We start from the raw sequence: 57,671 nt of genomic DNA, 5'->3' as shown, positions 1-57,671 counted from the left end.
GGGGGCGTCGATCAGCCCCTTCTCCCCGGCGTCCGGCACGGCGGCCAGGATCACCAGGTCGCGCAGCCGCTCCAGGAGGTCGGCGACGAACCGGCGCGGGTCGTTGCCGCCCTCGATCACCCGGTCCACGACCTCGAAGGCGGCCGCCCCGTCGCCCGCCGCGAAGGCGTCCACGACCGAGTCGAGCAGCGAGCCGTCCGTGTACCCGAGCAGTGCGGTCGCCATGGCGTACGTCACACCGTCCTCGGCGGCACCGGCCAGCAGCTGGTCCATCACCGACATCGAGTCACGCACGGACCCGGCTCCGGCCCGTACGACGAGCGGAAGCACACCGTCCTCGACGGGGATGCCCTCCCTGCCGCAGACCTCTGCGAGGTAGTCCCGCAGCGTTCCCGGCGGCACGAGGCGGAAGGGGTAGTGGTGCGTGCGCGACCGGATGGTGCCGATGACCTTCTCGGGTTCGGTCGTGGCGAAGATGAACTTGAGATGCTCCGGCGGCTCCTCGACCACCTTCAGCAGGGCGTTGAACCCCGCCGAGGTGACCATGTGCGCCTCGTCGATGATGTAGATCTTGTAGCGGCTCGCCGCTGGCCCGAAGAACGCCTTCTCCCGCAGGTCACGGGCGTCGTCCACGCCACCGTGCGAGGCGGCGTCGATCTCGATGACGTCGATCGAGCCCGGTCCGTTGCGCGCGAGGTCCTGGCAGGACTGGCACTCCCCGCACGGCGTGGGCGTCGGCCCCTGCTCGCAGTTCAGGCAGCGGGCCAGGATGCGCGCGCTGGTCGTCTTGCCACACCCGCGCGGACCGCTGAACAGGTACGCGTGATTGACCCGGTTGTTCCGCAGCGCCTGCTGCAGCGGGTCGGTGACATGCTCCTGCCCGATGACCTCGGCGAACGACTCGGGGCGGTAGCGGCGGTAGAGCGCAAGGGACGACACACCTACGAGGTTATCCGGGCCGGCTGACAACCGGCCCCGTAACCGCCGCCCGGGACCATCGCCCGGAAACGCAAGGGCCCCCCACGCACCCGCCAGAGCCGACCTACCCTTGCTGCCTTCCGGCCCTGGGGGAGTTCAGTCAGATAGCGCCACGTGAGGGGCTGACGCCCACCTTAGCGGATCCCCACCCCCACCGGTCCACCTCCCCCTCCTCCCGCACCCGTCCGGAGGGCCCGGCCCGCCCCCGGGGAGATCTCGAAACGGTCTCGAAGCGATCTTGAGGGCAACAGGTTCGCGAGCACTCCTCAACGTCTTGTATTGTTTGCGGCGGAGGATTCGCCTAGTGGCCTAGGGCGCACGCTTGGAAAGCGTGTTGGGGGCAACCCCTCACGAGTTCGAATCTCGTATCCTCCGCCATTGCTCTCACCGGGCAATACGTTGAAGGGCCCCACCGCTTGCGATGGGGCCCTTCGACGTTGAGGGTTGCAGTTTGGGTTGCAGTTGCTTCGCTCTGGACGGAAGCGGATCTGAGGACAGGGTCATCGCTGACTCGTCGGGTGGGCAGTTCGGGGGCAGCACCCGCAGGGCCAGCCCCTGCCTCGCGGCCGACGGCATCAGTTCGGCTAGGTGCTCCGTGCCCGAAATTGCCCCTAGTAAGGTCGTCACCGTGGCCACTCCTCTGCTCTCCGACCTCAACCAGCACGATCTGCCCGCCCTCCCTGCGGAGGCCGTGGAGCATGGGGAAGTCTTCACGCGACGCTGGGTAGTCGATCTGATTCTCGACCTCATCGGGTACACAGCCAACAAGAACCTCTGCGACGTGAAGCTCGTGGAGCCGGCCTGTGGCTCGGGCGCCTTCCTAGTCGCCGTCGCGTCACGTATCAGCGCCTCATGCCGTGTGCACGATCGCCCCCTCAGCGACGCGCTCGCGGCCGTGCGCGCTCTGGACCTACTCGATCACAACGTGCAGCAGAGTCGTGCACTCATCGAGAAGCAGTTTGCAGAAGAAGGCTGGCCGGCCGAGGACGCCCGCAAGGTGGCAGCCGCCTGGGTCGGACAAGGTGACTATCTGCTTCAGCCCGATGAGGATCACCGAACTGACTACGTGGTCGGCAATCCTCCCTACATCCGTCTCGAAGATGTCCCCGATGACCGGATGGCGGCATATCGCAACGTCTGTTCCACGATGGGCGGCAGGGCAGACATCTACATCGGCTTCTATGAGGTCGCGCTTCGAAGCCTCAACCCAGGCGGCCAGCTCGGCTTCATCTGCGCCGACCGCTGGATGCGCAACCAGTACGGCCGTCGTCTCAGGGAGTTGGTGACTAGCCGCTTCAGCATGGACCTGGCCCTGGTCATGCACGACGTAGATGCCTTCGAGGATCAGGTTTCGGCCTATCCCGCGATCACGATCATCTCGAACCGCCACCAAGGCAGGGCAGTCGCGGCAGACACCACTCGGGCATTCGGCAGCGCCCAAGCTGGCGAGTTTGCTGCCTGGTACGCGAAGGACGCTGCAGAGTCGATCACCACCTCGGCGTTCGAAGCCGCTCGCATGCCGCACTGGTTTCCCGACGAGGACTCCTGGCCAGCTGCCTCGCCAGCCAGGCTGGCCCTCCTCGAAGAGCTCACCGAACGCTTCCGGCTCCTGGAAGATTCTGAGACCGGGACTCGGGTCGGCATCGGCATCGCCACCGGCGCCGACAAGGTCTTCCTCACCGACGACAACGATCTGGTGGAGAGTGACCGGCTACTGCCCATGGCCATGGTCCGCGACACCACCAGCGGCACCCTTCATTGGAAGGGCAGCTATCTAGTCAACCCGTGGACAGCCGACGGCACCTTGGTCGATCTCACCGCCTACCCGAAGCTCGCCACGTACTTCGAGAAGCATGGGACTGCACTCCGCAAGCGGTACGTCGCGGCCAAGCAACCCCACCGCTGGTACAAGACGATCGACAAGGTCGATCACCGCCTGACACGGCGCCCCAAGCTGCTATTTCCGGATATGAAGCTGACGATCCATCCGGTCCTGGATGAGGGGGGGCTGTACCCTCACCACAACCTGTACTTCATCGTCTCGGACGTCTGGGACATGCGCGTACTTGGTGGTCTGCTGCTGTCCAAGGTCGCCGAAGCGTTCGTGGATGCATACGCGGTCAAGATGCGTGGGGGAACCCTCCGTTTCCAGGCGCAATACCTCCGCAAGATTCGCGTGCCCGACCCGGCGGCGATCAGCAAGAGCGACCAAGCGTCGCTCGCGGATGCCTTCGAAAAACGCGACGTCAAGGCCGCGACAGAGGCTGCCCTACGCGTCTACGGACTGGCCGAGCTTCCCGACTAGGAGGAACGAACCTTGCCGGTCACCCGCCAAGACTTCGAGGACGCCATAGCTGCCTACTGGGGTGCCAAGCAGCTTCAGAGCGAGCAATCAGCGATCAAGGCCGCGGTGGGAGCTGGTACAGCCGGGTCGGTCCGTGGCGGCAAGCACTTCGATGTCATCGCAGTCCTCCTGGCGAAGTTCTTCCTGGAAGCTGGGTACCCGGCCGAGAGTATCCGCGTCAACAAGTCCCAGGGGCTGGAACTTCCTGGCTACTACCGGCCGCAGAAGCAGTGGGACCTCGTGGTCGTACACAAAGGTGTGCTCGTCGCAGCCTTCGAGATGAAGGCACTAGGCGGGCCCTCCTACGGCAACAACTACAACAACCGAGTCGAGGAAGCGCTTGGGAGTGCCGTGGACCTCCGCCGCGCAGCTCTCGCCGAGCTATATCCGAAGGAGAAGCCGTGGCTCGGCTATTTCTTCATCATGCAGGACGGGGAAGGATCCCGAAGGCCGGTCAAGACTGCGAAGGGTGCCCTGTCCCCAGACCAGATCTGGCACGGCACCTCTTACCAGGACCGGTTCGGCATCTTCTGCGAGCGCCTCGTGGCCGAGCAGCTCTACGACGCCGCGTGCTACGTCACATCCTCAGCTGAAGATCCCAAGCCCATCGAGCTGGTGGACAGCCTCGACTGGCGGCACTTCTCCGCAGCCATCAATGCGCGCCTCACCTACCTGAAGGACCTTGGGATTCCCGGCTAGATGGGTTTCCGACTGCTTCCCTCTATGCGATCCCTACGATCTGTTGGGGTACGCCGCGCGAGGGGAGAGACCGGGGTTCCTCTCGGTCTCGCCCCTCGCGGTTGACCGGCACGCTGGCTACTTCTGGCCGCCCAAAGGCGGCCCCTCGGCGAGAGGCCAGAGCAGGCCGCCGATCTTGTCGGCGGTATCAGTGAGCACCCGGTTGGTGAGGTGCTGGTAGCGGCGGCGCATCCGGGCGGACTTGCCGGGCTCCCAGCCCATGATCGCGTCAACGACCGTGTCCGGGACGCCAAGGATCAGCAGAACGGTCGCAGCCGTGTGGCGGGCGTCGTGGAGGCGGCCCGCGCGCAGACCGGCCGCTTTGAGGAGGTCTTTCCATTCGTGGTGGTCGGTGTTCGGGTTGAGGGGCTCGCCAGTCGTGGAGGCGAAGACGTACCCCTTCTCCGTCCAGAGGTCGCCGGCCAGTCGGCGGTCTCGCTCCTGCGCACGTCGGTGCTGAAGCAGAAGCTGCACCAAGGGTTCGGGAATGCCGATGGGCCGACGTCCGGCGCGAGACTTGGTGTCCTTCGTCTCACGGCGGATGTTGATCTTCTGAGGGCAGTAACCGGGCTTGCGCCCGCAGCGGTTGCCGCAGCCGTGCTCGTACCGGGGCCGTAGCCGGTTGCGGTGGACCGTCATGACCCGCAATTCGAAGTCAATGTCCGTCCACTTGAGACCGAGGACCTCACCCTGACGCAGCCCCAGGGCAAGAGATACAACCCAGCGCGCCGGGTGCCGAGTCTTGTTGGCCAGGTCCAGAAGCTTGTGCACTTCCTCGACCGTGTAGGGCTCGACCTCTTCCTCTTCCAGTCGCGGCGCCTTGGCGACGGAGGCGGGGGTGACGGTGAGGTGGCCTCGGCGCACCGCCTCGTTCAGAGCCGTGCGCACGGTCCGGTGGACCTGGTGCGCGGTGCCGGCGGCGCTGCCAGCCTTCTGCATCTTGGCGTAGAAGCGCTCCAGGTGCTCGGGCTCCAGCTTGGGCAGGCGGTGCGCGCCGAGACCGGGGATGAGGTGGTGGTAGACGGCGACGCGGTAGCCGTCGATGGTGTTCTCGCCCACGTGTGGTGCGGCGATGTTCTCGACCCAATGGGTCAGCCAGGTCGTGACGGTCCAGGTCTGCCCGGCCTTGCCGACGGTGCCGGAGTCGCGTTTGCGTTCCAGTTCGCGGACCGCCTTGGTGGCGTCGGCGCGGGTCTTGCGCTTGACGTGGCGCCGGTCGGGCTTGCCGTCGTCCTTGACGCCGACGGTCACGTAGCCGTGCCACTTGCCGTCCTTGCCGAGGAAGATCGAGGAGGCACCGTTGGGCTGGCGCGTTTTTGCCATGTCCGCCCCCTTCAGGCCGCGTGGGCGGCGGCCGGGGCGGCTGCCTGGGAGCGGTCAGCCAGATAAGTGGCCAGGGCCTCGACCGGCACTCGGCGCAGGCGGCCTATGAGGACGGAGCCGATCTCGCCGGAGGCGATGAGTGCGTACATGGTGGTACGGCCGACGCCGAGGCGGCGGGCGGCCTCCTCAACGGTAAGTGCGACGAGGGGCGCGTCAGAGATGGGTGCCGTGTGTTCCAGCACGAGTGTGCGAAGCCGCTGCTCGGGGACCCCGAGCGCGTCGGCGATAAGGGTGAGCGGAGGCGGAGCGGTGGGCATGAGGGATCGCCTTTCGGCGGTCACGGGGCAACGTGACCGCTGGACTGTCCGGGATGGGCGGTGGGCTTAGATCGGTGTCCGCGTTGGTGGCCCTCGGTGTTCGTAGCACCGAGGGCCTGCGGTGGATGGGCTTCGAAAGCCGTGTTCAGACGCCGGGAAAGATCTCCGCCGAACGGTTACTCGTCGGCGGAACCGCTGCGGAGCGGATCCTCGGGTGAGTTCGGAGCCGGGTAGAAGGAGAGGCTCCCCGGGTCGGGCTCGATGCCGAGGCGCTCGGCGATCTCGTCGTATCGGGCCTCGGCCGCCTCAAGTCTGGCCTTCGCGGCGTCAGCGAGGTCTTGGGCGACTTGGTGCTCCTGTTCGGCCTTCTGAATGTCGAAGGCCGCCTCCTGCAACTCCCAGTGAGGATCGTCGCGGCTCGCGACGGCTTCGAGTAGGAAGTTGCCAGCAGGGACGCCGAGAGCCTTGGCGAAGCCGAGGGCCTCGTTGAAGCTGATGCTCCGGGCACCATTCTCGATCTTGGCGATCTGGGTCTGGTGCATCTTGAAGCCCAGGCGACGCATGCGCTCTGCCATGTCCTCCTGGGACAGGCGGGCCGTCATCCGCAGGACCTTCAGGTTGTGCGCCACCAGGGCTTCGCCCTCTGGCGGAGCCCAGCGTTGCGGCTTGGCGTCGTCCACTTCTTTCACCTCCCTCCTCTTCTCGACAAACGGAGGTCGCCACGCCTCCACCCTTAAACTCTACCAGCATGGATACCCCAACCCGCAAGGGAATACACGCAAATGTGACACACGCCACCATGCATCTGAACAGCAATCATGCCATAAGAGATTAACTTTTCAATGCCCTGAACGCTTGACTTGAGGCGGACGCTCGTGCACACTTATGCCATAAGGGCATCCGCAAACGAACCGCCAGGAGGTTAACCGCGTAGGTGCCCCGAGGAACGCGAAAACCCCCGGCGCTACGAACACCGGGGGCTGCAGGAAACCTCGCCACCGCCCATCCCAGGACAGTCGACCGCGGCGGACCGGGTTGCCCCCCGGAGCCGCCGAGTGAGGATCTCCGTGAACGAGAGTACCGCCCCCGCCGCCCCTGCGGCACCCCGTCCGAGCGGCACCCCATCACCGCACCGTGGCCAGCCGGACGCCGCCGCCGCGCCACTGGACGAGCTGCGCACCGCCTTGGCCCGATTCGTGGTCCTCCCGAGCGAGCAGGCACTGGACGCAACCGTGCTGTGGATCGCGGCCACCCACCTCCAGGAGGTGTGGCAGCACGCCCCGCGTCTCGCTGTGGTCGGCCCGGCGAAGCGGTGCGGCAAGTCCCGCCTGCTCGATCTGCTCACCGAGACGGTCCACAAGCCCGTGATCACCGTGAATTCCACGGCAGCGGCCATCTTCCGCTCGATCTCGGACGAGCCGCCGACCCTCCTCGTGGACGAAGCCGACACCATCTTCGGCAGCCCCAAGGTCGCCGAGAAGAACGAGGAGATGCGCGGCCTGCTCAATGCCGGGCACCAGCGCGGCCGACCGGTACTGCGGGTCGTCGGCAAGGAGCACACGCCCCACTCCTTCGCGACCTTCGCCATGGCAGCGCTCGCCGGCATCGGCGACCTGCCCGACACGATCATGGACCGGTCCGTCGTGATCCGGATGAGGCGCCGCGCGGAGGGCGAGCAGGTGAGCCCGTACCGCACACGCCGCGACAGCCCCGCCCTGCGCTCCCTGCGGGCTCACCTGGCGCGCTGGACCGCCTCAGTAGCCGAACAGGCCCTCCACCTGGAGCCAAAAATGCCGGTCGAGGACCGGGCCGCCGAAACATGGGAGCCTTTGGTGATCGTCGCGGACCTCGCGGGCGGAACCTGGCCAGAGCGCGCCCGCATCGCGTGCGAACAGATGGTCACCGCCGAGGCCCAGGCCGAGGAGGACAACCCCTCCAACGCCCGGATCCTCGCCGACATCCGCCGCGCCTTCGCCGCCGCAGGTGACCCCGAGAGCGTGTCCACCGACGCCCTGCTCTACCGCCTCAACTCCGAACCCGAAGCTCCGTGGGCCGAAGCCGGACGCGGTGGCCTGAGCCCGCGCGCCCTGGCCGGGCTGCTGCGGGAGTACGGCATCCGCTCCGGCAACGTCCGCATGCCCGACGGCAACCAACTCAAGGGCTATACGCGGACGAAGTTCACCGATGCCTGGAGGCGCTACTGCCCCACCGTCCACCCGGAGACCGGCTCGGACGGCAGCAGAGACACACCGACCAAGTGACCTTCACGGGTGCCGTCGGCCGCTCGTCGACGGCACCCGCACCGGGCCGACCGCCGTGAAGCGCCGACCTGCCATCGCGCATTCTGCGGGCGGCCCCGCCCATATCCGTCTCGTGGCGTCCTTGCCGTCCCAGCCAGGTAAACGCAGGTCAGAGGCGGTCTCGCCAAGACGGCACAGCGTCCCAAGACGGATGGTCATCCGTCTTGGGACTCGAAGCGACAACACGGCACTACCGGTGCGCCCGCCCACCGACGTGTCCGCCTGCCGATCGTGACCAATCGGAGGGACACGTCGCGCACGGCGCTGAGACGTCATGCCACCGGCTGCCGTACTGCCTCTGACCTGCTGCTTCAACGGCAAGACGGCCAAGACGGATCACCACGCACCACCTTTCACACCATGCCCCGAGGGGAACCCCACGCCCATGCCCGACTCCGCCCTACCCACCGCACCGGCCAGCCGTCACCGCGCCACGTGGTGGGACCGGCTCGCCATCATCCTGCTCGGCATCGCCGGATGCGCTCTCTCCTACGACGCGCTGCGACAGATGGCCACGGCCGTGCACATCCGCGACCAACTGGCCTACCTCTTCCCTGTAGTGATCGACGGCTTCATCGCTTACGGCGTCCGCGCCCTGCTGGTCCTGCGCGAAGCTCCGATGCCCGCACGGCTGTATGCGTGGACACTGTTCAGCACGGCGACCGCCGCCAGCATCTGGGCGAACGGTCTGCACGCCCTCGCCCTGAACAGGCCCGGCGCAGTCACCCTCCGCCTGGGCGACGGCACCGTCACGGTGCTGTCTGCCATCGCACCGCTCGCCCTTGCCGGAGCGACCCACCTGCACATCCTGATCACCCGCTACGGCGGTACCTCCACCGCCCGAACGTCGATGGACGCAAACGTCCTTGAGTATCAGGGCGGTACGCAACCGGCACCAGAGCGACCGGCCGGGGTTCCGTACACCGCCCGCGCGGACCTTCTCACGGCAGCTCGGCCCAGGCAGCAGCAGTCCACTCGCATGGCCACGGGGACCGCCCCCTTGTCCGCGGCCGACGAAAGCTCGTCCGAAACCGGATACGACGAGGATGCCGATCGCGACGAAGCCGACGTCGAACTCGGACGGGGACGAGAAGCCACAGGCCAGAGCTCCCTGGGGGATTCCGGTCGCCCTCCGGCGACGAGCCTTGGCGGACGTCCCGCGATGGCTTCCATCGCCGAGCTGGCACGCGTCATCGGCGCCGCTCATCCAGGGAGTTCCGGACTGACCCGCGACAGCGCCCGTAAGGCAATCACCGAAGCCGGACTCGGCGCCGGCACCGGTCGGCTCGCCGAAGCGATGGCGCTGGTACGGGACAGTGCCGACGCCCGTCCGCACCCGGACAGCTGACCGGCATCGCAGGGCGCTGCCCGGGACCGAACCGATTCCGGACAGCGCCTGCTTCCCGGTCCGCTACACGAGGTGTCCGGCCGGGCTAAGCCGTCGACTCCCCGGACACTCGCCCCAGCCACCGCAGACCACACTCAGAGAGGACCCTCCAGACTCCCGTGCGCCGCAATCCGTTCTCCCGCAAGATGACGTCCTCCCAGTCCTCGCCGCCCCGTAGTCTCCGCTCAGCGCACCCGCCCACGTCCGACCAAGGCTTTGACGGAGACACCCTCCAACGGACAGCGGAGCGAGCTGGGGCGAAGTCCACATCGCCTGGGGGCGATGCGGACTTCGCGCTCGGATCCGCCCCAGCGGGGGCGGATCCGGCCCCGGCCCGAGGGGCCGGGACCGAGGATGGCAAGGAGGCCGAGCGCGGCCTCCACCAGGACAAGCAGCCGCTCGCCGAGCTGAGCGAGCCAACCGCCGCCCCTGTCGTACGTCAAGCGCCGACCGTGAACGCCGACGTGTTCATGCAGCACGGTGTCGCCGCCAACGATGTCCCTGCCCCTGTTCATGCCGACATCGCGCCCGGCGCCGAGCGCCGCCGGCACCTGAGTGAGGTGCTCTACCGGCCCCGCTCCGGGACCAAGCGCTCTCTGCAACTGACCTGCTCGGCCGAACCGGCGGAGCGTGCGTTCATTGACCTCGCCGCCCGTAAGGCGAAGCGTTCCCGTTCGGCGTACCTCATGGACTGCGCCCTCACCTTCGCCCATGCCTACCTGTCCGACCGCCGTCCTGAAGGCGTCGCTCCGCTCCCGTCTCCGCAGGCCACCCAGGACCTGATGGTTCTGTTCGGCAAGCTGGTCAGGGAATTCGGACGCGTGGGGAACAACCTCAATCAGCTCGTCCGCACCGTCTACCAGGGCGAGCTGCCCAATCGAGCCGAAGACACCCTCAGCGAGTTGCACCAGGTCGCCCAACGCGCTCGCCTGCTGCTGGACCAAGCCCTCGCTGGGGGTGGTCGCCGTGGTGCCTGACGTCTCCACGGGTGACCGCAGCCGTGGCCTCCTGTCCTACCTCTTCGGCCCCGGCCGCCGTAACGAGCACACCGACCCGCATATCGTCGCCGCGTTTGCGATGCCCGGCATCAACGACCCCGGCCGTGTTCCCATCGACCAGCACCCCGGAGCCCTCAGCGAGCTGGCTGACTACCTCGACCAACCCGTAAAGCTGCGCGAACAGCGGCTGGGGAAGAAGGTGCCGCAGCACGTGTGGCACTGCCCCGTCCGTACCGCACCTGGCGACCGTTACCTCACCGACGAAGAGTGGGCGGAGGTCGCCCGCCGCATCGTCCACTCCACGGGGATCGCCGAACACGGCGACGACGCCGCGTGCAGGTGGATCGCCGTGCGGCACGCCGAGGACCACATTCACATCATGGCGACCAGCGTCCGCGAAGACGGCCGTCGCCCCCGCAACAAGGGAGACGGCCGACGGGCCCAGGCCGAATGCCGCAGGATCGAGACCGAACTCGGTCTGCGTCGCTTGGGGCCAGGAGACGCGACCGCGCCGAAGACGCCGTCCGGGCCGGAAGTCGCCAAGGCCGAACGACAGGGCCGCAAGAACACAGCCCGGGTCTGGCTTCGCGAGCACGCCTACGCCGCCGCGGCGGCAGCCCGCGACGAGGACGAGTTCTTCGCCGTACTGACGTCTCTCGGGATCAAGGTCCGCCCCCGTCTCGGTCCCGTCACCGGAGAGGTCACCGGCTACAGCCTCGCCACCGCTGACGACACCGATGCCAAGGGCGAGCCCATCTTCTACAGCGGCTCGGCACTCGCTCCGGACCTGTCCCTAAACCGGCTCCGTGAGCGCTTCGGCTTGGCCGATGGCAAGGCTGCAGGGCAGGCCACGGCGTTGCGCACAAGCCGTACGGACGCAGGCGCCTCCTGGCGGCAAGCCGATGGGGAGCTGCGCGCCGCCTACATGCTCGTCACCGGGGCCACCGAGGGAACGGCAGTCGATAAGGCCGACGCCAAAGTGCAGGCTCAGGCTGCGGCATTCGCCGAGCTGTTGCACAACACCGCAGTCTCTGCGCCGCGCCAGCTCCGGGCAGAAATTCAAGCGGCAGCCATCGCCTTCAACCGCGCCAACCGCTCCGCCATCCGAGCCGACCATCGAGCCGCCGACGCCCTGCGTCAGGCCGGAAGGACGCTGCTGAGCTCGCCCACCGGCAGGGACGGCGACTTCGTCGCCGCAGTGCTCACCTCTGCCGTATTCCTGCTCATCGCCCTCAGCGAGTGGCACGCCCAGCGCGGTCACGCGCAGCAGGCGGCAGCGGCCCAGCAGTCCCTCGTCCACCTGCGAGCTGCCCAACAGCACGCCGCCCGGCCGGCCCTCGCCAAGCTCGCCGCACGTGCCCCAAGTCCCCAGGCACAGGATCGGCTCGCCGCAGCCGTCCGAGCCACAATCCCAGACCACGCGCATCGCATCCTCGCCGACCCGACTTGGCCCGCGCTGTCCACTGCCCTCGCCCAAGCCGAGTCCACCGGCAACCCGCCGCGCCGGGCCTTGGCCGTCCTGTCAGAGCAACGGGAGCTCGACACCGCGGACCGACCGGCCGAAGTCCTGGTCTGGCGCCTGCGGACCGCCACGGCCGGGCAAGTCAGCCAGCGGGCTCGAAGCGCGGCAACCCGTAGTGCTCGCAGCACCCACCTGACGACGAAGGAGGACGCGCCCACCGTTCCAGTCATACAGCCGCAACCAGCGGTCGCAAGTCGTCAGCGCCCAAGCCGCTGATATCGCCCTTCCTCAGCCTGGGAACTTGCTGCCGCGCTTCAGTAAGGAGGCGCGGCAGCGGCATTTTCAACCCGATTCCACTGAGCTATTTCATCATTCCCTCTCCAGGGCGGGGACACTGGTGAAAATAGCGGGCATGCGGGTGGGCTGCAGCGATCTCTGCGGAATAAACGAGGCTTCTACGCGACTGAGTTGAATCGACGATTACTTCTCTCAACAACACAGGAGCCTCGTGCGTTGCGGGACGTCGGCCAGTCCCGCGATCAGTGGCCACTATGGAAGATCTCATTCATTAGAGGCACTGCAGGGGGCTCCAGAAGCACGGATACTTCCATTCCATCTATTCGCCAGACTCCTGTGCCGGGCCATGGAAGGCATACGGGCCCCGTGGAACATCCTTGAGGCTCATTGCCCGATCAAGAAATTCTTCTAGCCTTGCTTGCAGTTCACCGGCATCCGTGAAGGTGTCTGCGGTAATTTCACGAAAGGCATTCTCCATCACCGGCGAAAGCCGGGCAACGCTTCTGATTGACTCCATCATCACCATGGCAGTCATAGTTTCGAGGATGTGACCCCGGGCCGTGTAAATTGAATCCGGCGACTCCCCATTCGGCTGGACGCCCACAAGGATTTCCCAGGCACCTTGCCTGCGAATACGCGCATGAAAGTGCGCAAACTCGCCCAACGCCCTATTGAGGGGAGCGAGTCGGCGCCACCCTGCCGCATTGACCCAATCCTTGGGTGTGGATGACAGAGATTCTTCGAGTTTAGCTGCCTTTTCCGGCTTAGTGGCCCACACTCGAAGCCTAGCGCATTGCTCCAGAACCACCCGCAAGACAGCCATCGATCGATCATCATCCTCAAGCCACAGCCAATGGGCGGTACGAAGTGCCGACGCACACATCGCCGCAGCATTACCTTCGGGAGAATCCCCGAGCCACAAGGACAAGATACCAGCCATCTCGGTGGCGATTACATTCGTCGAGTCGCGACCACCCAAACCATCAATATTGAAGCCGTCACCCAGCTTCTCCTTTTCTTCTTCCAGCGCCTTCAACGCCCAGCGCCCGGCACGCGCACGACGCTCATAGAAGTGCAGGTGAACCATTTCGCCGTCGCGGAAGAGCCGTCCAGCCGGGCGCCTTCCCCTCATCACTTCCTCGTAGGCGTACGAAGCGCTCCGCATCTGCTCAAGAATGTTCGGGGAGAGTCCAGTTTGCGGAAGCAGCGGAAACAGGCTTGACGGGATAGGAGCGTCCCCTCCGGCGTAAATACGTTCCGGAAGCGCGAAAAGAGCCGGAGCAAGCCCAGGTTTCCCTTGTTCCATTGCCAGGGTAGCTAGGCACACCCGAATCTGCCGCAGATACAGCATGAGGACATCGGATAGCCATTGCGAAGCTTCAACAAGTTCCGTCGGCTCATCGGCGAGAAGATCGCATGCATCCCACCGCAAGACCTTGATAAAGTCACCTCTCCCATGCAAGAGCTCTGAGAGCAGCTCCATTAGGGTGCCCGGATATACACGATAGTCCTTACCGATGATCACCGAGGGCCCCTGAAACCCTAGCGACCTTCGCTCATCCTCCCAGAAATCGAGCTCGGAAATCTCGGATCCAACATTCGTGTCAGACTCTTGCTTTATCGCAGACGGATATTTTTCGTGGCCACGCGACCAGGCCCGGGCAGCGAATTCTGCAGCACTCTCGCCAGAGATGTGTTTAACGCCGTAGTTGTACGCTACGTTCTCGGTCCACCTCTCCATTTGTGAGCGCAAGACAGCAGAGGCTCCCACGAACTGCCCACTAAAAATGAGCCGTGCGGCAATAAATGCACTATCAGCACCCCAGGCCAGATGATCCACCCATGATGCTCCGTAATCAGCTGGATGCCGATCTCGAGTCGCCCCAAATTTTCGCAGCACCATGTCGATTAGACCAAAAGATAGCAGCGCTGACATCACAGGTTGGACGGCGCTGGATGAGATCTCGGGAAGATTCATCATGCGCTTGTTATGGCGGGCGATCAAGGACTCGGTTACATGCCTGGTCTCCTGTTGCGCAATTCGCTCGTACTCGGAGAGTGAGGAACCCCGGCGACCTCCACGTCGTTCGGCCCTATTTGCGCGGCGTCTCTCCCTGCGCGCTTTTTCCTGCTCCGACACCGGCGGCTGACGCAACTCGGCCCTGCGCTTGCTTGCCTTGCCCACGTAGACTCCAAAAGGCTTGATGCCTGCTAGTGGCAGAGTGACGTAGATGCGCACGCGTCGCTAGCTACTTTTCCCGTATTTACACGGCGAACAACAGTAGGGGACCGGTGCAGTCAGTGTGGCCACTGCTCGGGGGCCCGTGATGGTGACCGCCGTTGCATAAAGAGGTTGCAGGCACTGCCCGCGGCCGACATGATCACGAGCCGGGCCTGCACGCAAGGTCGGAAGTGGGTGACTCGGATCAGGGCGGCTCACGGGTGCAACCTCTTCACCATGACCGCGTAAACCGGGGAGTCGGCGAAGGGCTGCTGCTCGCCCGCCTTCTCGTAGCCCCACGTCTCGTACAGACCCTGAACCTTCGGGTGCGTCACATCGACCAGGAGCACCGCAAGGTCTTCACCACGTTCCTTCAGCAGGGCTTCGTGGAGCCGCTCCGAGATCCCCCGCCCCCGCCACTGCGGGCGCACCATGACTTCGGAGACGGCGTAGGTCGCGGTGTAGCCGTTGTTCGGAGCGAACGCCGTGGAACGCCACCACTCACGGCCCGGCTGGAGCGGGGCGCCGTACGCGAAGCCGGTCGGCTCGTCGCCGTCGAAGGCGACGACGCAGGTGAAGCCGTCCATCCCTGACCAGTGATCGACGAACCACGGGAACCGCTGGTTGAACTCGTTGTCCATCGCGTCGGCGTAAGCGTCGGCGTGCACGTCGATCAGCATTTGCTTGAAGCCCTCGGGGAGGCTTCCCTGTCCGTAGTGCCGCAGGTCGATCACCCTGGTCACGTTCGGCTCCATTCATCTCGCATGCGGTCTGCCCAGTCGCGGGCGTACGTCGTCGACGGCGCCAGCCGGAACAGGTCTCGGTGGAAGTCTCCGATCAGGGTGCGCATGCGCCCCGGCAGTGGAGCGCCCTCCATGATCGTGAAGACGGTGCCCGCGGTCGCCGTAGCCTGCTCGGGCTCGCCCTGGCGGAGTTGCGCCAGGGCGAGCTGGCAGGTGGCCAGCGCGCGGTTGCGCTGGAACTCCGCCGGGATCTTGGCCAGGGATCGGTGAGCCATCGCCTCTGCTTCGGCGGGCTCCCCGTTGTGGTTGAGGATGATCGCCGCGAGGTGGTTGAGTTCGGCCGGTCCGTAGAACGCGGTCCATCGAGGACGTTCGTCCTCGGCCGCCTTTCGGTAGTTCTCCTGGGCTGCGCCCAGGGACCGGCGAGCGGCCCGCAGGTCTCCCAGCGACGAGTGTGCGAGCGCGAGGCGGACGCGGCCCATGGAGCCGAAGAACGGGTCTCTGCGGGCAGCTAGGGAGCCGTTGGCCGCCTGAGCTGCGGCGAGTTGTTCCGGCCAGTTCTTTCGCTGGTAGGCGAGCATGGCCATGTTGACCCACACGCGCATGGCCGTGGGCGGGTCCTGGGAGAGGCCGGCGAACGTGGACGACTCGTGCAGGTACGTCCGGGCCTTGTCCAGGTCACGTAGGTCGATGCACGACCAGGCGGCGACGGTGGTGAACTCGGCCGCGAGCGCGTACAGAGCACGGCGTACACGTTCGCTGGCGTTCCGGTGCTGAAGCTCCAGCACCTTTGCGCGAGCTTCGAGGGCTGCGGTCGCCAGGGAGGCGTGCCCGCCTTGGCGGTCGTCGGCCTCCACGAGCTGGTTCATGCCGGCCGAGGCTCGGGCCACGTCCGTCATGCCGACCGACCGACGTTGCTTGACCACGGGAACGGCTGCGGCTGCCGTCCCGGTGGTGGAAGCGATGAAGTCGCGACGCCGCACGGGGCCCTCCGGGGGATGTTGCATGGAGCTGGGTGCGCTGAACCCTAAGTCCGCCACGGGGCAGCCGAACACACGCTCAAGTGCGGCGCAAGTGCGTCCGATTGGGCGTCGGCTTGATCCGTTGAGCAGGTTGCGCACCGTCCGGGAGGAGATGTCGCCAGGCCGACCGGTGATCTCCTGTAGCGCGGCGTTCAGACGTGCCGCCAACTCCTCCTGCGTCAGACCGAGTTGATCAAGCCGGTCTTGAAGAACGAGATTTCCTCCCATGCACCGAACGTAGTACCACCGTCACGCTGACACCTAGAGGTCAGGTAATGGAAACGTAAAGTCTTCCGGTTGGTGGACGTGCACGCATCCGGGACTCTTCCTGTTGCGCTGGGCTCGTCGCTCGTTGACTGGTCATCGGTCGCCAAGCCGGGTTCGGTGCGGCGGCACGGAGGAAGGCTCAGTCCTGCCTTGCTTGCCCGGACCGGGAACCCCAGCCGGAGGGAAAGACCTCGTGACCATGACCGTCGCTCAACCGAATGCGATCGGCTCCCCGGGTTACGCCGCAGAGGTGCCTTGCGTACGTGAGTCCGTGAGCCTCGCCCGCGCTTTCGTCTCCCAGGTGCTGGCGGTCTGGGGCATGGACGACGACGTGACCGGCTGGGGAAAGATCATCGTCACTGAACTGCTGGCCAACGCCATCGAGCACACCGAGACCCCGGTGTCGCGAATCCAGATCGAGCGTCCGAGCAACGGTGCCGTCCGCATCGGAGTCTCCGACCGCTCGCACGACGCTCCCCATCTGAAGACGGCCGACCTGAACGCTGAGAGCGGCCGGGGTCTGAGTCTGGTCGCGGCGATGAGTTCCCGGTGGGGCTACGACACGCACCCGTGGGGCAAGGTCACCTGGGCTGTGGTCGAGACTCCGGCGGGGAGGGAGCGGTGAGCACGGCAGTGGCTCCGAAACCTCCAGCCCAGGTGTGGACGCCACCACTCGACGCGGACGGTTTACGGCTCGTGCTGGAACGGTTCCGGGTGTGGGAACCCCTCGATATCGAGGAGGTCTTCGACGACCTCGACTCTGCGATCGGCAGTCAGCCGCCACCTGTTGCAACGGCTGTCGCCCTGCTCGGCCGCCTCCGCAGACACCTGAAGCAGCTCAGCGACATCACGGTGGCTGACGACAGCTTCCCGCCCAGTGCCGAGATGACCCGACTTGTCGAGCGAGGAGTTCCTCTGCTGGAGGAGCCCGCTCCGGCCGACTATCGACAGGCTGTCGGACTCGCCCGCCGTCTCGCCTTCGTGACCTCTGACCTGATCGAAGTGTTAATCGATGCCCGCTACATCAAGGGGATCGAGTGACGCACGCCCCTTGCCACCCGCGAGCCGCCCAGCGGGCTGGTCGACACGGACCGGCACGCCGGGCAGCCCTCCGCGGGCGTGGTCCTCCCAGCGCGGCGTCCAGCGCGGCCCCGTCGGTCAGCCGACGAGCACCGAGCGCGTTCGCCCCCGGTTTCCCCGGCCCATCCGGCACGCGAGGCCGGCCTTCATCCCCCCATACGTACGACTGAAGGAAGTCCATGACGAACACGACCGTCGAGCCCGCCGAAGCGACCCGTCTCCGGAACAAGGTGGTGGACGAATTGCGCGCAGGCGGCGACATCTCCTCCCCGGAGATCGAAGCCGTGATCCGCAAGGTGCCCCGGCACGCGTTCATTCCCGACACCCCGCTGGATAAGGCGTACGACACGTACGCGGCGGTGATCACCAAGACGGACGAGCACGGTGTGCAGCTCAGCTCCGTCTCCGCCCCGCAGATCCAGGCGATGATGCTGGAGCAGGCCCAAGTGAAGCCCGGGATGCGCGTGTTGGAGATCGGTTCGGGCGGGCTGAACGCCGCCTACCTCGCCGAGCTCGTGGGTGAGGACGGCGAGGTCGTCACCGTGGACATCGACCCCGTCGTCACCGAGCGGGCGCACCGGCTCCTGGACGAGCACGGCTACGACCGGGTGCGTGTCGTCACCGCCGACGCCGCCGAGCCCATTCCGGAGCTCGGCGAAGTCGACATCGTCATGGTGACAGCCGGGGCCTGGGACATCGCTCCGGTGTGGACCGCGCAGCTCAAGCAGGGCGGTCGGCTTGTGGTGCCGCTGCGGATGCGTGGCCTGACCCGGTCGGTCGCCTTTACCCAGATCACGGGCGACCACGGCCCGTACCTGGAGAGCGTGTCGGCGCTCATCTGCGGCTTCGTCCCGATGCAGGGCTCGACAGCCCACCGGGAAGAACTTCTTCTCGTCAACGGCACACCGGAGATCGGGCTGAAGTTCGATGACGGGCTACCGGCTGACCCACACCGACTGGACAACGCGGTCACGTTCCCGCGCCACGAGCTGTGGACAGGCGTCGTCATCGGCCTCTCGGAACTCATCGACACCCTCCAGATGGCTATGGCCATCAGCCTGCCCGGCTTCTGCACGATGGCCGTCGACGAGGACCTGGACACGGGCCTGGTCGCCCCCGTGAACAAGCGGTTCGCCCTCGCCGCCGTCGAGGACGACACCTTCGCCTACCTAGTCACCCGCCGCACCGAGGACAACAAGCACATCGAATACGGCGTGCACACCCTCGGCCCGAACGCGAAGCAGTTCGCCGACCAGGTCGCCGACGTGCTCCGCGACTGGGAGGCCAGCCAGCGCGGCGGCCCCAGCCCGGTCATCCGGGTCTATCCGGCCAACACCTCTGATGACCAGATCCCGGCCGACCGGGTCATCGACAAGGTGCACAGCCGGGTCTCGCTCTCCTGGCCCTCGGCGTAACGCCGGAAGCCAGGTTGTTCCACACCATCCGGACAACAAGAGGAAAGGCACGAACATGACGAGCGCCACTCTGACCCCTCCCGCCCCGCGGGCTGGCCTGGACGACGACTTCGCGCCCCTGGACGTGAAGGTCGTCATCACCGAGCACGCCTACGGCAAGCTCATGTGCTCCACGGGCGACGGCTGCGGCACCACCTGCGCGACCGGCGCCTCCGCCTGCGGCTCCTTCACGGAGGACCCGGCCTGATCCAGGCCGTTCCCTGCCGGTGGGCCGAGCGAATCGCTCCGCTCGGCCCACCGGCTCCTCACCCGCCCCGTCAGACGGAGGGCCCCATGGTTTCCCGAGCAGTCGCCGACTACCGATGGCAGGGCGCTGCCATGCTGTGCGCCACCACCAGCCCCGGGCCGGCAGACATCCCCCGTACTCTCGACCTGGACAACGTGGCCGTCACTCGAGGGTGGCTGAACCGCGTCTGGGAATGCGATGGCTTCCGCAACGCGCTGGAGCTGGCCACCCCCGTCCTGTCCGACGCCATCGAAGCAGTCGTCCAAGGCCGGCAGTCCGAGCCCCGTCACGTCCGCCGCACCGCGGTATCGACGGTCTCCTACCTCCTGCGGTGGCAACACCGGCCGACCCCGCTGGGCCTGTTCGCCGGCACCGCTCCGGTGACGGTCGGGCCCAGGGCAAGCGCGCGGTGGCGCGACAAGCACCGCGTGCTGATCCGGCCGGACACCGAATGGGTCACCGACATGGTCCTCCGACTCCAGCGCATCCCCGCGTTACTGGCGCGGCTCCCGCTCGTCGCCAACAACGCCGCCCACACACGGGGCGATCGGCTCGTAGCACCGGGCTCGCCCGCCGACGGGCACGCCGTCCTCCTGGCCCCTGTCGAGATATCCGTCCGCAATGCCCGGCCAGTGGCCGCCGCCATGGACGCCGCCCGCTCGCCCATCCCCTACGGCGCCCTGCACGGCCACCTGCGCGACAACTTCCCGCAGGCCACACCAGAACAGATCGACGCGCTTCTCACCAGCCTGGTCGAGCAGCAGTTCCTCATCACCAGCCTGTGGGCACCCATGACCACCGTGGACCCCCTCCAGCACCTGTGCCACGAACTGGAACAGCACGACGCAGACAACATCCCTGACGTGCGGGACCTGGTCCACGAGCTGTACGCACTACGCGACGAGGTATCCGCCCACCAGCCGACACTCTCCGACATCAGCGTGAGCGCCCTCGCCACGCGGATGCGCGCCCTCACCGCCGTCACCCCGACACCGTTGCTCATTGACACCGCCCTCGACTGCGAGACCCAGCTCCCGCAAACCGTGATCGCGGAAGCGCAGGCAGCCGTGTCAGCCCTCTACCGGACCACCCCGCAGCCCTACGGCTATCAGCACTGGCGCGACTACCACCGCCGGTTCCGGGCCCGGTACGGCGTCGGCGCCCTGGTGCCGGTGATGGACCTGATTGCCGACAGCGGCCTCGGGCTGCCCGCCGGATACATCGGCTCCGAACGCGGAGCCTCCCTGAAGGTGCGCACCGACCGCGACGAACTGCTGCTCTCGCTAATGCAGCAAGTCCTCATCGACGGCCGCGACGAACTGCGGCTGACGGACGACATGGTCCATGCCCTGGAGAAGGCCGCCGGAACGGACGAGCGGCTGTTCGTGCCCCGAGTGGAGGCCGCCTTCGAGATCCACGCCCCCAGCACCCGGGCGCTGTCCAGCGGCACGTTCGACCTCCTGCTCACGGCGGTGCCCCGCCCCGGCAGCAGCATGGCGGGCCGGTTCGCCCACGTCCTGCCACCCGAGCACCAAGACGCCCTCGCCACCAGCTATCGCGGGGCACCGGACCGCCTCGCGGCGCAGCTCGTGTTCCCACCGCGTCGGCACCGCAACGAGAACGTCACCCGCACATCGCGACTGCTGCCGCACATCATCGAGCTCTCCGGCCACCAGGAGCGCGACGAGACGACGATCCAGCTCGCCGACATCGCCGTCACCGCCGACCCGCGCAGTTTCCATCTCGTGCAGCTCTCCACCGGCCGGCGCATCGACGTGCGGGTCCTGCACGCCTTGGAAGGCGGAACCCAGACCCCGCCGCTGGCCCGGTTCCTGGCAGAGGTGGCCAACGGACGGTACGCCGCCTACAAGCCGTTCGACTTCGGCGCCGGTTCTCGGCTCCCGTACCTCCCTCGGGTCCGCTACCGCCGCACCATCCTCACGCAGGCCCGATGGCTGCTGATGGCGGCAGACCTGCCCTGCCGCAAAGCCCCGGGACAGGAGTGGGAGGACGCCTTCGCCTCCTGGCGGGACCGGCTGCGGGTCCCGATGCAGGTCGCCGTCATCGAGTACGACCAGCGCCTCCCGCTCGACCTCTCCCACCCGGTCCACCTCCGGGTCCTGCGCGCCCACCTCGACAATGCCCGGCGCGTGGAGCTGCGCGAGGTACCGGACGCAGACGCCCACGGCTGGATCGGACGGGCACACGAGATCTGGCTCTCGCTGGGCCGTTCCGAGCCGGACACCCCGTACGTGCCCCGGCCGCGCTCCACTACGTCGCCGGGCGCCCAGCGGCACCTGCCGGGCGGCGGCAACGTTCTTCACGCACAGCTCCACGCCCACCCGCGCCGCTACGACGAGATCCTGAGTCACCAACTGCCCCGCCTGCTCGCCGCGTTCGGGGAAGACCCGCCGACTTGGTGGTTCACCCGGCACCGGGAGATGGCCCGGCCGGACGCCGACCAGCACCTCGGCCTCACCCTGCTCCTGTCGCCGAACGCGTACGGAGTCGGCGCACGGCACGTCCACGCCTGGACCGAAAGCCTGCACACGATGGGACTCGCGTCCGGACTCGCCCTGGCCCCGTACCAGCCGCAAACCGGACGCTTCGGCCACGGGCCGGCCATGGACGCCGCGCACCAGGTGTTCGCCGCAGACTCCGCCGCCGCCCTTGCGCAGATCCAGCTCGCCGAGCGCACCGATGCCTTCGCCCCACAGGCCCTCGCCGCCGCCAGCGCCCTGCACCTCGTCACTCCCCTGGCACCGAACGCTGCGGCGGCCGAAGAGTGGCTGGTGGGCAACCTCCCTCAGGGCACAGGACGGTTGGACCGGACCCTGCGCGGCCAGGTGCTCGAACTCACCGGGCCGAACGGTGCCTCTGCGCTCGCGTCCCTCCCCGGGGGCAGGCAGGTCGCCGAAGCGTGGCGAGCCCGCGCCGCCGCAGTGGACTTCTACCGGACCGCATTGGTCAGTGAACGTCATCCGCTCGACGTCGCCCGCTCGCTGCTGCACCAGCACCACGTCCGAGCTCTTGGCGTCGATCCGCGCACCGAGGAGACGACGATTCGACTCGTGCGAACAGCCGCCCTCCAGCACCGGATGGCGGACCGATGACCACGCTGGCAACCACCGCCGCAACAATCTTGGAGCAGTACACAGCTGATCTGGCTGAGCCTCCTCCCCCGCCCCCAGAGGAGCCCTGGGCGGTGCAGTCGCTCGCCGACGGCGTTGCCGGAATCAGCCTGCTACACATCGAGATCGCCAGCAGGTACGGCGGCTCCTGGCGTTCCGCCCACCGGTGGATCACGAGTGCGGCCTCCGGCCCCATCAGCGCGGTCGACCAGGCGGGCCTGTTCCTCGGCGCCCCGGCCGTCGGCTTCGTCCTCACCGCCGTTCCCCCGCCGTACCGGCATCTGTATGCCTCGGCGCGCACGACCCTGCACCAGCACATCATCGGCCTCGCCCACCGCCGCGTGGACGCCGCGCTCGCCCGCATCGGCAGGGGAGACGTGCCGAGCTTCGCGGAGTACGACCTCTTCTACGGCCTCACCGGGATCGGCGCCTACCTCCTGCGCACCGAGCCCGAGGGCCCAGCCCTGGAGAGGATCCTGCAGTACCTCGTCGCCCTTACCCGGCCGCTCGCCGCTGACGGGCGCGGACTGCCCGGCTGGTGGGTCCGCCATGACCCGGCGCGCGGCGAGTCGCCCCACTTCCCGGGCGGGCACGGCAACTTCGGCGCGGCCCACGGCATCACAGGCCCGCTCCTTCTCCTAGCCCAGGCCATGCGCCGAGGCGTCACCGTCGATGGCCACCAGGACGCCATGTTCACCATCTGCGCCCACCTCGACGCCTGGTGTCAGCACGGCGATTCCGGCCCGTGGTGGCCAGAGCACATCTCCCGGCGCGACCTCGACCGCGGTCAGCCTCATCACGACGCCCCCGCCCGTCCGAGCTGGTGCTACGGCACAACAGGCATCGCACGGGCAGGGCAGCTCGCGGGGATCGCCCTGCGCTCACCCACGCTCCAGAAGTTCTATGAGGACGCTCTGTACCGGACATTGTCCGATCTCGCGCAACTCGCCATGGTCACCGACAGCGGTCTCTGCCATGGATGGGCGGGCATCTACCAGACCGCTCACCGCGCAGCCGCAGACGCTCTCGACCCACGGCTTCACGCCCTCCCGGAACGCTTTGGTGACGCCCTCGCCGCATCCGGTCGGCCCAGCTCCCTCTCGGATCCCGGCCTGATCAACGGCGCCGCCGGCACCGCACTCGCCCTCACCACGCTCGCCTCGCAGCAGGCGCCGAGCACTGGATGGGACACATGTCTCTTGATCAACTGATCCAGACAACCGAGCCGAGTCCGACGCAGCACGCCGTCCTCGCCGTCCTGAACGGCCTGCCGCTCGCCGACGCGGCGCAGCAGTACCGGATAGACCCTGTGGTCCTCTCCGACGCGGTCGCGGTCTACGACCAGGCCGGCCGAGAAGCCCTGGCCCGCCACGCAGCCATCACCGACTGGTGGCAGACGTACCTCCGCTTCACCGACTGGCCGAACGCCGACACCACCTTCACCACGCACGTCCTGCCCATCCTGCGCGAGGCGGAAGCCGCCCGCGCGATCGACGGCTGGTGGTACACCAGAAAGCACCCCTGCTGGCGGCTGCGCCTCCGGGTCCAGCCTGCGGGCGGCGCCAAGCTGACGATCGGGGACGGCTTCGACCGCCTCGTCTCCGACGGACACCTTCAGCGCTGGTGGCCCGGCATCTACGAACCGGAGACTCCAGCGTTCGGCGGGAAGGCCAGCATGACGGCCGCGCACGCCCTGTTCGTCACCGATAGCCGAGAGATCCAGCTGTTGCGCCAGCGCGACGATCTCACCGTCGGGCCCAGGGAACTGTCCGTCCTCCTGTGCACGATCATGATGCGCGCCGCCCGACTGGAGTGGTACGAGCAGGGCGATGTCTGGGACCGCGTCATCACGACGGAACACCGCTCTGCCATCAGCGACGTTCCGCCAGACCGCCTCGACTCCCGAGTCCAGGAGATCCGACCCCTGCTTCTCGCCGACAGCGACACCCTGCTGCGCCCCGGCGGCCCACTGGAGCCCGTCGCCGAGTGGGCCGCCGCGCTCCGCCGCACCGGCCAGGCCCTCGCCGATGGCGTCCAGGACGGGTCAATGGATCGCGGGCTACGACAGGTTCTCAGCTACCACGTGATCTTCCATTGGAACCGGCTCGGACTATCCATGCGCGGGCAAAGCATCCTGGCTTGGGCAGCCAGGGCGACAATCCTGCAGGGCGGCGACGACGAGTAGAGCCACCAGCCAACGCACAAGGTTCCCGGAGTCGACCAGTGAAACGTCAGCCGTGCTCTTCCTCAGCAGCAGCCGAGACCGCCCGGCGGGCGCTTCTCAAGTGCAGGGCCCGGGCTATCAGGGAGGTGACCAGCGCCCTGGGTCCTGTCTGTCCAGTCGTCCGCCCCGGATCAGGTCGTCCATGTCAGCGCACGTCGTCGTGCCAGTCGCAGTTCTGGCGCAGGTAGCGGTAGGTCACCCATTCCTGTGCCAGGCGCTGTCCGTCCAGCAGTAGTTGGCGCCCGCTCTCCTGGCATGGCGCCGGGAGCCACTGGGCCAGCTCGCCGGCGGTTGTGGCGCTGATGGACGCTTCCTTGGCCGTGGCCGGGCGGGGGCGCCCCAGCAACTGGAGCGCCCGATAGAGGTGCTCGGCCGGCTGGACCGGGGGAAGCCCGAGCTCCGCTGCGGTGTCACAGGCCCGCAAGGGGATTCGCAGGCCGCTGGTGTCCAGATCGCCGAAGTACCGGATCTGCGTGATGCGGTGCTTGGCCTTGATCGCGCGGATCGATGCCCGGAAGGTACCGCCCAGACCCCAGGCCACATACCCCAGGCGGTGATCACCGGGGAGGCTTTCCACGAGGGACCACCAGGTGGTGGCGTTCTCCACCACGAACAGCACATCACCGGTCCCGACGCGGCAGTAGCGTCCGTCCTCGTCCTCCAGCGGGAACGTCTCGGTGATCAACGGTGGGGGTGGCCTGAAGGCGTGCAGCAGTTGGTCGAGCCGGCCCTGGTCCGAGAACAGCGGCCCGGACTTGAGGTCGTCGAGCGTCTTCTCCGGCATGAGGAAGTCCTCTGCGCTGCCGAACGTCCCGAAGATCTCCAGGGCGCGCTCCCGCAACGGGATCCGGAACAGGTCCGGTCCGCTCTTGAGCCACCGGTCGATCACCGCGTAGGCAGGCCGTTGCTTCACGGTCGCTGTGGCCCACTCCTCGGCAAGCCAGGTCAGGGCGGGATGCCATCTGGGCATGGGCGGCACAGCCGGTGGCTGCGCCTGCGGCAGGAGCCGGACCTTGACAGGCAGGGAGACCTTGTCCGGCGTTCGTCGCTGGACCTGCCGGATCAGGCCGGCGCTGTCCAGCGCGTTCAACAGGCTGGCCAGGACTGCGGGTTCGAACGCCCCGGCCACGTTGCGGTGCGGCACCCGGCGGAAAACCTCCCACACGGCGCCGAGGGGGATGAAGGCATCCTTGTAGGGGCTGCGGCCGTGCGCCGCGGCCCACTCCCGAAGTCCTGCGATCAGTTCACTCTCGCGGCGTGGCAGTGCCATCGTTCCCCTCGGGGCCCTCGTGCGGCGGTTCCTCACGGCGGAAGATTCTGGCACTGTCGATCTGCCCGGTGCCGTCCTCAGGCGCGAGCGCATCCAGGTGCCGACGGATCATGTCGTCGACGACCAGGTACTTGCGGGCTGCCCGCAGGTCGGCGTCGTTGCGCAGCCGGACGATCAGCGGGAACTTCCCCAGCGCCTTCTCGTCGTACAGGCCGGTGGTGTACACGAGCTGCACACCCAGCGCCTGCGCGACCTCGCGCTGCAGGTCCAGCAGGTAGTCGGCGTTTGCCCGGCCGATCGGATTGTCCAAGAACAGCACCCCTGCGTGGCGCGAGCGCTCGCGGCCCTGCTGGTTGGCCCGAAGCGCCGCCATCGTGCAGTACAGCAGGATCGCCGCCGTCAGCTGCTGCCCCCCGGAGAAGACGTCCTTGACCTTTGACACCCGCACCCGTTCCGCGCGAAGGACCGTGTCCGGCTTGAGTACCTGGACTTTAAACCCGCCGGGTACAGCGGTGTGCACGGCGCGCAGCAGCAGCGACAGGCCATCGCGTGCCACCTTGCGGCCGTCAGTGGTGCGGCCTGCCGCGGCCTCTTCGGCGAGCTCGCCCAGGCGTGGCAGGAGCAGTTCGTCGGGCTGCGGTTGGAAGGAGAAGTGGATGAACTCCTGCCCCGCCCAGTCGCCGAGGGTTCGTGGCAGCCGGGACAGCCGCTGGGCCAACCGCAGCAAGGACAGGGCCTTGTCGCTCTCGCCCTTGAGATGGTCGACGATGGTCTGCCGGTGCAGGTCCACCTCGTGGATCTCGTCGGCCAGGTTCCTTTTCCGCGGCTGGAGCGCGGCAAGCCAGTCCGCCGCGTGCTCGGCTGTCTTCTCGGGCGACAGGTTGGTGATCTGCTGGCGCACCGGGATACTCAGTCCCGCGTATCGTTCGGCGGCGGCGTGCTGCTTGATCTTCTCCGTCGCGCTGCGCAGGACCTTCTCGGTGCGGCTCAGTTCCTTCTTCCCTTGCTCGGCCGCACCGCGCAGGCGTCCATAGTCACTCCAGCCGGTCTTACCGTCGCCGACGTAGGGGGCGGCGTCCGGTTCCGCTGCCGTATCCGCCAGCGCCTGTGCGAGATTTGCGAAGGCCCCCGCCGCGTCCTTGGCCTGCGCCGCCTCCTGTGCCACGGCGCTCTGCTGTTCGCCGATCCCGGTCTGTGCTGCCTGCGCCGCGGCGTGCTCCGTCTCCGCAGCCGCCACCGACTGAAGGCAGCCCTCGATCGTATCCGGCAGGTCAGCGGCCAGCATGGTGGCGGTGCCGTCAGCGGTCAGCTCATGGAGCTCCCTATGCCGCTCGCTCAGGGCGTTTTCATGCTTGCCCTGCTCCAGTACGGCCTGTGTGACCGCGGCTTCAGCTGCCTCCAGCGTTCGGTCCGCCCGCTCCTGCGCCTCGGCGCGGCTGCGCTCGTCCAGCGATTCGGGCGTTTGCAGCAGACGGCGCGCTGTGGCCCGGTCCGTCTCGTCCAGCGCCGAGTATTCTGCCGCCGCCTCCGCGGCCCTCGCCTCGGCCTGGGCGAGCCGTTCGCGCAACGTGCCCGGGACATCCGCGTTGTTGAAGTTGGCCTCGGCTTTCTCGTAGGCGTCCCGCAGCACCGGCACCGGGTCGCTCGGCGGTTCGGCGTCCAGTCGCATGTCGTTGGCTCCGGGCAGCGCAGCCCACTCCCGGCCGGCCGCGGCAGCGGCTCGGCGCTGCTCATCGCCGGCAGCGCGGTGGCCCTCGGCGAGACGGCGATGCTCATCCGCGGTGGCTTCGGCCTCGTCAGCCTGCTTCTGCCATGCGCCCTGCTCTGTTTCGGCGGCCGCGGCCTGCTGGAGCCACGACGGCATCTGCGTCAGCCGCTCACTGAGCTCGGTCAGCCGCCGGCTCACCTTCTGCCAGTGGTCGAGATCCCCCTGAGCATCGTGCAGTTCGTCGCGGATACCGTCCCGGCGCGCCACCAGCGCGTTCATGAACAACTGTTGTTGGGCGGTGTCCTTCTCCGCCTCCTCCAAGACCGTTCCGGCGGTCGTCAACGCCTCCTGCAGGCCGGCCAGGGCGCCCTCGGGGTAGTCCTGGCGCCACTGGCTGATCCGTTGCCGCAGTTGGCCGTCGTGCCGATGAGCAAAGTGCAACTGCTTCAGGCGTTCCTCCGAGCGGGCCCAGCGCTCCTCGATGACCTTCTGTTCGGTCTGGGCGGCCTTCTCCTGGTAGAGCGCGACGTTGAACGGCAGCGTGAACCAGGGCTCTCGGGTCGGGGCGTCCGCCGATTCCAGCAGTCCAGCGACCGCGCCCACGGTGACGTAGTAGGCCGTCGGCGCCCCCCGCCCGAGGATCTCCCGGGCGCGCTCCAGGTCGTCTGGCGAGTTCAGCAGCACGCCGCTGACCAGATGTGGGGCGCGCGCGAGCATCTCCTCGCGCTGCTGGAGGGGAAACTCCGTGAGGTACTCCCAGCCCGGCCAGGCGTCGATGCGGGGCTCGGACTGCTCCAAGAGCCGGCAGGCATCCCGCACGACCTCGGGTGGGGGCAGCATGCGGCCGTCGGCCAAGGCCAGCCGGGCGAACTCGTCACGGGCCAGCTCGATCTGCACGGCGACCCGCTCACGTTCCGCTTCTGCGATCGTCGTCTCCAGGCGGTCCAGCAGAGCGTGCGCGTCCAGGTCCAGGCGCACCTCGGTGCCCAGCAGATCAGTGAGCCTTGGTGTGGCCTCGATCGCCCGGGCGCGGGAGCGGGCCGTGTCCAGGGCCCGCTGCGCCTGCGTGCGGCGGCCGCATGCGGCCTCCTCCTCGCGGATCGCCGCGGACAAGGTCTCCTGGACAGCGATCTGACGTTGGTCGAGGCCCTCCCGCTCCAACTCCAGCGCCTTGATCTGCTCTGACGCCAGGTCGACGGCGCGTCGTGCATCCGCCGCGGCGGCGGGAACAAGATCAGTGGCGGGTGCCAGCCCTGCTGCGACAGCCTCCTCGGCGTCGGTCCGTGCCGCAGCGACCTGTTCCAGCAGGCCGCTGGCTTTCGCCTCGGCCTGGCCTGCCTTCTTCAGCGCGGCCTCCCGCTCGCCTCGTGCTTGTTTCTCGGCCGCCGCCTCCACGCCTGCTTGTTCGAGTTCCTTCTCCTGTGCACTCGCCGCCGCTTGCCGGAGCGCCAGCAACCCCTGGGCGAAGGCCCCAGCGGCCCGTTCACGGGCTGCGAGCGCAGGCGCGACCGCCAGCTCACCCTTCTTGACCAGCAACGCCAGCGACCGGAGCGCGTCCGACCGGGTCAGATGCCGCTCCACGGCAGCGGTTGCTCTCCAGCCGTCCGCCACGGTCTTGGCCTCCCGCCGGCGGCGGGAGGCCTCCTCTGCGTCAGCCTTGGCCCGCTCGACCTGTAGCTGTGCGAGTCTCTCCCGCCGGCCCGCGACCGTTGCCGCCCAGCGACGCGTCAGCCTTGATGCACGCTTGAACTCACCTGCCAGGCCCTCCAACTGCCTCTCAAGCAGCGACACGCGGTCCTGGTCATCGCGGACGCGGGCCTTGACCTGCCCGTGGAAGGCCGCCAGCTCCGTACCGGCCCGCTGAACCTGCTTCTGGGCCTCGTGCACCGCGTCTGCCGCGTCGATCAGCGGCTCGAGCAGCACCATGGCTTGTTCCACGAACGCCAGCTCAAGCGCCAAGTCCTTGCGCCCCGCGAGCTTGTGGGCGTACTTGGAGACCAGGGCAGCCAGATCGTTCAGGCCCTGGTGGTCGAACACGGCCTCGAGGAGGAAGTCGACGAAGCCTCCGTCGGATTCGAGGGTGAACGCGTGGACAGCCTCTCCCTCGTCCCTGTTCATCGCCCGCTGGTATCGAAACAGCTCGGGGTCCAGCCCGAGCTGGCCCAGCAGCTCGGTCCAGTCGCCCTGGGACTTGGGCCAGTTCACCGCCAGCCGCTGGTCCTGCGCATACAGCTCGTTCACACGGTCGCGGTACGTCGGCAAGGCCACGTACTGGCCCTCCTCGACGACGGGAAGCGTGTCCAGGCCGAGGGTCTCGGTGGGAAGGAACGCGTACCACCGCTCGATGAGGTTCTCGGCAACCGTCGAGACGACCTGGTCCTTCCAGCACAGCGCTTTGGCGGTGACCAGCAGCTTTCCCGTGATGGCGTGCATCCACTCCAACGCGATGTGGGACACGTCCTTGGCCAGGACGTAGTCCTCCAGCAGCCGCGGATCCGGTGCGTCCTTCACGCGCTGCCGGCCCGGCAGGAGGACCGAGAAGGCCAGTTTCAGCAGGACCGACTTGCCGCCCCCGTTCTCCAGGAACACCACGCTCGCCGGCGACGGACGCAGCCCCTGGGCCCCGGCCCCGAACAGGTCTCCCTGAACGGCGGCGACCGGCTGCCCGGCGCCGGAGAAGTCCAAGATCACGTCCTGGAAGCGGGCGCCGGCCGGCCCGGCCGAGCACACGCGAATGCGGGACAGTTCGTACATGGTGGTCTGTTTCCCGCTCAGTAGAGGGTGTCGTCGTCGCCGGTCACCCGAAGGGACGCGGTGGTGTCTGTGGGCGGCACGACGCCCAGGAGCAGCAGTTCCCGGTAAGTGTCGACCGCCGCGAGCTCACGGACCTGCAGCTGATAGCGGCCCGTCGTGCGGTAGACCTTCACCATCAGCTCCGCGTTCTCGCCCTCGTTGAGCAATCCCTGATCGACCAGGTACCGCAGGGCCTTGCCGACGATCGCCTCCGAGGTCGTCGGCACCACCTGCCCGCTGCTCGTCTCGCCGGCCTCCGACCGGCGCGCATAGACCCGCCACGCGTGCTCCAGCTCCGGTGTCTCAACCGGCGCGTCGCCGCTCTCCGGCCCGGCGGCCAACCGTTCGGCCAGCTCCTGGCACGTGTGGCGCACCTGCTTGTCGACCGTGGCGGCCGTCACTGCCCCCACATAGCTGTCATCGGCCAGGTCCTGGGGACGCGGGAAGCACAGCGCGGCGATCGCCAGGTGCGCGATCCCGTGCAGGACCCGCTCCGCTTCACGCTGGTGGCCCTGCCGCGCCTGCCGCGCGTAGCCCTCCAGCCGGGTCTCGAACACCGACCCGGGTACCGGGACGATCACCGAGCCCGCCCGCATCGTGACGCCCAGGACGTTCAGCCCCAGCCCGGTCGCGCTGCGCCGCACCAGGTCCTCGAACGCGGGCTCCTCGTCGAAGCGCCGCACCAACGCGGCGTAATCCCGGTCGCGGTGCGGGAGCACCCGCGGCCGGAACGCGTACCCGATCAGCCGTGCCGCCGCCTCGGCGTCATCCCCTGCGTACCCGCCCACTGCGGTGGTCACTTCCCGGGTCCCCCATCCGTCGTCTGGTTTGTTCCGCCCACGGTGTCCGGGAGCACCTGCGCTGTGGTCAGCCACAGGTCGTCCCCATGAAAGCCGGCGCTGTCCAAGACGGTGTCCGCCCGGACGGCCAACCGCACGTGCTCGTCCCCGCGACGCTGGGCGGCGCCGGCGTCGGGGTTGTAGGCGTACACGGCAAGCAACGCGACGAGCGCGGGCAGATCCGGGTCGAGCTGTGCCGCCTCCTGGAGCAGGCTCGACAGCGAGCGCACGCTCCCGGGCAGGCGCAGCAGTTGCTCGGCCATCTCCCACTGCTCGCTGGTGAACCGAGCGGCGTCCTCCAGCGGCTCCACCTGCGGATCCTCCACCGGCCCGGCGAACCGGGCCGGCTGCGGCGCCGGACGCAGCAACGCGGGCACGAGCGTGGCCAGGCGCGGAATGTCCTGCGTCCCGGGCCCGGTTGCCCGGGCGAAGAAGCAGTCCACCGGTACGAGCGCGTCCGCGACGGTGAGGCCCAGTGCGGGACGCAGCAGTTGCCCGAATAGATCGAACGTCGACCGCTGCGGCTTCAAGGAGAACTGCTGGCGGTCCTGCTCCGCGCGGAACACCTCCCGCGCCTCCAGCAGGCGCTGCTGCAGGCGGATGTGTCGGCGGATGCAGTCCTCGACGATGGCGACGAGCTCGGCGGCTTGCCGCTTACGGACCAGGTTCTGGGCCTCGTCCCGGGCCTCGGCCATGTTCTTGGCGATCGCCCGCTCCGCCCGCACCCGCTCCTGGACGTGCGCCAATGCCTCGGTCAGCAGGTCTGGGACCTTCTCCAGCCAGTCGACCGACGCGATGTTGCGCCGGGTCGCCTCCAACTGGACGTGGATCAACTCCCCGTACTGGATGGTCCGGATCCTTGCCTGCTCCGCCACCTGCTTCGCGTCCGCGAGCCGCCCCCGCCTGATCAGGTTGGCGAGTTTGACCTCCGCGGCCTCCTGGGCGGACTCCACGTCCGTGTCCAAAGCGCCAACCAGGACGTTCAACGCCTCATGTGAGGCATGCAGGTACAGCACGCCGGCGCTGTCGCGGCGCTCCACGATCAGCTTGAAGGGGAACGTCAGCACCCGGTAGACGCCGTCCGCGTCCACCGCGCCGTAGGGGCGGTGGAACGCCTTCTCGACGTCGCCGTGATTGATCAGGCTGTCCAAGACCCACCGTGCCACCCGGGCGTGCTCTTCCTGCGTGCGGTTGGGCGCCTGGCGGGCGACGAACCGCTGAACCCGGTCAAGGACGTGACGGCGGCTGGCTCCGGTGTCGAAGTCCATCGCGATGGCGACCTGGTCGATGGTGTGCAGGGCTATCTCCGCCATCTGGTAGACCTTGGCGTCGGCCCATTCCACCTTGCCTTTGTTCGCGTCCAGGTCGTGCAGGGGCGCCGTGCACGCCAGCGCCTTCGCCCGGCGGATCAAGCCCTCGTCGTGCAGCAGCCCCTCGTCCACCCCGCCCGCATCGGCGTGCGCCGGATCCTCGAACCCCACGTGCGTCCCCCTTGTCCCACACCTTGGCCGGGGCTCGCGCGCACGTACGTCGGCGCTCGCGAACTGGCACCCCGCCGCTACCCAAAGAGCATGCCCGCGCCGACCCGTCGCCGGTCGGCATATGCCCAAACTCGCCTCTGTCTGCGCTGCCTGCCGCTACATTGCGCGGCCGGTGCCGGTCTGAGAAGCCGTTGTCGTACCGATTTTGGTGGACGTGGGTTCGACTGGAGCAGCTCGGCCGGGTGGTCTTGCCGCTTGGCGGACATGAAGACAGGGCCTCTGGTGCGGCACGGGGTTGTCGAGACCTTGAGCGCGCCTGGAGACCCTGTTGTCGCAGTTGTACGTCCACGCGCCGGTCGGCTTCCGCTGTCCGGGAGTGCGATTGTCTCGCCCTCCGGTTCTGGAACGCCGGGGACCGGCCGCACAGGCGTCCGAGGTATCCCTCGGACATGACCGATGCGGAGTGAGCTGTCGTGCGCGAGGCAATGCCCGTGCCCGCCTGGCTGGAGGGGAGGGGCGGGCAGCCGGAGGACACCTGCCCACCGGCAGCTGGTCGACGCGGTGCGCTACCTGGTCGCGGTCGGCATCGATGCCGACCGTGAGCTGGGACTTCGACGGCGGGAAGAAGGTCAACGGCCGCAAGCGGCACATCGTCGTGGACACCCTCGGACTGCTGCTGACGGTGCTGGGCACGCGGCCTGCATCACCGACCGCGACGCCGGAACGACGATGCTGGAGCGGCTGCGTCAGCGGCACTGGCGTATCACGCTGGTGTGGGCCGACAGTGTTTACCCCGACCGGTCGGCGGTGCCCGGCAAGCTCTGGCGCATGCTGTTCAGCAAGGCAATCAACGACATCGGCGTCCTACTGTAGCTCGACCGGATCGGCTGGTCAGCGGTCGCCCGGAGCTGACGCGTCCCGTGCCACGGGTCGCACAGGCCGTTGGGGCGGGGTCCGGAGGAGCCCCCGCCGGGTAACCGCGCGGCTGGAAGCCACGCGCACAGGCGGGAAGGCAATCCACCGTGCCCCGATGTAGGGGACGCGGCACTGCCGGATCGGCCGAAAGGCCGATGACGGGAGGGGTCCACCGGGTGAGGGAGGGGTGCAGTTTGGGTTGCATTCAGCTCTGTTCGAGGGGGTTCAGCTCGGCCAGCTGGCACGGTTCCACTGCAGTTCAGGACGGTGGCGAACCTTCCCGGACCCCCGGACGAACAGTTGGAAAGCGTGTTGGGGGCAACCCCTCACGAGTTCGAATCTCGTATCCTCCGCCATTGCTCTCACCGGGCAATACGTCGAAGGCCCCCGCAGCTCGCTGCGGGGGCCTTCGACGTATTCCGGTCTCGCGGAAACCGTACGGAGAAAGCCGACGGCACCCGTACGGGGGGGGGAGGGGGGAAGACGGATACCGCCGGGGCTGTGGGAGATGCGGCGCTGCGGGCCTCGGGGGAGAGGCCGGCGGGTGAGCGAGGCCACACCGGCCTGGGCGAACTTCTCGTCGAGGTCGCCGGATAGGACACCGGTCACGCCGAATGCCCGCGATCGGGGCGCCCTTCGCGGTGACGGGGGCGCCGCCCGCGAGGGACAGGGTGCCCGGGATGTCCTTCAGCGTCAGGGCGTTCGGCAGGTGCTCGGCGAGCCCGGAGGCCGGGGCGTGCGTCAGGCGCGGCCGTCCACCGGACGGTTTCAGACCAGGAGCTTCGTCTTCGCCCGCTGGAACTCCTCGTCCGTGAGCGCGCCCCGGTCCCTGAGCTCGGCGAGCTTCGCCAGGTCGTCGGCGTGGCTGCTGCGCGGGGCGCCGGTTCCCTCCGCGCCCGGGTCGGGGGAGCTGGCGGCCTCGCGTACGTACGACTTGAAGGCGGCCTCGCGGTTCTGGGCGTCCTTGATCTCGCGCTTGGTCATGGAATCGCCCCGGAAGATCACGTACAGCAGTACGCCGAGGAAGGGCAGCAGCAGGCTGAGGATCAGCCAGCCCGCCTTGCCCCAGCCGCCGAGGTCATGGCTGCGGAAGATGTCCGTGATGACCTTGAACAGCAGGAACAGCCACATGATCCAGAGGAAGAAGACCAGCATGGTCCAGAAGAGGTTGAGCATGGGGTAGTCGTCCACGGATCGCTCCTCGGTCGGCGCGTGCGTTCCACGCGGTCACGGGCGGGTAAATCATGGGCAAATCAGTCATACCACCGCATCTGTGTGCCTGCTCGTTGTCCGTGCATTTCCGGTCGGTGGGCGGGATGGTCAAAAGGGCGTCCGGGATGGCGTAGAGTTGGGTTTACCGACGCGGGGTGGAGCAGCTCGGTAGCTCGCTGGGCTCATAACCCAGAGGTCGCAGGTTCAAATCCTGTCCCCGCTACTGAAGGATTCGGGCCCGGCACGCATACAGCGTGCCGGGCCCGAGTCGTTTTCCCCTGGGGTCACGCCCGTACTCCCTTTGGCCGATGCGGAGTCGCCGACCGTTCCCGCTCCGGTGAGGCTGGGGCGGGGCGGAGCACGGCGCCGTCCGTGCTCGCGGGTGTACCGGGCAGGAGACCACAGGTGTGGAAGTGGGAGAGGCGGCGCGGTCAGCACGCCGGGGGCGGTGCCCGCAGCCGGAGCTTCGTCCGCACGCTGCCCGCGCTGATGATCATCGGCGGGCTGTTCTTCGACGGGCTCGCTCCGCAGACCTTCACCGCCATTCCGCTCTTCGTGGCCGCTCCGCTGATCGCGGCCCCGTTCTTCTCGCTCGCCAGCACCATCCGCACCGGCCTCGCCGCGATGCTGGCGGTCATCGTGCTGCGGCTGTACAGCAGTACGTTGCCGGAGATCGTGCCGCTGATCGAACTGCTCACCCTGGCCACCGTCTCGGTCCTCGCGGTCGTGATCAACGGGGTGGTGCGGCGGAGCAACGAGCGGCTGGCCTCCGCGCGGTTCATCGCGGAGACGGCCATGCGCGCGGTGGTGCCCCAGCCGGCCGGACGGATCGGCGGGCTGCAGGTCGCGGCGCGGTACGAGGCGGCGCAGGCGGATGAGTACGTCGGCGGCGACCTGTTCGCCGTGGCGGACACCCCGCACGGGGTGCGGATGGTGGTCGGAGACGTACGGGGCAAGGGGCTGGGGGCCGTGGAGACGGTGGCGGTGGTCATCGGGGCGTTCCGCGAGGCGGCCGAGCGGGAGGGCTCCCTGGCGGAGGTGGCGGGGCGGCTGGAGCGGGCGCTGTCGCGGGAGGAGGCGCGACGGGGCGGCCTCGACGTGCTCGAAGGCTTCATCACCGCCGTACTGGCCGAGATCCCGGCCGGACTGTCCCGCGTGCGGATCGTCAACCGCGGGCATCCCGAGCCGATTCTGCTGCATCCGGACGGGGCGCTGGAGGTGCTGCGGCCTTCGGTGCCCGCGCTGCCGCTCGGCATGGGGCTGGGTGTGTGGCAGGAGCGGACGGACGAGTGGGACCTGCCGGACGGGACGACACTGCTCCTCTATACGGACGGCCTCTCCGAGGCGCGGAACGCCGAGGGGGTCTTCTACGACCCGGCGGCCCGGCTGCGCGGGCGGATCTTCCCGGGCCCGGAGGAGCTGCTCTCCGCGCTGACGGACGACGTACGCCTGCACACCGGTGGCGAGACGACCGACGACATGGCGCTGCTCGCGGTGGTGCGTCCCGGGCAAGGGCAGCCGGTCCGGCGCCGGACCGTGCCGATCGTGGGCGTGGAGAAGGAATGAGCGGTCCCGCGGCAATGCCACGGTGCGTAGTCGAGAGGCGCCGCTCCGCATAACATTTGACATAACGTCAGAAATGAGTTGGCGGCTGAGGGGCGGTCAAGTGGCCCTATTGGTCAGCTTATGTCCAGTAAAGTCCAGGCCAAAGACGTGAACGATCAGTGGGAACAGCTTGGAATGGAGCCCCGGTGTCTATTAACGTTCGATAACGCAGCGCGGTCGTCCCAGCCGTCATCAATGGCGGCGCCGTGCGCGAGCGCCGAATCCCGCAAGGGAACCGGGGAACCACCTCCATGGGGTGAATCGGACACCTGTGTCTCGTGAGAGGCAGAGGAGCCCGTAGGAGACCTTCCTGCTCCGAACCCGTCAGCTAACCCGGTAGGCGAGAAGGAAGGAAAGGAGTGCGCCCCCGTGGCGTCCAACAAGCCTGCCCCTGAAGCCCCTTCACGGTTCCACGGCGATAACGGCGATTACGGCACTGGCTACGGCACCGGCTACGGCGCCGGGCACACCGGTGAGTTCGCCCCCGACTTCCGCTCCGACACGGACAACGGCGAGGCCGAGCGCGGCTGGAGCGAGTGGAACCCCACGGAGGAGACGGTCCGCCCGGTGCGCGGCAGGCACCGTGTCGCCAAGCAGCGCACGGGACTCGCCCGCAGTTCCACGGTCCTGGGCGTCGGCGTCATAGCGGCGGTCGGTGCGGGTGGCATGGCCACCGCGCAGGGCAAGCCCCCGGTCTCCATCTCGGTGCCCGACGCGATCACGGAGAACCTTCCGGACGCCAAGTCCCTGCCCGGCGTGGGCTCCCTGTTCTCCGACGGTTCCGAGGCCGACAAGGCCGAGGCCGCCGCCACCGCCCCGCTCACCACCGCGGGTATCACCACCGCCGAGGCCGAGCAGGGCACCACGGACGCCGGTGAGGCACTGCGCGCCCGCATCCTCCAGCAGGCCGAGCAGCAGCAGGACGCGGCCGCCGCCGAGGCCAAGGCCGCCGAGGAGAAGGCCGCCGCCGAGCAGGCCGCCGCCGAGGCGAAGAAGCAGCAGGACGCGGCCGAGGCCAAGGCCGCCGCCGAGAAGAAGAAGGCGGAGGAAGCGGCCAAGAAGAAGGCGGAGGCCGTGCGGCTGGCCAAGCTCGCCGCCAGCTACTCCCTCCCGACCTTCTCGTACACGATCACCTCGACCTACGGCCAGGCCGGTTCGATGTGGTCCTCCGGTCACCACACCGGGCTCGACTTCGCCGCTCCGACCGGTACCCCGATCAAGGCCGTCCACAGCGGCACGATCACGTCGGCCGGGCTGGCCGGTTCGTACGGCTACCGCACCGTGCTGAAGCTGGAGGACGGTACGGAGGTGTGGTTCTGCCACCAGTCCTCGATCGGTGTCAGCGTGGGCCAGAAGGTCACCACCGGCGAGGTCATCGGCCGGGTCGGCGCGACCGGCAACGTGACCGGCCCTCACCTCCACCTGGAAGTCCACACCGCCGACGGTTCGGGCATCGACCCGATGAGCTGGTTCCGCAGCAAGGGCCTCACCCCCTGAGCCGTCCCCGCACCACTTCCTGAGCCCCTTTCCCCGCCGGTTCGCCGGCCGATGAGCCCCGGCAGCCCTGACGCTCCCCCCGACGTCAGGGCTGCCGGTCTTGTCGTGGGTGAGGTGTCCGTTCGGGTGGACGGTTTCCGGGCGGCCGGGGCGGCGGAATAGCGGGCTCGCCGGAATTCGTTGATCGACTCATGACTTCTCTGCGCCCGCTGGGCTCCTCCAGCCTCCAGGTCTTCCCGCTCGCACTCGGTGGCAACGTCTTCGGCTGGACGGCCGACGAAGCGCAGTCGTTCGCCGTACTGGACGCCTACGCTGCGGCCGGGGGAAATTTCGTCGACACCGCCGACGGCTACTCCGCCTGGGCTCCGGGCAACGAGGGCGGGGAGTCGGAGACGGTCATCGGGAAATGGCTCGCCTCCCGCTCCGGCCGCGACGACTTCGTCATCGCCACCAAGGTCTCCACCCATCCCTCCTACCAGGGGCTCTCCCCGGCCAACATCAAGGCCGCCGCCGAAGCGTCGCTGCGCAGGCTGGGCACCGACCGCATCGACCTCTACTACACGCACTTCGACGACGAGTCCGTGCCGGTCGAGGAGATCATCGCCGCTCTGGACGAGCTGGTGAAGGAGGGCAAGGTCAGGGAGATCGCCGCCTCCAACATCAGCCCCGAGCGGCTCCAGGCGTCGCTGGACTTCTCGGAGCGCGAGGGCCTGGCCCGCTACGTCGCCCTCCAGCCGCACTACAACCTGGTCTCCCGCGACACGTACGAGGGCGGGCTCCAGGACACGGCCGCCCGCGCCGGTCTGGCCGCCGTGCCGTACTTCGCCCTGGCCTCCGGATTCCTCACCGGCAAGTACCGTCCGGGCGCCGAGGTGGAGAGCGCGCGGGCCACGAGCGTGGCGCGGTACCGGGACTCGGAGCGGGGGCGGAAGGTCCTGGCCGCGCTGGACAAGGTGGCCGCGGCGCACGACGCACAGGTCGCGACCGTCGCGCTGGCCTGGCTGGCCTCCCGGCCGACCGTAGCCGCGCCGATCGCCTCGGCCCGTACGGTGGAGCAGCTGCCCGCGCTGGTGGCCGTCGCCGACCTCTCACTGACCGGGCAGGAACTGGCCGAGCTCACCGAGGCATCCGCCTGACCCGCGGATACGGCACGGGCTGCGGGGCCGGGCGGCCGTAACGCCCGGAGCCCTTACGCCCGGGGGCCGTAGGTCTGGGGCCCGTACGGCGGGTACGCGGCGGGCTGCTGGGGCTGCGGCCCGTACGGCGGGTGCGCTCCGTACGGCGTCCCGTGCTGCGCTCCGTACGGCGGGTACGCGGCGTAGGACGGGTGATGCGGGTACGCGGCGGGCTGGGCGTACGGGCCGGGCCGCTGTCCGTACGGACCCGGCTGCGCGTACCGCGGGTGAGGCGGCTGGGCGTACGGGATCGGCGGCAGGCGGTGGGGGCGCAGCCGGCCCGTCGCCTGCGCCGCGTACGTCAGGGCCCAGGCGGCCACCTCCCGGCGCTGCCACAGGTGGTGCAGCAGCTCCAGCTCCCGTTCGGCGAAGTCCGGGCCCGCCTCCCCGCGGCGGGCCCGCAGCCGCAGCGAGGCCAGTGCCGTGGCGAAGGACTCGTACTCCGCGACGGTGCGGGCGGCCGCCTTGCCCCGGGCCTTCGCCGCCTTGTCCCCGGCCGCGGCGTACTGGTGACGGGCTATGTCACGGGCCGTGCCGCGGGCCCGCATCGAGGCGAGCGCGAGCGGCTCCGCCGGGGCCAGCCAGCCGGCCGCCGCGTACGCGGGCAGCTCGGCGCAGAGCGTACGGAGCCTTCGGTAGCGCGACCAGATCGCCAGCCAGGTCACGAGGCCGAAGACCGGGGCCATGAACACCCCGTACACCGCGTAGAAACCCAGCGGGCTGAAGACCGCCGAACCGTTCCACAGCGCGTGCATGCCCATCGCGAGGACCAGCCCGAGCAGGGGCAGCAGGACGCGGCGGAGCTTCTGGTGGCGCAGGCTCGCCGCGGCGAGCCCGAAACCTATGCCGGTCAGGGACGTGAAGAGCGGGTGCGCGAACGGCGACAGCACCGCCCGTACGAAGAATGTCGCGGCCGTCATCGCCGGGACGCCCGAGTGACCGACCTGCTGGTCCTCGCCGAAGGCGTTGCCCAGGTACAGGATGTTCTCGGTGAAGGCGAAGCCGCTCGCGGTGAGCCCGGCGATCACGATGCCGTCGACGATCCCGGTGAACTGCCGTCGTCGGAGCAGGAAGATCAGCAGGACTGCGGCGGCCTTGGCGCTCTCCTCGACGAACGGGGCTATGACCGTGGCCCCGAGGGTGTCGGCGTTCGAGGGACCGGCGGTGGTCGTGGCTATCCACCGGGTCGCGAACGAGTTCGCCAGGATCGCGATCAGGGCGGCGGCGAACGCTCCCCAGGCGAAGGCGAACAGCAGACTCCGCCAGGGACTCGGCTCGACCCGGTCCAGCCAGCGGAACGCGGCCATCAGCAGCGGCACGGGCAGCACGGCGAGCCCGAGACCGACGAGGAAGCCCTGCGTGCCCGTCTGGTCGCGCACCAGGGCCAGGATCGCCAGGCCGCAGAGCGCGAGGACCGTGGACACGGCCCCGATACGGAAGGCCCGGCTGCGCCACACCAGGCCGACCCGGCGCGGCCGGTACCGCCAGTTCCCGCGCTCCGGCACGGCGGCCAGGATCTCGCCGACCCGCTGCTCCTCAAGGAGCGGGACGGCGGGCTGAGACTGTCGCTGCGCTGCAGACCCGTCGGACACCACCCGATGACCCTAACCAGCGGCACTGACACCTGACCACGGGGCGACCGGCCACAGTGTGCGGCCCGGTCCGCCCCGGGAGGGGTCAGACGCGGGCGAAGAGCAGGTCGTGTACGACGTGCCCCTTGTCGAGACCCTGCCCCTCGAACCGGGTCAGCGGCCGGAACGCGGGCCGGGGGGCGTATCCGCCGTCCGCCGCGGTGTTCTCGAAGCGAGGGTGCGCGGTCAGCACCTCCAGCATCTGCTCGGCGTACGGCTCCCAGTCGGTCGCGCAGTGGAGCACCGCGCCCGGCTTCAGCCGCCCGGCCACCAGATCCAGGAACTCCGGCTGGATCAGCCGCCGCTTGTGGTGCCGCTTCTTGGGCCACGGGTCGGGGAAGTACACCCGCAGCCCGTCCAGCGCGTCCGGTGCGAGCATCTCGCGCAGCAGGATGATCGCGTCACCATTGGCCACCCGGATGTTGGTCAGGCCGTTCCGGTCGGCGAGGCTGAGGAGATTGCCCTGGCCTGGGGTGTGCACGTCCACGGCGAGGATGCCGGTGCCTGGGTCGTCGGCGGCCATCTGCGCGGTGGCCTCGCCCATGCCGAAGCCGATCTCCAGCACGACCGGGAGCCCGTCGAACATCTCGGGCAGGTCCAGGACGCGCTGCCCGTCGATGTCCAGGCCCCACAGGGGCCAGAGCCGCAGCAGGGCGTCCTGCTGGCCGGGTGTCACCCGGCTGCGGCGCGGCTGGAAGCTGCGGATGCGGCGTTCGTGGTGCGAACCGGCCGGGTCGATGGCGGGGCCGCCCGGGAAGCGCGACTCCTGGCGGAGCCTGCGCTGCCGCTCGAAGGCGGCCTCCCGCAGATCGTCCGGAATCCCGGCGGTGGACGCTCCGGTACCGGACGCCGGTTCGTTCACCGGCGGAGCAGCCTCGGACACCGGGTCGTTCACCGACGCTCCGGTGCCGGACGCAGAAGTGGCTTCGGACGCCGAGGAGGTTGCGGACGCCGAAGTGGCTTCGGACAGCGAAGTGGCTTCGGACGCGGGGGTGGCCTCGGGCGCCGGGCCGCTCTCGGTGAGGCCCTCGGAGGGGTTCATGGGCTCAGACACAATGCCCCGATTCTACGGCGGGCGGTCTCCACCCTGTCTCCCGCGCCCGGAGCAGCGCCCTGCGTGCCACCTCCCGCCCAATGGGCAGCGAGGCCGTCGCGGCGGGCGACGGAGCGTTCAGCACGTGGACGGTGTGCGGGGCCTCGCGGATCAGGAAATCGTCGGCCAGCGTGCCGTCGCGCAGCACGGCCTGGGCCCTGACCCCCGCCGGAGCCGGTCGGAGATCGGCCTCCGTCACCTCGGGCAGCAGCCGCCGCACGGCCTGGGTGAACGCGTGCTTCGACAGCGAGCGGCGCACCTCGCCCGCCCCGTACCGCCAGTGCCTGCGGGCGATCTGCCAGGTGCCCGGCCAGGCCAGGGTGTCCGCCAGCTCGCGCGGGCGCACCACGGGCCAGCCGTACCCCTCGCGGGCCAGCGCGGGCACCGCGTTCGGCCCGACGTGGATGCCGCCGTCGTGGCCCCGGGTCAGGTGGACGCCGAGGAACGGGAAGGCCGGATCGGGCACCGGGTAGACCAGGCCGCGCACCAGCTCCGGCCGCGCCAGCTCGTAGTACTCCCCCCGGAAGGGCACGATCCGCACCCCCGGGTCGTCGCCCGCCAGCCGCGCCACCCGGTCGCAGTGCAGTCCCGCGCAGTTGACCAGCACCCGGGCCCGCACCACCGCGCCGTCCGCCGTGCGCACCGCCACGCCCCAGGGACGCCGGTCTATCGCGACGACCTCTGCCCCGTAGCGGATCTCGCCGCCGGAGCCGCTCACCTCGGCGGCGAACCGGGCCGCGACCGCCCCGAAGTCGCACACCCCGGTCGAGCCGACCCGGATCGCGGCGAGGCCGTTCACCCACGGCTCGTACTCCGTGATCTGCGCGGGGCCCAGCTCGCGCACCGGCAGGCCGTGCTGGCGGCCGCGCTGGACCAGCGTGTGGAGCCGGGGCAGCTCGGACCGCTCGGTCGCCACGATCAGCTTGCCGGTCACCGCGTGCGCGATGCCGTGCTCGGCGCAGAAGTCGATCATCTCGGCGGCGCCGCGCACCGCGTAACGGGCCTTGAGCGATCCCGGGGGGTAGTAGATACCGCTGTGGATCACTCCGCTGTTGCGCCCCGTCTGGTGCCGGGCGGGACCGGACTCCTTCTCCAGGACCGTCACCCGGGTGCCCGGAGCGGTGCGCGTGAGCGCGTACGCCGTCGACAGACCGACGATCCCGCCGCCGATCACCAGCACGTCGCAGTCGTACGCCGCGTGCGTCATCACCGCACCACCTCCCACCCCGATAGTGCACTGACCCACTGACAACGCACTCAAACCGGAGGGGCCCCGTACGGTGCCGGATCTTTACGCGGGCGTCACCAGGAGCGGCCTGGCGCGCTCGCGCAGCTCGGCGACGCGCGGCTCGTGCCCGTACGGTTCGAGCCGGTGCAGCAGGTCGCGTACGTACTCCGTGGTCCGTGCCGAGGAGATGCGTCCCGCCACCTCCACCGCCCGGGTGCCCGCGGCGCAGGCCGCGTCCAGATTGCCGGACTCCAGCTCGGCCACCGCCGACACCACGAGCCGCAGGCCGTGCGAGCGGACGAACTCCTCGGTGGGCCGGGACAGCGCGTGCTCGGTGAAGCGCTTCACCTGCCGGGGGGCCTTCAGGTCGAGGTGGCACTCCGCGGCATCGGCGGCGAACCTGTCGTACGAGTAGAAGCCCAGCCAGGACGGGTCGCCGTCACCCTCCCGGGAGCGCTCCAGCCAGCTCTCGGCGGCCGTGAGCGCGGAGCCTGCGGCGGCCGCGTCGTTCGCCTTGGCATGGGCACGGGCCTCGACCAGGCGGAAGAAGCTCATGGTGCGGGCCGTGGCGAGGCCACGGTTGCGTTCGACGGCGGCCTGCGCGAGGTCGACGCCCTCGTCGGCGAAGCCGCGGTAGGTGGCCTGCAGCGACATCGACGCGAGGACATAGCCGCCCAGGGGCACGTCGGCGGCGGCACGCGCCAGCCTGAGCGCCTGGATGTAGTAGCGCTGGGCGGCCTCCTGCTGGCCGGTGTCGAAGGCCATCCACCCGGCGAGCCGGGTCAGCTCGGCGGCCGCGCCGAAGAGGGCCCGGCCCACCTCGTCGCTGTAGGAGCCGAGCAGCAGGGGCGCGGCGTCGACTCTTAAGCACTCGGGAACCATGGAGGAGCGCCAGTCCCCGCCGCCGTACTTGGAGTCCCAGCGGCGGGCGTCCTGGGCGGCCTCGCGCAGCTTGGAGACGTCGCTGTGGCCGACCCGCAGCGGGGAGATGTCACTGGCGGCACCGGCGGCACCGGTGGTGGCCGGGGGCGTGGCGTCCGGGCGGGGCTGGGCCGGGATCGACGGCGTCTGCCGGGTGGCGGCCAGCGCACCCAGTGCGCCGAGCGCCGCCCGGTCCGCCTGGGCGGTCAGCGCGGCCGGGGAGCCGGGACGCGCCCGTGTCCCGGACGAGGGGGCCGCTTCGGCGGGCCGGGCCGCCCGCGTCGAGGGGGCCGGTGTCCCCGTACCGCCGCGTGCGCCCTGTGCGCCCCGGGTGTCGGCGGCGGTGCCCGCGGCCGCCTTCGCGTCCCGCTCCACCGTCGCGTCGGCGGGGCATATCAGCCAGCGGGACGCGGGCGTCGCGTACGCGCTCACGGAGAAGGAACCCGCGAGGGACTGCCAGATCCCGCCGCCGCCCGCCCGCCGCCCGGCCAGATCCAGCCGGTACAGCTCGGTCGCTGAACGGACCGCCTCGGCGACATCACGCGGGAAGGCCAGCCCGACCTCCGGCGCCGGATCGGCGTCCGCGAGCCCGATCTCGTGCAGCGGCACCGGCCGGCCCAGCTTGGCGCCGATCGCCGCGGCGATGAGATGGGGCGCGGCGCCCTGCGGCACCATGCCCTTGGAGACCCACCGGGCCACCGAGGTCTTGTCATACCGAAGTGTCAGACCGCGCTGCGCCCCGAGGTCGTTGACCCGCCGGGCGAGCCCGGCGTTGCTGATTCCCGCGAGGGCGAGAACGGTTCCGAGCTTCTCGTTCGGTCCTCGTTGCTCCCTGGACATGCGCCACCCCTCGACACACAGACGGCCGCCGCGTCACCTTTGCGGCGCGCGGCATTCGTACCGGGTCCTCCCCCGGAGGCCGCTCCCGGCGCCCCGGCCGCACACGCATGTGGCCGAGCCCCGAGGAATATGCCTCCTGCAGAGCACCTCAGTGCACCCAGCGTAGTTCGCCGCATCCCTACCGTTAAGGGGCAGACGTCCGTATGGCGGGATTGTTGTCGGTGCCGTCACGGGGGCGCCGGGGGCGCGGATCGGACGCCGTGCAGGGGGAGTTCGGGTGGGGTGCGGGTCCGGTGCGGGGCGTGCCGCGGGCTCGGTCCCGGCCCTGCCCGACGGCGCACGGGAACACCGTTCGGCGAGGTCGTGCGGGGGTGGTGCCGGTGCCGCGCGAGCCGTCCGGCACGTGCTCCTGGCGTGTGGCCGTGCGCCCGGCCGTGCGCTCTCGTCCGGCGGTTTCGGAGGCGTTTCCATGGGTGCTGCGTGGGTCGGCCCGCTGCACCTGACTCAGTGGGCTGGGGGACACTGCCGCCTCATTCCCCGCAGGCGGCGGACCGGTCCGGGAGGCGGGCGACGCCTCCCGGACCGTGCGTGCGAGGCTTCGGCGGAGATCGTCCGGGGCCGCCGGAGAGCGCCGTCGCGTACGCGGGAGGCTTCGGGCTGTCCCGTGGAACGAAGCGGTACGAAAAGGGGCGTCCGGCGCGGCGGGATTCCCCTTGCGGAGTTCCGGGCCGCGCCAAGATTGGCTGAATGTCGTCGGTTGTTCGAGGTTGGGGCGCCGGAGGTGCGGACATTCCGTCGACGGTCGGGAGGTTGCCCTCCGGCGCGCCGCGGACGCCTTGCAGATGACCGGATTCTGCCCGGCGCTTCCGGTACAGGAGGGGCGCGCGAGGGGCGCGCATACGGAGTGTGCGTGGAGTGCCCACGAGTGGCGCCCGCGGCGAGTGCGGTGAGTGCCAAGTGTCGAGGGCCACGTGCTGAGCGCCGGGTGCCGCCTGTCGTGGGTGGTGGGCGCGCCGGTCGTCACGGGTGCCGGGTCCGGGCGCCCGTCCCCGTGGGGCCTCCGGGCCCGCCGGGCCTTTGCCAGGGGCGCATGCCTGTCCGACGTGCGCCCCGCGCGGCCCCTCCTGCGCGCTGTTGTCGTGGCAGCATGTCCGCAACGGCGCCGCGCGTTACCGGAGTTCGACCGGCAGTGCACCGACGCGCCGTTTTGTCCACAGCCTGTGGAGGCGGCGATGCGTTGGTTGGTGGGGTGGAGCAGTATCGCCGCGAGCTTCGGTACGGCCGGTGCGGTCGGCCCCCGCGACGAGGGGCGCACGATGCACCCCGTCGGCTCCCAGCTCCTGTGGGGAGACCCGGACCCGCTCTGGGCCGTGGGTGACTGGCGCCCGGACGAGATCCGGCAGGCCACGGTCGAGACCGCGGAGGGCGCGCCCACCGCGCGGATGGCCGTCCTCGGCTGCTGCAGCGCCACCGACGAACAGCTGCGCGCCGGGCTCCTCGCCGCCCGCGGCGGGGCACTGCGCCACCTCACCTCCTGGCCCGGCAGCTACACGACCGTCGTCCAGATAGGCCGCCGGATCACCGTCATCGGCGACCTTGCCGGAGCCCGCCCCGTCTTCTACACCCCCTGGGCGGGCGGCACCGCGTACGCCACCGCCGCCCTCCCGCTCGCCGACCTCATAGAGGCGCAGCTCGACATCGGCCACCTGGCCGCCCTCCTCGCCTGCCCCGAGACCCCGGAGGCGTTGCGCGACGGCACCCCGTACGCCGGGGTGAAGCGCATCCCGCCGGGCCACGCGCTCATCCTCCGCGAGGGCTCCCGGGAGATCACCGGCTACGAGGCGGTGGCCTCGCTCGCCGTGGCCACACCCGAGACCGACCCGGTCAGCGCGGTCGAAGGGGTGCGCGACGCCCTGGTCGACGCCGTACGCGCCCGGCTGCTCGCCCCGCGCCACGCCCCCGAGACCCTGCCGCCCGACCCCGGCCCGGTCCCCGGCATGGGCCCCGCCGACCGGCGGGCCGCCCGCGGCGCCCCGGTTCCCGGCATCGGCGCCGACCTGTCCGGAGGCAGTGCCTCCGCCACCCTCGCCCTGCTGGCCGCCGGGCTCCCGGGACTCCCCGGCACCCTCCTCGGCCACGGCACCGGGGCGGGGGAGCGGCTGCTCGCGGTCACCCTCAACGACCTCACCGCGCACGGACACGAGGAAGAGCTGGAACGGGCCCGCGTCCTCGCCGCCGACCCGCGCCTTCACCACGTGGTCGTCGCCGCCGGTGAGGAGGCGCTGCCCTACGCCGACCTCGGCGACGGCCCGCTCACCGACGAACCCGCCCCCTCGCTCGTCGTCGCCGAACGGCACCGCAGACGCCTCGCGTCCGGCAGCGCCGACCATTTCGTCGGCGGCGGCGCCCGGCAGGTCCTCGACGCCCACCCGGCCCGCCTGGCCGATCTGCTGATGGACCGCCGCCGACGCCATCTGCTGCGACCGGTCGCCGCGCTCGCCAGGGCGGAGGGGCCGAGCGCGCAGTCGCTGCTCGTCCCAATGACCGTCTACCGCGCGGCCCGCCGCCTGTCCCGTACGTCGTACCGCGCCGGTCTGGAGGCCGCGGCCGACCGGCTGCCGGCCGCCAACCGGAACGCCCCCGCCCTCGACACCCCTGCCGAGGCCGCGCTGGACGCCCTCGCCTGGTCGCGGCCCGGTCCCGCCGCGCGCTGGCTCACCGGGGAGGCCCTGGCCGAGGTCGCGGTCCGGCTCCAGGGCGCGGCCGTGCGGCCCGTCTCCGTGCAGCGCCCCGGCGACGCCCGCGCCAGGGCGGTCCTGGCCCGGTACGCGGCCGACCACCGCATCCTGGAACAGGCCGCCGAGAACCGCAGCCAGCGGCTGCACGCCCCGTTCCTCGACAACCAGGTCGTACGCGCCGCCCGTGCGCTCCCCGAATCGCTCCGGGTCCAGCCGGGCGCCCGCGCCGCGGTCCTGCGCCGGGTGCTGGCTGGTGCGGGCATCCACGACCTGCCGTCCGGCTGGGGCACTTCCTCCCACGCCACGACGGACGCGACCGCCCGCACCGGACTGCGCACCGCCCTGCCGGAGCTCCTCGCCCTCTTCGACGCCCCGCTGCTCGCCGACGCGGGCCTGGTCGAGGCCCGCGTCGTACGCAAGGCGCTGCGCGCGGCAGCCGACGGCGCACCGCTCCCGCTGGACGGCCTCGCCCACCTCGCGTCCACGGAGCTGTGGCTGCGCCGCCTGGTGGCGCGCCGCGGCACCTGCTGGACGGGCACGGCGGCACCCCGTCAGCGTGCGGTCGCCGGGGGCGTCGTGCCCGCCAGGCGGACGCTCCAGGCGTAACGCGACCGCCCCTGTCCTGTCCTGCTCAGCGGCAACTGATCCTGGATTCCGCCCAGTCGGCCAGCGCCGCCGAGCCGCCGTGCCGGGCGGGCTCGACGACCAGCCGGATGCTCGTACGGCCCGCGATGCCGAGGCTCACGGGTACGGCGGGGTCGTCGCCGTTCAGCACGGGGGACTGCCACAGTCGCGCCCCGTCCCCGTCGAAGACGGAGAAGCGTACGGAGCCGAACCCCAGCGTCAGGTCGTCGACCCCGACCATCGCCTCGTACCGCGTGCACTGCCTGTTCAGCTGGATGGTGACCGAGGATCTGGCGCCGACGGTCACCCCGTGCGCGTACGTCGTGCCTCCGATCGACACCCGGGAGCGCTGCCAGAGCCAGCTGCTCTCACCCAGCACCACCTCGGGTTCGGTGTGGTCGCCCATGAGGGAGTAGCGCAGCTCGTTGACCTGGTAGACGGTCGGCTCGGGCGGGGCCGTGGTCGGGGTGGGGGTCGGCTTCGGCGCGGGGGGCGTCGGGGTGGGTGTGGGCTTCGGCGGCGGGGTCGGGGTCGGGGTGGGCGTGGGCGTGGGGGTCGGCTTCGGCTTCTGTGCGGGCGGCGGCGCGGGCGCCGGGGGCGTGGGGGCGGCGGGCTTCGGCGCGGGCGGCTTCGGGCTGGGCGTCGGCGGGGCGGGCGCCGGAGGCGCCACGGCGGCCGGTTTCGCCGGATGCCCGGCCGCGGGCTCCGGCTGGTCGCTCCCGGTCATCGCCCAGACCAGCCCGGCCGTGGCGGCCACCGCGATCGCCGCAGCGATACCGGCCTTCGCCGGGGCACCGAGCCCCTCCGACACGGCGGCACCCCCGGCGGCGCCCCCGCCCGAGCCGCTCCCGGAGGCCGCCGCGGCGGCGCCCGCGCCCGCGGCACCCACCGCACCCCCGGCGGCGACCCCGGCGGCCTTGAGCGCGTACCCGGCGGCGAACCAGCCGATGACGGCGACCGGCAGCAGCGCGGGGATCCCGGCGTTGACCTGGGCCAGTTCGCCCGCGGCGAGCCGGCACTTCGCGCACTCCTCCAGATGGCCGCGCAGCCCGCGCTCGGCCCGCATGCGGAGTCCGCCCCGGGCGTACGCGCCGAGCCGGTCCGCGTACCGCGCGCAGTCGCCGCCCGAGGTGAGCGACCGGCTCACGTGAGCCTGGAGATACGCCTGCTTCAGGCCCTCGCGGGCCCGACTGGCCAGCACTGATGTGGCGTTGGCGGTCAGCCCGAAGAGCGGGGCGATCTCGCTGGGCGACTCTTCTTCGACGGTGGTGTGCCACAGCACGGCCTGCCAGCGTTCCGGGAGACTGCGGAACGCCTGCATCGCCATCGACTGTTCGGCCTCGTGCATCGCCAGCACATCGGCCCCGAGGTCGAGCGTGTCCGCGTCCGGCAGCGGGGCGTTCCGCGCCGCCTGGGCGGCGAACACCGCGAAGTCGTCGACCAGTTGCTCCCGCTTGGCGGTCTTGGTCCAGGCGGCGCCGACATGGCGGACAGCCGTCATGAGATAGGCCCGCACGGCTTCTTCGGGGCCCTTGCCGCGGCGTACCGCCTGCAGGGTGCGGGCGAAGACCTCGGCCGTCAGGTCGTCGGCGGTGTGGGCGTCCCGGCAGCAGCTGCGCGCGTAGCGCCGTACCGCGTCGGAGTGCCGCCGGAACAGCTCCTCGTACGCGTGGTCGTCGCCGCCGCGCATCCGCCGGATCAGCTCGGTGTCGGACGGGGCGGTGGTGGCGTCGGAGCTGCCGCCCTCGCGCTGCATCGGCACCGCGGCCCCGGAGGCTCCGGCCCTGGTCTTGGGCCTGACCCCGGGGCCCGTCTCCACACCCGAGCCGACAGGCGTGGACCACGGACCCGGCAGTACGGTGCCGCTGGCCGGGTCACCACCCGAACGCCCGGGACGGCCCTGACTCGGCACCTGGCGGGCGGTGGCCGACCCGCTGGCCCCCACGGCACCGCCCGCGGCGGAGACGTCGTCGAGCGACTCTTCCTGCTGCCCGTCACCGCTCATCGCGGTAGCCCCCGTATGCGCTGTCGGACCCGAACATCGGGCAAGAGTGCCACATGGCGCAATCACGACGGACTCTCAGCCCGCGCAACCACTCATCCGGGGCGTTTTTCCGAATGCGAGTACTAAAGGCCATTCATTAGGGGAATGCTCGACGATCTCCCTTTCGGGCGGACGGTTCGCGTGGATGCGTCCTGCTGCCAAGCCGCCAAGCCGCGCGGGCAAGCGCGGAGCGCCAACCGAGCACCATTCGAATGCGCTCGGCGCGAAGGCCGGGCGGCCGGGCGGATGACTGAGGGCGATGACCGACACACGGCGGAGCCTTGAACAAGGCCCCGCCAAATCGGGCCACATCCCCGCCGCCACGCCCGCCACCGCGTCCTCCGCCGCGCACATGCCCCGCGCTCGCCGTCGCCGCGCGAGCACGGCGCCCGCCGTTGCCGCACAGGGCACGGCGCCCGCCGCGTCACACCGCCGTCAAACCCGCTGCCACGCCCGGCGGCCCCCCCGGACCGCTCAGGCGGCCGGGCGGGAGCGCAGCCCTTCCAGCAGGATGTCCAGCAACCTGCTGGAGGCAGCGGCCTGCTGGGCCGCGTCCGGCAGAGAGGGTGCCGCCGTCGCTATCACCAGCAGCACGTCCGCGACCGTCACATCACGGCGCAGTTCACCGGCCGCCCGTGCCCGGTCCACCAGCCGGCCGACCACCTCCAGCAGCTCACCGGCGCCCGTGCCGTCGTCCTCGACGCCGGTCTCCGCGGCGGGACGCTCCTCGGCCGACGTCTGCTCGGCGCCCTGACGCTGCTGCGGCACCCGGGCCTCGTCCCGCCCGTCGGCCACCACCGCACCCGGCGCGGCCACCGGCTCCCCGGCCACCGCCGGATCACCGCCCTCGCCCTCGACGCCGACCCGCAGGACCTGGGGCGGCAGCAGCCGCCCCGCACCCGAGGCCACCGACGTACGCAGGAAGCGCGACAGCGCCGACCAGGGCTCGTCCTCTTGGCCGAGCGCGCTGCGGGCCTGGTCCGTCAGCCGGGAGGTCTCCTCCTCGGCTATCCGCCGGACCAGTACGTCCTTGCTCGGGAACCGCCGGTACACCGTGCCGACACCGACCCTGGCGCGACGCGCCACGTCCTCCATCGGAGCCCCGTACCCCAGCTCACCGAAGACCTCACGGGCGGCGCGCAGCACGTGCTCCAGATTCCGCTGCGCGTCCACCCGGAGCGGAGCCGTACGGCCGTTCGCTCCGGCCGGCGCACCGTTCATCCCGGCCTGCGCACCGTTCAGCCCTGCCGTGACGGAAGGGCCCTGCTGCGCCGACGTTCCGACCGTCGCCACCGATCCGTTCCTCCCCGCCACATCGGACGAATGGGACGGAACGGTGGTAGCGGTCGGCCAATGAGATTCCTGAATATGCATAACTTTTCCCCCGGTTATGACGTCTCCCCCCGGAGACTTCCCGCCGTCTGAGCCGGGGAGTCGATCATCGTCCCAACCGACACCCCGACGACACACGAACATAGTTGAGCCCGGCTCAATTCAGAAGGGGGTAGTTCCGCACGGAGCGCCCCCCGATCGGAGCAAGGACCGTTGGTCACTGATTCGTCCCCCGCACAAGCCGTCCGCACCGACCCCTGACCTGCGTGACTTGTCCGTTCCCGCCGTACCGCACCGCAACCGCCCGTCGAGAACCTCCGGTCACACAATTTGCCTGGGCTGTGGACAAACCCCTGAGCACGTTGCGTCATGGGGTGGTGATGGCTTCAGATTCCGGGGGAACACCCCCCGGCCCTCCGCCGGGTGTGCGCATTCTCGTCGTCGGCGGGGGCTACGTCGGGATGTACACAGCACTGCGTCTCCAGCGGAAGCTGAAGCCGAAGCTCAGAAGGGGCGAGGCCGAGATCGTCGTCGTCACCCCCGAGCCCTATATGACGTACCAGCCGTTTTTGCCCGAGGCGGCCGCCGGGTCGATCTCGCCGCGCCATGTCGTGGTGCCGCTCCGCCGGGTCCTCGCGCACTGCACCATCGTGATCGGCGAGGCGCGGACCGTCGACCACGCCAAGCGCACCGCGACCGTCACCACCCTCGCCACGGCCGAGGACGGCACCGGCGCCGTCGAGATCCCGTACGACGAACTGGTCCTCGCCCCCGGCTCCGTCTCGCGCACCCTCCCGGTCCCCGGCCTGGCCGACCACGGCATCGGCTTCAAGACCGTCGAGGAGGCCATCAGCCTGCGCAACCACGTCATCGAGCAGATGGACATCGCCTCCGCCACCCGCGAACCCGCCATCCGCGACGCCGCGCTCACCTTCGTCGTCGTGGGCGGCGGATACGCGGGCGTCGAGGCCCTCGCCGAGCTGGAGGACATGGCCCGCTACACCGCGCGGTACTACCACAACATCAAGGCCGGGGACCTGAAATGGATCCTCGTCGAGGCATCCGGCCGCATCCTCCCCGAAGTCGGCGAGGAGCTGGGCGTCTACGCGATCCGCGAGCTGCGCGGCCGCAACATCGACGTACGCCTCGAAACCCGGCTCGAGTCCTGCGAGGACCGGATCGCCGTCCTCAGCGACGGCTCCCGCTTCCCGACCCGCACACTGGTGTGGACCGCGGGCGTCAAACCCGCGCCCGTCCTCGCCGCCACCGGCCTCCCGCTCGACGCACGCGGCAGGCTCCGCTGCACGGCGCACCTCGCCGTGGAAGGCACCGCGCACGCCTGGTCCGCCGGTGACGCCGCAGCCGTACCCGACCTGACCACCGGGGAACCCGGCAGCACGACCGCCCCCAACGCCCAGCACGCCGTGCGCCAGGCCAGGATCCTCGCCGCGAACATCCTCGCCTCGCTCGCCGGAGAACCCCTCCAGGAGTACCGCCACAGCAACGCGGGGTCCGTCGCCTCGCTCGGCCTCCACAAGGGCGTCGCCCATGTGTACGGCCGCAAGCTGAAAGGCTTCCCGGCCTGGTGGATGCACCGTACGTACCACCTCAGCCGCATCCCGACGTTCAACCGGAAGGCCCGCGTCCTTGCTGAATGGACCCTCGCCGCACTCTTCAAGCGCGAGATCGTCTCCCTCGGCTCGCTGGAACACCCGCGGGCCGAATTCGAACGCGCCGCGGGCGGCGGGCATCCCGGACCGAACGGCCCGCCCCGCCCGGACGGCCCCCCGGGCCCCCGGGCCCCCTCCGGTCCGGACGGACCCCCGCGCAAAGGTCCCTGACGAGCAGTCGACCCGCCCGTCCGTGCGCCGGACGGCGGACCGTACCGACAACTGTCAGTACGGTCCGTCACACTGGACGTGTGACCATAGGTGGGCCCACATCTGCACAGAGTGACCCGGCCGGCAGTGACCGACAGTGAGCATCCCGCGAGAGCGGACCAGACCGACACACGAGGCCAGAAATTCCGTGAACTTCACGCGCTGGAGCGCCCGCCTACCCGGAACGCAGCGCCGCGCCGCCGCACGGGACGACCGCAGTTCCGTGCCCCCGGCCCGCGCCGAGTACGCACGGCCCGAGGGCGGCCACCCGCCGGACGGCGATCCGCGCACGGAGGCACCCCGGCCGGGCAGCTCCGCGGTGGAGGACCTCTCCGCCGGGGAGATCCTCGGCCAGCTGCCCGCCCTGGTGGCCCTGGTGTACGGCCCCGACCACCGGATCGCGTACGTCAACGACGCCTACACCGCCGCCTTCGGCCCGCGCCCGACCGGCGTCCCCGCCGCCGAGGCCATGCCGGAGCTCGACGAGCTCAGCCTGCTGCCCCTCATGGACCAGGTCCTGCGCAGCGGCACACCCCGTACGGTCAAGTCCCGCAAGGTCCGCAACGGCAGCTCGTACACCGTGACCTGCACCCCCGTGCACCGCGACGCGACCGGCGCCGAGGCCAGCGACGGTGCCCCCGGCAAGCAGCGGCGCCCCGGCCGCGACAAGGGTGGCGCCCCGGCGGGCGAGCGGGGCGTGCTGGTGTACGCCGCCGACGTCACCGACCACGCCGAAGCCGCCGAGCGGCTGCGCACCAGCGAGCGCCGCCACCGCGAAACGGCCGTCACCCTCCAGCGCTCCCTGCTTCCGCAGGAGCTGGAGCAGCCCGACGACCTCCGGATCGCGGCCACCTATCAGCCCGGCGGCACGGACGCCGCGGTCGGCGGCGACTGGTACGACGTCATCACGCTCGGCGCCGGACGCACCGCCCTGGTCATCGGGGACGTGATGGGGCGCGGGGTGCGGGCCGCCGCCGTCATGGGCCAGCTCCGCACGGCGGTACGCGCCTACGCCCGCCTCGACCTCCCGCCGCACGAGGTGCTCCAGCTGCTGGACGGCCTCGCCGCGGAGATCGACGCCAGCCAGATCGCGACCTGCGCGTACGCGGTCCACGACCCCAACGAGGGGCAGCTCGTCTACTCCTCCGCGGGTCACCTGCCGATCCTGGTGTGCGCCGAGGACGGCACGGTCCACCGGGCCGAGGACCCGACCGGGCCGCCGCTCGGCACGGGTGGCTGGATCCACACCTCGGGCACGATCCCGCTGCCGCCCGGCTCCACCGCCGTGCTCTACACGGACGGTCTGGTGGAGCGGCGCAGCGAGGACATCGACGAGGGGGTCGCCGCCCTGGCCCGCGCCCTGTCCGGGGCGAAGGGATCGCCCCAGGTGGTCTGCGACCGGCTGATCCGCTCCCTCGGGGTCACCGCGGAGCACGACGACGACGTGGCGGTCCTGGTGGTTCAGCACCCCGCCCGCACCGGGGCGAACGCGGAGCTGTTCCACAACGCCTCGCTCGACCTGCTCGGCGGCATCGAGGCGGCTCCGCGGGCCCGCGCCTTCGCGAGCGGGGTGCTGACGTCCTGGCGCTTCCCGGTCGAGCTGTGCGATCTGGGGGTCCTGGCCGCGGGGGAGCTCGTCGCGAACTCCCTGAAGCACGGAACCCCGCCGATGCGTCTGGGGCTGCGCCGTACCGACCGCCGCCTGATCATCGAGGTGACCGACGGCGACGACCACCTGCCGCGCCGTCGCCGGGCCGAGCCGGCGGACGAATCGGGACGCGGCATCTCCATCGTCGCGACGATCGCCACGTCCTGGGGCAGCCGTCGCACACCCGGCGGCGGCAAGGCCGTCTGGTGCGAATTCGCCCTGCCGCACTGAGGCCCCGTCCGGACGGACGGGGCCCCTGGTGGATCGGACGGATCAGCGTGCGGCGGCTGCCGCCGGAACACCGGCCCCGGCGTCGGCCCCTGCCCCGGCTTCAGCGTCCGGCCGTGACACGGCGACCACCTTGGAGGGCGACGCGGCCAGCGACGGCTGGTCCTGCACGGGAGTGAGGCTGCGGCCGAGCCGCAGCGCCAGCACCGTGATGCCCAGCGAGAACAGCACGAACGTCACGATGTACGGCCCGTGCAGCGTGGCCCCCATCGGCCCGCCCACGGCCGGACCGACCGCGAGCGCGAGCTGCTTGCACAGCGCGAACGCGGAGTTGTACTGGCCGACCATCGACTCCGGCGCCAGATCGGCCACCAGCGGAGCCACGGTCGGCGACAGCATCGCCTCACCGAGCCCGAACAGCGCGTACGTGGAGATCATCGCGGCCGTCGCCATGGTCTGGCTGCCGTGCCCGAGCCCCGCGTACCCCGCCACGATCCAGGCGAACGCCCAGATCAGGCCAACCGACGCGATCACCCTGCTGCGCTTGCGGCGCTCCACGAGCCGCAGCACGACGAACTGCGCCACGACGATGACGGCGGTGTTGGCGGCCAGCGCGATCCCGAGCGTCGACGGCTCGATCCCGGCGGCCTCGGTCCCGTACGCCGCGAGCCCGGACTCGAACTGTCCGTAGCAGGCGAAGAACAGCACGAAGCCCAGCACGCACAGCTGCACCATGGCCCGGTTCGAGAGCAGCGCCCGCAGCCCGCCCTGCGCCGCGCCTTGCTCGGAGCGCCTGGCGGCGGGGACGGACGCCGTACGCGGCAGCCGCACCGTGACGGCGATGACCCCGAGCACGACGAACATCACGGCTTCGATCAGGAACAGCAGGGTGAAGGACGAGGGCCGGGCGGTGTCGACGATCTGCCCGCCGACCAGTCCGCCGACGCCGAGCCCGAGGTTCTGCAGGAAGAACTGCATGGCGAAGGCGCGCGTGCGGGTGGCGGTGCTGGAACACCACACCAGCATCGTCGCGAGCGCGGGCTGCATGACCGCCGTGCCCGCGCCGAGCACCGCGGCCGACAGCACGGCGGCGGTCACCCCCGACGACAGCCCGAGCGCGACGGCGCCCAGAGAGGCGACCACCGAGGCGACGACGAGCACGGGCAGCGGCCCGCGCCGGTCGATGGTCCGCCCGGTGAACGGCAGCACGGCCAGTGCCGCCATGGCGAAGACCGCCAGCACGACTCCCGCGGTGCCAGCACCCAGATCACGTACCTGTGCCACATAGACGTACAGATACGGAACGGTGAACCCCAGCCCGAACGCGCTCAGCGCGCTGCCCAGCTGGATACGCCGCAGTGCTGCACCCATCTCCCTGGTCACACTCACCTACCTCAAGGTCTCGAAACGACATGCCGAGCCATCCGAACGACTCGAACCCGAAGACTTTAGCACTAAAGTTAGAACCTCAACAATGTAGGTCGAAGGACTTCGAAGGCTTTGGAAGGCGTGCCATACTGCCCGCCATGCCTGACACCACCGAGCAGCCCGGACCGCAAGAGCCAGGCCTCGACGAGCAGATCGCCGCCTACCAGCGCGAGTTCCGCGACCTGGACCCCCAGGTCGAGCAGGTCGTCTCGGCCCTGGGCCGACTGAACCGCCGGATGAACGTGGCGTACGGACGCCAGCTCGCCGCCCTCGGCATCAGCAATGCCGAGTGGGAGGTCCTCAAGACGCTGGTCCTGTCCGGTTCCCCGTACCGCCTGGGCCCGGGTGAGCTGGCCAAGCGCCTCGGCCTCACCCCGGCGGCGATGACCCACCGCATCGACCGCATGGCGGGCGAGGGCCTCGTCACCCGGGACCGGGACGAGAACAACCGGGTCCGCGTGATCGTCGAGCTGACCGACGAGGGCCGTACGAAGTGGCTGGAGGCGATGCGCATGGCCACCGACTTCGAGGAGGACCTGCTCCAGGACCTCACCGGAGAGGAACGCGGGGTCCTCGGCGACATGCTGATCCGCCTGCTGCGCCGGGTGGAGCACGCTCAGCCGGACGCCGGCGGCCGCCTCACCGACCTGGGCTGAGCCGGTGTCCGGCACCTGGGAAAAGGGCTTGACCTGTGAGCTTGACACCCTCTCGACCGGTCCGTAAGGTTCTTCGAGTTGTCACGGAGCCGGAACGGTTCTGCGACAACCGATCCCGCCGTGAACACGGCAACCAAAACTCAGCACGATCTCCCGTCGGGAGCAATTTCGGTATGCCGAAATTGATTTCGAAGACTCGATTATGAGTCGCAGGGAAAATCCGCTAGAGTTTGAGCGTCGGAACGGCCCAAGGGTCGGGAAGACAAACCCCCCTGACTGGGAATCAGGCCCGAAAGGATCTGATAGAGTCGGAACCGCCGGAAAGGGAATCGCGGAAGCGAGGAACTGGAAA

General features: G+C 69.9%; 39 protein-coding genes, 3 tRNA genes, 1 other RNA gene, 2 pseudogenes and 1 riboswitch (1 of these 46 running past the window's edge). Of the genes and pseudogenes, 24 read left to right on the top strand and 21 right to left on the bottom strand.

The window, feature by feature from the left end; translation table 11 throughout:
• Positions 1–939, bottom strand: the 5' portion of a protein-coding gene (locus tag ACFVWY_RS26225; protein ID WP_389876776.1) for a DNA polymerase III subunit gamma and tau. The gene continues 1,254 nt to the left of window position 1, outside the view; only the first 939 of its 2,193 coding nucleotides appear in the window; it begins with the start codon at positions 937–939; its stop codon lies beyond the left edge, outside the window.
• Positions 940–1,008: 69 nt separating this feature from the next.
• An RNA gene (gene ffs / locus ACFVWY_RS26220) (signal recognition particle sRNA small type) lies at positions 1,009–1,105 on the bottom strand.
• Positions 1,106–1,268: 163 nt separating this feature from the next.
• Here ffs and ACFVWY_RS26215 point away from each other — a divergent pair.
• From ACFVWY_RS26215 to ACFVWY_RS26205, 3 genes are all read left to right on the top strand, one after another.
• Positions 1,269–1,356, top strand: a tRNA-Ser gene (locus ACFVWY_RS26215).
• 250 nt (positions 1,357–1,606) lie between these two features.
• A complete protein-coding gene (locus ACFVWY_RS26210; RefSeq protein WP_353789627.1) occupies positions 1,607–3,283 on the top strand; it encodes an Eco57I restriction-modification methylase domain-containing protein in 1,677 nt (558 codons plus the stop codon).
• A gap of 12 nt (positions 3,284–3,295) precedes the next feature.
• Positions 3,296–4,021, top strand: a complete 726-nt coding sequence (locus ACFVWY_RS26205; protein WP_353789628.1) for a PaeR7I family type II restriction endonuclease — start codon at positions 3,296–3,298, stop codon at positions 4,019–4,021.
• Between the two features lie 117 nt (positions 4,022–4,138).
• On the opposite strand, the gene ACFVWY_RS26200 is transcribed toward ACFVWY_RS26205, so the two are convergent.
• The 3 genes from ACFVWY_RS26200 to ACFVWY_RS26190 all read right to left on the bottom strand — a co-directional run bounded on the left by ACFVWY_RS26200 (position 4,139) and on the right by ACFVWY_RS26190 (position 6,380).
• Positions 4,139–5,383 (bottom strand): tyrosine-type recombinase/integrase, encoded by a 1,245-nt coding sequence (locus ACFVWY_RS26200; RefSeq protein ID WP_389876774.1) that lies wholly within the window; start codon positions 5,381–5,383, stop codon positions 4,139–4,141.
• Positions 5,384–5,394: 11 nt separating this feature from the next.
• Positions 5,395–5,700, bottom strand: coding sequence for a helix-turn-helix domain-containing protein (locus ACFVWY_RS26195; RefSeq protein WP_073767940.1), 306 nt, complete (start codon positions 5,698–5,700; stop codon positions 5,395–5,397).
• Between the two features lie 176 nt (positions 5,701–5,876).
• Complete coding sequence (locus ACFVWY_RS26190; protein WP_073722126.1) at positions 5,877–6,380, bottom strand: helix-turn-helix domain-containing protein; 504 nt, start codon at positions 6,378–6,380, stop codon at positions 5,877–5,879.
• 300 nt (positions 6,381–6,680) lie between these two features.
• On the opposite strand from ACFVWY_RS26190, the gene ACFVWY_RS26185 reads away from it, so the two are divergent.
• From ACFVWY_RS26185 to ACFVWY_RS26170, 4 genes are all read left to right on the top strand, one after another.
• Complete coding sequence (locus ACFVWY_RS26185; protein ID WP_389876874.1) at positions 6,681–7,961, top strand: DUF3631 domain-containing protein; 1,281 nt, start codon at positions 6,681–6,683, stop codon at positions 7,959–7,961.
• Positions 7,962–8,385: 424 nt separating this feature from the next.
• The gene (locus ACFVWY_RS26180; protein ID WP_389876773.1) at positions 8,386–9,348 is read left to right on the top strand and encodes a DUF2637 domain-containing protein; all 963 of its coding nucleotides are present in this window, start codon (positions 8,386–8,388) and stop codon (positions 9,346–9,348) included.
• 491 nt (positions 9,349–9,839) lie between these two features.
• A complete protein-coding gene (locus tag ACFVWY_RS26175) occupies positions 9,840–10,364 on the top strand; it encodes a plasmid mobilization protein (RefSeq protein ID WP_389876771.1) in 525 nt (174 codons plus the stop codon).
• Positions 10,354–12,123, top strand: a complete 1,770-nt coding sequence (locus tag ACFVWY_RS26170) for a relaxase/mobilization nuclease domain-containing protein (RefSeq protein ID WP_389876769.1) — start codon at positions 10,354–10,356, stop codon at positions 12,121–12,123. Before ACFVWY_RS26175 ends, ACFVWY_RS26170 begins: the two co-directional genes overlap by 11 nt.
• Before the next feature lie 340 nt (positions 12,124–12,463).
• On the opposite strand, the gene ACFVWY_RS26165 is transcribed toward ACFVWY_RS26170, so the two are convergent.
• The 3 genes from ACFVWY_RS26165 to ACFVWY_RS26155 form a co-directional block, all read right to left on the bottom strand.
• Complete coding sequence (locus ACFVWY_RS26165; protein WP_389876767.1) at positions 12,464–14,383, bottom strand: hypothetical protein; 1,920 nt, start codon at positions 14,381–14,383, stop codon at positions 12,464–12,466.
• A 197-nt stretch (positions 14,384–14,580) separates the two neighbouring features.
• Entirely contained in the window at positions 14,581–15,108 is a 528-nt protein-coding gene (locus ACFVWY_RS26160; RefSeq protein WP_389876765.1) for a GNAT family N-acetyltransferase, read from the bottom strand.
• Complete coding sequence (locus ACFVWY_RS26155) at positions 15,105–16,358, bottom strand: XRE family transcriptional regulator (RefSeq protein ID WP_389876764.1); 1,254 nt, start codon at positions 16,356–16,358, stop codon at positions 15,105–15,107. The genes ACFVWY_RS26160 and ACFVWY_RS26155 overlap by 4 nt, the downstream gene beginning before the upstream one ends.
• 238 nt (positions 16,359–16,596) lie before the next feature.
• Between ACFVWY_RS26155 and ACFVWY_RS26150 the strand changes: the two genes are divergently transcribed.
• The 7 genes from ACFVWY_RS26150 to ACFVWY_RS26120 all read left to right on the top strand — a co-directional run bounded on the left by ACFVWY_RS26150 (position 16,597) and on the right by ACFVWY_RS26120 (position 24,494).
• Positions 16,597–17,022 carry an ATP-binding protein gene (locus ACFVWY_RS26150; protein ID WP_389876872.1) on the top strand — a complete coding sequence of 142 codons (426 nt, stop codon included), beginning with the start codon at positions 16,597–16,599 and terminating at the stop codon, positions 17,020–17,022.
• Positions 17,019–17,438 (top strand): DUF6415 family natural product biosynthesis protein, encoded by a 420-nt coding sequence (locus ACFVWY_RS26145; protein ID WP_389876762.1) that lies wholly within the window; start codon positions 17,019–17,021, stop codon positions 17,436–17,438. Before ACFVWY_RS26150 ends, ACFVWY_RS26145 begins: the two co-directional genes overlap by 4 nt.
• 218 nt (positions 17,439–17,656) lie before the next feature.
• Positions 17,657–18,892, top strand: coding sequence for a methyltransferase, FxLD system (fxlM, locus tag ACFVWY_RS26140; protein WP_389876761.1), 1,236 nt, complete (start codon positions 17,657–17,659; stop codon positions 18,890–18,892).
• Between the two features lie 55 nt (positions 18,893–18,947).
• A complete protein-coding gene (locus ACFVWY_RS26135; RefSeq protein WP_389876760.1) occupies positions 18,948–19,139 on the top strand; it encodes an FxLD family lanthipeptide in 192 nt (63 codons plus the stop codon).
• A gap of 86 nt (positions 19,140–19,225) precedes the next feature.
• Positions 19,226–22,291 carry a lantibiotic dehydratase gene (locus ACFVWY_RS26130; protein WP_389876758.1) on the top strand — a complete coding sequence of 1,022 codons (3,066 nt, stop codon included), beginning with the start codon at positions 19,226–19,228 and terminating at the stop codon, positions 22,289–22,291.
• Positions 22,288–23,520: a lanthionine synthetase C family protein gene (locus tag ACFVWY_RS26125; RefSeq protein WP_389876756.1), complete on the top strand. Its 1,233-nt coding sequence runs from the start codon at positions 22,288–22,290 to the stop codon at positions 23,518–23,520. Before ACFVWY_RS26130 ends, ACFVWY_RS26125 begins: the two co-directional genes overlap by 4 nt.
• Complete coding sequence (locus tag ACFVWY_RS26120) at positions 23,502–24,494, top strand: thiopeptide-type bacteriocin biosynthesis protein (protein WP_389876755.1); 993 nt, start codon at positions 23,502–23,504, stop codon at positions 24,492–24,494. Before ACFVWY_RS26125 ends, ACFVWY_RS26120 begins: the two co-directional genes overlap by 19 nt.
• Before the next feature lie 184 nt (positions 24,495–24,678).
• Here the strand turns inward: ACFVWY_RS26120 and ACFVWY_RS26115 are convergent, their stop codons facing one another.
• Genes ACFVWY_RS26115 through ACFVWY_RS26100 form a run of 4 tightly spaced genes read right to left on the bottom strand, consistent with a single transcriptional unit; the run spans position 24,679 to position 32,624 of the window.
• The gene (locus ACFVWY_RS26115; protein ID WP_389876753.1) at positions 24,679–25,803 is read right to left on the bottom strand and encodes a Wadjet anti-phage system protein JetD domain-containing protein; all 1,125 of its coding nucleotides are present in this window, start codon (positions 25,801–25,803) and stop codon (positions 24,679–24,681) included.
• Entirely contained in the window at positions 25,778–30,265 is a 4,488-nt protein-coding gene (locus tag ACFVWY_RS26110) for a hypothetical protein (protein WP_389876751.1), read from the bottom strand. The genes ACFVWY_RS26115 and ACFVWY_RS26110 overlap by 26 nt, the downstream gene beginning before the upstream one ends.
• Positions 30,266–30,282: 17 nt before the next feature.
• Entirely contained in the window at positions 30,283–31,104 is an 822-nt protein-coding gene (locus tag ACFVWY_RS26105; protein ID WP_389876750.1) for a hypothetical protein, read from the bottom strand.
• On the bottom strand, positions 31,101–32,624 hold the full coding sequence (locus tag ACFVWY_RS26100) for a hypothetical protein (protein ID WP_079190495.1): 1,524 nt from the start codon (positions 32,622–32,624) through the stop codon (positions 31,101–31,103). Before ACFVWY_RS26100 ends, ACFVWY_RS26105 begins: the two co-directional genes overlap by 4 nt.
• A gap of 604 nt (positions 32,625–33,228) precedes the next feature.
• Here ACFVWY_RS26100 and ACFVWY_RS26095 point away from each other — a divergent pair.
• Positions 33,229–33,318: pseudogene (locus tag ACFVWY_RS26095) on the top strand (IS5/IS1182 family transposase); the annotation flags it as partial.
• 440 nt (positions 33,319–33,758) lie between these two features.
• Positions 33,759–33,895 (top strand) — tRNA-OTHER (locus ACFVWY_RS26090).
• A 184-nt stretch (positions 33,896–34,079) separates the two neighbouring features.
• On the opposite strand, the pseudogene ACFVWY_RS26085 reads toward ACFVWY_RS26090, so the two are convergent.
• Both ACFVWY_RS26085 and ACFVWY_RS26080 read right to left on the bottom strand, forming a co-directional pair.
• A pseudogene (locus ACFVWY_RS26085) lies at positions 34,080–34,278 on the bottom strand (heme-binding protein); the annotation flags it as partial.
• A 29-nt stretch (positions 34,279–34,307) separates the two neighbouring features.
• Positions 34,308–34,730, bottom strand: coding sequence for an SHOCT domain-containing protein (locus ACFVWY_RS26080; RefSeq protein WP_389876748.1), 423 nt, complete (start codon positions 34,728–34,730; stop codon positions 34,308–34,310).
• Positions 34,731–34,900: 170 nt separating this feature from the next.
• Between ACFVWY_RS26080 and ACFVWY_RS26075 the strand changes: the two genes are divergently transcribed.
• The 4 genes from ACFVWY_RS26075 (at position 34,901) to ACFVWY_RS26060 (ending at position 38,989) form a co-directional block, all read left to right on the top strand.
• A tRNA-Met gene (locus ACFVWY_RS26075) sits at positions 34,901–34,974 on the top strand.
• Positions 34,975–35,156: 182 nt separating this feature from the next.
• On the top strand, positions 35,157–36,317 hold the full coding sequence (locus tag ACFVWY_RS26070; RefSeq protein ID WP_389876746.1) for a PP2C family protein-serine/threonine phosphatase: 1,161 nt from the start codon (positions 35,157–35,159) through the stop codon (positions 36,315–36,317).
• 244 nt (positions 36,318–36,561) lie between these two features.
• A riboswitch (cyclic di-AMP (ydaO/yuaA leader) is annotated at positions 36,562–36,714 on the top strand.
• 11 nt (positions 36,715–36,725) lie between these two features.
• Positions 36,726–37,853, top strand: a complete 1,128-nt coding sequence (locus tag ACFVWY_RS26065) for a M23 family metallopeptidase (protein WP_389876744.1) — start codon at positions 36,726–36,728, stop codon at positions 37,851–37,853.
• Between the two features lie 191 nt (positions 37,854–38,044).
• The gene (locus tag ACFVWY_RS26060) at positions 38,045–38,989 is read left to right on the top strand and encodes an aldo/keto reductase (RefSeq protein ID WP_389876742.1); all 945 of its coding nucleotides are present in this window, start codon (positions 38,045–38,047) and stop codon (positions 38,987–38,989) included.
• Positions 38,990–39,042: 53 nt separating this feature from the next.
• Here ACFVWY_RS26060 and ACFVWY_RS26055 read toward each other — a convergent pair whose 3' ends face one another.
• The 4 genes from ACFVWY_RS26055 to ACFVWY_RS26040 all read right to left on the bottom strand — a co-directional run bounded on the left by ACFVWY_RS26055 (position 39,043) and on the right by ACFVWY_RS26040 (position 44,741).
• Positions 39,043–40,620, bottom strand: coding sequence for a PrsW family glutamic-type intramembrane protease (locus ACFVWY_RS26055; protein ID WP_389876741.1), 1,578 nt, complete (start codon positions 40,618–40,620; stop codon positions 39,043–39,045).
• Positions 40,621–40,705: 85 nt separating this feature from the next.
• The gene (trmB, locus tag ACFVWY_RS26050) at positions 40,706–41,713 is read right to left on the bottom strand and encodes a tRNA (guanosine(46)-N7)-methyltransferase TrmB (RefSeq protein WP_389876740.1); all 1,008 of its coding nucleotides are present in this window, start codon (positions 41,711–41,713) and stop codon (positions 40,706–40,708) included.
• Complete coding sequence (gene lhgO, locus ACFVWY_RS26045; protein WP_389876739.1) at positions 41,706–42,962, bottom strand: L-2-hydroxyglutarate oxidase; 1,257 nt, start codon at positions 42,960–42,962, stop codon at positions 41,706–41,708. Before lhgO ends, trmB begins: the two co-directional genes overlap by 8 nt.
• A gap of 81 nt (positions 42,963–43,043) precedes the next feature.
• Positions 43,044–44,741 carry a sporulation protein gene (locus ACFVWY_RS26040; RefSeq protein ID WP_389876738.1) on the bottom strand — a complete coding sequence of 566 codons (1,698 nt, stop codon included), beginning with the start codon at positions 44,739–44,741 and terminating at the stop codon, positions 43,044–43,046.
• A gap of 1,232 nt (positions 44,742–45,973) precedes the next feature.
• On the opposite strand from ACFVWY_RS26040, the gene ACFVWY_RS26035 reads away from it, so the two are divergent.
• Entirely contained in the window at positions 45,974–48,085 is a 2,112-nt protein-coding gene (locus tag ACFVWY_RS26035; RefSeq protein ID WP_389876737.1) for an asparagine synthase-related protein, read from the top strand.
• 25 nt (positions 48,086–48,110) lie between these two features.
• Here the strand turns inward: ACFVWY_RS26035 and ACFVWY_RS26030 are convergent, their stop codons facing one another.
• Positions 48,111–50,108: a sigma-70 family RNA polymerase sigma factor gene (locus tag ACFVWY_RS26030; protein WP_389876736.1), complete on the bottom strand. Its 1,998-nt coding sequence runs from the start codon at positions 50,106–50,108 to the stop codon at positions 48,111–48,113.
• A gap of 513 nt (positions 50,109–50,621) precedes the next feature.
• On the bottom strand, positions 50,622–51,521 hold the full coding sequence (locus tag ACFVWY_RS26025; protein ID WP_389876735.1) for a TetR/AcrR family transcriptional regulator: 900 nt from the start codon (positions 51,519–51,521) through the stop codon (positions 50,622–50,624).
• Positions 51,522–51,859: 338 nt separating this feature from the next.
• Here ACFVWY_RS26025 and ACFVWY_RS26020 point away from each other — a divergent pair, with 338 nt between their 5' ends.
• Together ACFVWY_RS26020 and ACFVWY_RS26015 are read left to right on the top strand one after the other, a co-directional pair.
• The gene (locus tag ACFVWY_RS26020) at positions 51,860–53,320 is read left to right on the top strand and encodes an NAD(P)/FAD-dependent oxidoreductase (protein ID WP_389876734.1); all 1,461 of its coding nucleotides are present in this window, start codon (positions 51,860–51,862) and stop codon (positions 53,318–53,320) included.
• A gap of 187 nt (positions 53,321–53,507) precedes the next feature.
• Positions 53,508–55,238 (top strand): SpoIIE family protein phosphatase, encoded by a 1,731-nt coding sequence (locus ACFVWY_RS26015; RefSeq protein ID WP_389876733.1) that lies wholly within the window; start codon positions 53,508–53,510, stop codon positions 55,236–55,238.
• Positions 55,239–55,280: 42 nt separating this feature from the next.
• Here the strand turns inward: ACFVWY_RS26015 and ACFVWY_RS26010 are convergent, their stop codons facing one another.
• Complete coding sequence (locus ACFVWY_RS26010; RefSeq protein WP_389876870.1) at positions 55,281–56,606, bottom strand: MFS transporter; 1,326 nt, start codon at positions 56,604–56,606, stop codon at positions 55,281–55,283.
• A gap of 155 nt (positions 56,607–56,761) precedes the next feature.
• Between ACFVWY_RS26010 and ACFVWY_RS26005 the strand changes: the two genes are divergently transcribed.
• Positions 56,762–57,319: a MarR family winged helix-turn-helix transcriptional regulator gene (locus ACFVWY_RS26005; RefSeq protein ID WP_389876732.1), complete on the top strand. Its 558-nt coding sequence runs from the start codon at positions 56,762–56,764 to the stop codon at positions 57,317–57,319.
• Positions 57,320–57,671 lie beyond the last annotated feature (352 nt).

It is taken from the genome of Streptomyces sp. NPDC058195 (assembly GCF_042883525.1).
Classification (GTDB): domain Bacteria; phylum Actinomycetota; class Actinomycetes; order Streptomycetales; family Streptomycetaceae; genus Streptomyces.
The sequence above is the reverse complement of the archived record's forward strand: the minus strand, read 5'-3'. Positions and strand labels throughout refer to the sequence as shown.

Excerpts from the sequence above, each read along its gene's own strand:
- ACFVWY_RS26115 (WP_389876753.1), bottom strand. The coding sequence starts at position 25,803 with ATGGCACTGCCACGCCGCGAGAGTGAACTGATCGCAGGACTTCGGGAG.
- ACFVWY_RS26005 (WP_389876732.1), top strand. The coding sequence starts at position 56,762 with ATGCCTGACACCACCGAGCAGCCCGGACCGCAAGAGCCAGGCCTCGAC.
- ACFVWY_RS26110 (WP_389876751.1), bottom strand. The coding sequence starts at position 30,265 with ATGTACGAACTGTCCCGCATTCGCGTGTGCTCGGCCGGGCCGGCCGGC.
- ACFVWY_RS26035 (WP_389876737.1), top strand. The coding sequence starts at position 45,974 with ATGCGTTGGTTGGTGGGGTGGAGCAGTATCGCCGCGAGCTTCGGTACG.
- ACFVWY_RS26200 (WP_389876774.1), bottom strand. The coding sequence starts at position 5,383 with ATGGCAAAAACGCGCCAGCCCAACGGTGCCTCCTCGATCTTCCTCGGC.
- ACFVWY_RS26010 (WP_389876870.1), bottom strand. The coding sequence starts at position 56,606 with ATGGGTGCAGCACTGCGGCGTATCCAGCTGGGCAGCGCGCTGAGCGCG.
- ACFVWY_RS26155 (WP_389876764.1), bottom strand. The coding sequence starts at position 16,358 with ATGGGAGGAAATCTCGTTCTTCAAGACCGGCTTGATCAACTCGGTCTG.
- fxlM (WP_389876761.1), top strand. The coding sequence starts at position 17,657 with ATGACGAACACGACCGTCGAGCCCGCCGAAGCGACCCGTCTCCGGAAC.
- ACFVWY_RS26195 (WP_073767940.1), bottom strand. The coding sequence starts at position 5,700 with ATGCCCACCGCTCCGCCTCCGCTCACCCTTATCGCCGACGCGCTCGGG.
- ACFVWY_RS26030 (WP_389876736.1), bottom strand. The coding sequence starts at position 50,108 with ATGAGCGGTGACGGGCAGCAGGAAGAGTCGCTCGACGACGTCTCCGCC.
- ACFVWY_RS26135 (WP_389876760.1), top strand. The coding sequence starts at position 18,948 with ATGACGAGCGCCACTCTGACCCCTCCCGCCCCGCGGGCTGGCCTGGAC.
- ACFVWY_RS26060 (WP_389876742.1), top strand. The coding sequence starts at position 38,045 with ATGACTTCTCTGCGCCCGCTGGGCTCCTCCAGCCTCCAGGTCTTCCCG.
- ACFVWY_RS26150 (WP_389876872.1), top strand. The coding sequence starts at position 16,597 with ATGACCGTCGCTCAACCGAATGCGATCGGCTCCCCGGGTTACGCCGCA.
- ACFVWY_RS26130 (WP_389876758.1), top strand. The coding sequence starts at position 19,226 with ATGGTTTCCCGAGCAGTCGCCGACTACCGATGGCAGGGCGCTGCCATG.
- ACFVWY_RS26120 (WP_389876755.1), top strand. The coding sequence starts at position 23,502 with ATGTCTCTTGATCAACTGATCCAGACAACCGAGCCGAGTCCGACGCAG.
- ACFVWY_RS26040 (WP_389876738.1), bottom strand. The coding sequence starts at position 44,741 with ATGTCCAGGGAGCAACGAGGACCGAACGAGAAGCTCGGAACCGTTCTC.
- ACFVWY_RS26125 (WP_389876756.1), top strand. The coding sequence starts at position 22,288 with ATGACCACGCTGGCAACCACCGCCGCAACAATCTTGGAGCAGTACACA.
- ACFVWY_RS26025 (WP_389876735.1), bottom strand. The coding sequence starts at position 51,521 with ATGCATATTCAGGAATCTCATTGGCCGACCGCTACCACCGTTCCGTCC.
- ACFVWY_RS26180 (WP_389876773.1), top strand. The coding sequence starts at position 8,386 with ATGCCCGACTCCGCCCTACCCACCGCACCGGCCAGCCGTCACCGCGCC.
- ACFVWY_RS26020 (WP_389876734.1), top strand. The coding sequence starts at position 51,860 with ATGGCTTCAGATTCCGGGGGAACACCCCCCGGCCCTCCGCCGGGTGTG.